Below are 55,682 nucleotides of genomic sequence, written 5' to 3' on the forward strand. Positions count from 1 at the left end.
CCCCGGGGTGGGGTGCTGGCGGTCGGGGGGGCCGGGGGGGGGGCGGGCGGTGTGGGGGGGGGGGGCCGGCCCGTCCCCCCCCCCCCCGCGCCTCTCGTCAGTGACCACGCCCGCAGGGCCGAGGTCCGGGCTGACCGGGTCGCCGGCCGGCGGGGTGGGCAGGGACATGCGGGGCGCTCCCTTCATCGGGGTGTGATGGGGAGAACGGAGCCAACCCCGACCGGTCTCGCGTCGTCTACGCGACGGCGGCGCCGGCGCGGGCCCGCAGCAGTTCGGCCAGCGGCGGCACGGGCTGGTTGCCGACCCGGGGGTAGGTGAGGTCTCCCACCCGGGCGGCGAGGGCCTGCACCCGGTCGGCGATCCGGCGGGAGACGACGTCCCGGCGGAGCTGCATGCCGTTGGTGTAGCCCAGTTCGCGGGCCACCCAGTGCACACCGAAGCCGCGCCGGCCAAGGTCGTCGAGGATGTCCCACGTCGGTGTGGCGTCGATGCGCTCGTTCGCCGTCGTGACGAGCCGGCCCCGCGAGCCGACCCGGTTGTCCAGGGACTGGCAGTCGCCGATCGACAGGGCCAGGATCGCCGTTTCGTGGTCGCGTTCCAGCTTGACCCACTCGGCCGACATGATTTTCCGGATGACGCCGAGCGGGACGCCCGACGCGGTGACGATCGCGGTCCGCTTGGCGCCTTGGGTCTCCAACATCGCCACGTGGGCCACGGCCCGGTTCGCGCGGACCGGATCGGTCAGTTCCCGCTTGCGGGCCAAGTACATGCGGTCGCGGGCCCGACGCTCATCAAGGCAGTCTTTGCAGGTGCAGCCGGCTGCGATGCCCTTGGCGGTGCCGTGCCGGTGGCCGCCAAGGTCGAGCGGCTCGCCGTACTCAACGGTGGCCAGCTCAACCTCCCACTGCCAACCGTCGAGGGCTTCCAGCCAGGCGACGTAGCGTCCGTCGAGGTCACCGCGGCGGTAGCGGAAGCGTTGCAGGGACACCCACTGGCCGAGGCCGAGCAGAGTGCCGGCGAACTCCTCCTTGTGGACGCTGGGCGCCAGGGGGTGGCCCTCGCGGCGGGCGAACTGGCGCAGCGCCGCGTACATCAGCCGCCACTGGGTTTCGTTGTGCTCCCAGGCCCAGGTCTCGGCGCCCTTCGGTCCGCGCGGGGTGGCAGCGGAGATCTCGTCGACAAGCGCCGGCGGAAGCTTGCCCAATAGGCGGTCGCGGCGGATCGCCCAGCACCACTTGCCCAGGTGCAGGCCGTCCTCAACGTGGTCCTCAGCCGGGCTGGCGTGGTCCTCGAACGCGCAGAACTGAGCGAGGGCGTCGATCATCGCGACGTGCTGGTCGGCGAGGCCGCCGTTCCAACTCCATCCGGGCAGCTTCTCCAGCAGGGCGACGCGTTCGGCGTCGAGGGTGCCGACCCGGAAGCTCTGACGCTGCACGGCGGCCCATACGCCGAGCCGACGCTGCGGCGAGCCGACGCTGCGCAGGCCCTCGAAGATGGACTCGCCCTGGTCGTTGTCCGCGACGCCGCCGGTGCGGTCGGCCAGAGCCTTGAGGACCGCGTAGGTGTCGTACCAGTCGGTCATCTCCCGGTCCCAGTACCAGCCGGGGATGCGCTCCAACCGTGCGATGCGGTCCACCGAGAGCCGACCGTGCTTGCGGGCCAGACGTTGCTTGAACGCCCATTCGCCGATCCCGGCCCCCAGGTGCGAGGTGTTGCGGGCGAGTCGCTTGCCGGGGTGCTCGGCGGCCCAGTCCTTGGTGGCGAGGTAGAACCGCTCCCAGGCCGAGCCGACCTCCTGCACGAAGCGCAGTTGCAGCGGCGCCTCCTCGACTCCGTCGGGGAGGATGAACTGCACGCGGTCGCTGCCCCGGCCGGCGTACATCCGGCCGTTGACCACGGTGCGCGCGGCGCGGTCGAGGTCGTCGCCGAGACGGCTGTCGTGCTCGCGGAGCCCTTTGAGCACCGCCCAGACCTGCGCGAACGAGGACAGAGCCAGGTTGGTGTCGTCATCGCCGTCAGCCGGCAGGGTGACCGGGATGATGACGTAGCCGAAAGTCTTACCGGGTGCGGATCGAAGCACCCGGCCGACAATCTGGATGATGTCGGTGACCGAGTTGCGGGCGTCGGCGAACATGATGCCGTCGACAGCGGGAACGTCAACGCCCTCCTGCAGACACCTGGCGCTGGAGATGAGACGGACCTGCCCGGCGTCGCTGCCGAGCCACTGCATCATCTCCGCGCGCTTGCTGGTGGGCATTTGGCCGTTGGTGTGCTTGGCACGTAGGAACCGCCCGCCCGGCGTCTTGACCGCGTCGAGCAGTTCGGCGAACTGCGACGCCCACGCGTTGCGGCTGTGGAACGTCAGCAACCGACGAATGCCGTACTGGTCGACCGCGTCCAGGAGCGCGCCGGGCACCGTACCCGGACCGCGCTGGTCGAACACGCCGTCACCATCGCGGCCAGCAATGACCAGCACCCGGTAGTCGGTGAGCAGTCCCGCCTCGATCGCCTGGCCGAAGCTGACGGAATGGGCGACCGGCCCGAAGACCTTGGGATCGTCCATGGAGTAGACGCCGTCACCCTCGACCACGGTCGCGGTCGCCGTCATGAACAGCCGCTTGCGGGCGACCAACATCCGCCGATCGAGCACCGTGCGGAACTCTTCCCGGGGCCGGCCGGTGAGACGGTGGGCCTCGTCGCAGATGGCCAGGTCGATCGGAACCTGACTGCTGACCTGGGCGGCCGCCACCACGGGAGCCGAGTGGTACGTCGAGAAGATCACCCGGGGCCGTCCCGATCCCGTGCGCGACAGGAACCCGGAGGCGACGAAGGACGAGGTGGTGACCTTCGCTCGCACCTTCGACCAGTACGGGCGGTCAACATCCTCGATCTCGCCCTGCTGGTTCAGCCGCTCTGCGGCGCCGGCGGCCGTGGACGGGTCGGAGCAGACCACCAGGGCCTCGAACGGCCAGCCGTGGATGCGCCGCCACTCGGCGAGGGTCTGCGCCAACAGGCTCAGCGAGGGCAGGAACACCACCGTGGTCTGCGCCTGGGCGGTCTCGGCGTACCACCGGCCCACCAGGGTCTTGCCCGTCCCGCACGCCATGACGAGTTGCGCGCGGTCGTGAACGACGAAGGCTCGGGTCAGCGCCGCGAGGGCTTCCACCTGCTGCGGGCGCGGGTGGAGAGGCCCTGCGCCGCGCTCGCCCTGAGAACTCGGCTGGGTCTGGTCTGTCACGGGATCGCTCCTCCCGACGGGATAGCCGAACACCCTCACAGTATCACGGAATACACGTGTAGTACGCGCCATACAAGCGGGATTCGACAGTGGCGACAACACCTGTTGTCGAGGGGTTGACAACAGGTGTTGTCTGGGCCTTAGCTTGAGCGCGTGGAAACAGGTGTTGTCAGGACTGTGCTGACCCACGTCGGGCTCCCCTTGAGCGACGAACAGCGGCGACGGCTGAACGAGCGGGTCGGTGACCTCCTCGACCGGGCCGTGCTGGACGCGCTCGGCCTAGCCGATCCGGGCTGGCTTGCGAATGCTCCGGCGCAACGGCTCGGAGCCGCGACGCTCGCCGAGGTGTCGATCGGCGATCTGCTCGGGGAGGCTCGCCGTCGCCGGCCGAAGGAGACCGCGCTGGCCGAGGTGGCCATCAGCGAGTACCTGCTGGGCTTGCTGGGCAACATTCGCGAGGGCGCGGCGAAGACCGCAGCGGAAAGTGGCGCCTCGTACGTCGAGCTGGGGGACGCCATCGGGATGACCAGGCAGGGCGCTAAGCGCCGCTGGCCCGGCCTAGCGGATGTCGCGGCCGCCGCTCGGCGCCACGGCCGTCCGGTGGCGGACCGCCCGGCCCAGCGGGACGTGGGCCGGTGGAAGATCTCCCGCTGGGAGCGGGAGATCCAATACGAGCTGACCGTGGCGGCCTGGCGGGTCTCCGACCTGCGCCTCGCGCTGGAGCCGGTTCCCGCCGACGCACCGCTGATGGCCAGCCCGGCGGAGAAGCCCGGCGGCGAGTTCGACGGTGACCTCCAAGTCGTGACCGCGGCGTACGTGAGCTCCGGGGCATCTCCGCGTGATCCCGAGACACGAGCCGAAGTCCCGACCGTGGTGTTCGAGCTGGACTACCCGAGCGGGACCTACTACAGCGACGACGACCAGGAGTTCGAGCATCGCGCCGACGGACTCACCGCCGGCGAGGTCCTGGCAATCCTCAGCGGTCTAGACGGGGAGATGCCCGTGCTGGTCTGGGTCGCGGAGAAGCCGGGCGGGGCCGGAGACGGCCCGACCCAGATCGTCTACGACGCCGCGATGGGCGCCGAATGGTCGCCACCGGGCCGCGGGGAGAGCGAAGGCGAGTGGGTCACCGCTGGCTGGTTCGGCCTGCAGCTTGAGTACCCGCCCGGCGTCTACACCCGATACGAGAACACCCACGGCGAGGAAGATGACTGAGCCATGAGCAGAAACCCGCTCCCGCCCGAGAACACGAGCGATTCCGAGACGGCGCTGATCATCCCGACGGCCGGCTCGTTTCGGCCCGGTGCCGTCAATGTGCGGCTCGTCTGCCCACCGGAGGTGATGGACGCGGCCTTGGCCAGCCTCGCCGACTTCTACGGTGACGCGTGGAAACCCAGCACCCGCGAACCGGCGCCCAGCTCGGACGGCCACCTGATGCGAACCGGCACGCTGATCGTTCCCGTCCCCGGTGCTGCGTCGAGGCCGCAGGGCGGCGAATCCTGACCTCAATCACTCTCGGCTCCGGGTCACGGCTCACCGACCGCTCGCCCGATCGGGGTCCACGGTTGTGTCGGACCCACCCGCTACCGTGTGCGGTGGCAGTTGTCCGCCGCCGCACTCCGAACCTGCACCCGGGCCCACGCCGCCGGCGCAGGTGATGAGGACAAGCCGTCTCCGACGCAGCGCGACCAGCACCAACCCGCAGGCCATCGTGATCACGAGCGTGCGGAGTGCGTGGGCCTCCGCACCGCCCGAGGAGTTCACGATGACGACCAGCAGCAGCTCCGACCGCTCCCGTCGCCGCGCTATCCGTATGCGGAAGGCCGAAACCGGCGAGTCCTACACTGCCGCCGGCCGCGCCCTCGCCGGCGCAGGTTCCACCACCGCCACCATCGATCCGGCGCTGCTCGTGCCGTACCCGGACGAGACCAACATGGACGTCGACGAGCTCGGCTGGCGGGTTCTGCCCGCCGACGCCACCCCCGCGCAGCGCGCGCACGCCGAGGCGTACTGGCGGCCCGTCAACCCCGCCCGGCCGTGCCGCTGCTGCGGATCGTGCCTGCACGCCACCCAGTGCGGCCGCGACGACGACGGCAAGGACCGGTGCCCCGGCCTGCTCATCCACGTCGACCGGTACCCCGGCGGCCTGTTCAGCGTCAACGACTGGGAGGACGTGTACGAGTGCGCCGGCTGCGGCGCGGTCCTGACCGTGAGCGTGGAGCTGCCGGCAGTCCCGTGGGGCGAGGCCAACCCCGCCGGCGGAATCACCGTGTACGACAAGGTCCGACACCCGAACTTCCCCGACCACGACGAGGACGACGGGTACGACCCCGGCTGTTTCGAGTGCGGCGCCAGGGCCGGGTACCGGTGCACATGCGACGACGACCCGCAGGACGGCTGCGAAGAGTGTGGCGGCGGTGGGCCCTATGGCTGCAACTGCTGACCCTGATCCCACGATTGCCCTGGCCGCAGGGCTGTCGGTGTTCGGCCTGCCGGCTGGCGAGAAACGACCGACGCCCGGCTGGCAGGGCCGGTGCGCGAGCGACCCGGACGTGGTCGCCCGCACCTGGCGCCCGGGCGACAACGTCGGTGTCGGCTGCCGCGCCTCCCGCGTGCTCGGAATCGACCTGGACCGGCACCCCGGCAAGCCCGACGGCATCGCCGGGTTCGCCGCCGTCTGCGAGCGGTACGGTCAGCCCTGGCCGGACACGTACACCGTGCGGACTCCCCGTGGTGGCCTGCACCTCTACCTGCGGGTACCTGCCGGGCGGATCATCGGCAGCACCTCCGGCGGCCGGTCCCCACTCGGTCCGAGTATCGACACCCGCGGCCCCGGCCGGCACACCGGCGGGCACCTCGTCGGCCCCGGCTCCCACATCGGCGGGGTCCCATACGTCGTCGAACGCGACGTGCCGATCGCCCCGGTGCCCGACTGGATCGCCGACCTGCTCGCCCTCCCCGCCGCCAGGGCCGTCATCAGCCGTTCGTCGTCGACGGCGCCGGCGTCACGGGCAGGTCATGGTCACGTGGGCGAGGCGGCGCGCTGGTCCGGGGCCGGGGTGTATCGAGTGGCCCGGTAGGCGGCGGCCCGGACAAGGTCGCCGGTCGACACGATCGGGCCCGGCTCGGCTCGAGTACGCCTGCGCACCGCAGCGGCGAGCTGCTCCAACGGAAGGAGGTACAGGTCGACCGCCAGGTCACCCATCTCCCGCAGCAGGTCCAGCGGGGGAAACCCGCCGGCGCTCTCGTCGGCGTACCGCTGCAGATTCACCGTGGCGCGCTGGCTCACCCAGTACGACACCCGCCGGACTCGCTCACCGAGCGGCTGCGGCAGCACGATGGTCAGCCGCCCCGGACCGCCGCGGTGGTGTCCGTACCCGGACGTCCCCCACCGCCGTCCAGGCATGGTGTCCTGCCCGCCGGGCACTGGCGGGTACGCACGCGAGCCCCAACCGGCCGCCTCCAGCAGTCGGGACAAATGCGCGCTGACGAGCGCCGAGCGCGTGGCCAAGACCTCCTGCGCCTCCCGGCGGGCCGCCCGATCCGCGTAAAGCTGAGCGATGGCTGCCCGCCGCTGGCCTGCCTTCATCCCATCGATCCCACGGTCGCGGCGCTGCTCGACGAGCCAGGCTCGTTCCCTGGCCTGTTCGTCACGCACGGCGTCCTCAATGCGCTCCGGCAATGCCTCATCGACGGCGACCACCATCTTCACGCAAGCCAGAGTAGGGGAGAGATGGCCACGCACACAAATAACGAAAGCCCACGTCAGAGCGTACCCGGCATGGCTCTATCTGTACCGATAGAGGCGGCCGAGAGGTAGCCCTGAACCGGATTCGGTGCTGGTCAGCCTCGTTCTTGGAGGAGCAGGTCAAGCACGGGCCCGGTGGAGCCTGCGCGGTACGGGCCGGCGTAGCGGTAGCCCAGGCGTCGGTAGAACTGCTGGGCACTGCCGCCGGGCATGGCCAGCAGCGAGACCCACTCGGGCCGCAGCGCGTCCAGGATCGCTGCGTGGATACGGGTTCCGACCCCGTGTCCGTGCCACTGGCGACGGACGGCCAGTTCGCAGATCCCGACGAGCGAATCGGTGGTCCGCGCCGCGTCGGTGATCGACGGCAGCAGGTGTGCGCCAAACCAGTAGTCGGGGGTACAGCGGAAGCCGTATCCGAAGCCGACGCAGAGGTCGCCGCCGTGGGCGGTGATCAGGGTGAAGCCGTCCCGTCCGGCGTGGCCGAGGATTTGACGGCGCACGGTGTCGGGGGTGAAACCCGCCGCTGTTACGTCCTGGTCAGCGGCGTGCGCGTCGGCCCACACTGCGGCGAGCGTGTCGAGGAGTTCGTCGACCTGGTCGCCGCCACGGCGCCGGATGACGATGCCCGGCTCGTTCACTGCGGCGCCCTGGCGGCGCGGTAGATGTCGAAGTAGCCGGCAACGCTGCGGACCTGCTCGTGGGGTGTCAGTACGCCGGCGACAGCGTCGAGGGCCCGAGTGAGGCGGTCGGAATGGACACCGGGCAGGTACCGGAGCGCGCGGTGGGCGGCATCGACCGCCGCGTCGAGATCCGGGCGCGGCTTGCGCGCGTGATGCAGGGCGATGTCTGCGGTGTAGAGGGCGCGGTTGCGGGTGTGGTCGGCGGCGAAGAGCATGACGGTCTGCTCGGCGCCGGCGCAGGCGCGCTCGTACTGGCCGAGGTCGGCCCGGCACAGGCTCTCCAGGCCGGTGAGCTCTGCCGGCACGAAGAACTCGAGCCAGGCGGGGTCGGCGTCGCGGGGGCCCTGACCGTAGAGGTGGTAGGCCCGCACCAGGGCCTGTTCGGTGAGGGTGCGGTCGCCTTGGAGCGCCCAGCCGCGGGCCTCGCGCATGGCCAGTAGGGACAGCCACCGGGGCGAGCCGAGTTGGGCTGCGGCGCGCTGGGCGACCCTGGCGGTGCTGACGGCTTCACGGGGGTGGTCGGTTGACGTGGCGAGTAGGGACAGGCAGCCGAAGGCGTGGGCCTCCAGGCCCGGGTCGTCGGCGTGCCGGGCGCAGACGAGTGCCTCGGTGTAGAGCGAGCGGGCGTCCGTCGTCCTGCCGGAGTCGAGCGCGAGCCAGCCGGCGGTCACCGACAGGGCGCCGGTGGCCAGTTGAAGCCGGCGGCCCACCTGCTCGCTGTAGCGGCCGTTGCGAAGCCACCGGTTCGCTCGGGCTACGGCGGTCGCCGCGAGCTGGTTGAGCTCGACGGCGCCGAATTGGCGGTCCTGTGCGTACAGACGCTGCTCCGTGTCCAGGATGGCCTGTACGTGCGCGTCGCCCAGTTGCCGGTCGCCTTCGTTTCCGGCTGGGCCGGCATCGGTCAAGAGTCCGGCGCCTGCGGCGATCAGAAGGCTACGTCTTCTCATGTCTGGGGTTCCGTCCTCCTCGGCGCTCTCGGTCGCCGGCCGGCGACCGCGCCGGGGAGGGGCGAATCCCAGTTGTTCGGGGTTGCGCCCCGTCATGGCGTAGAGCACCCGCTGATAGATCGGTCGAGGGCAGGCGGTTGTGCCGTCCTCCCAGAGGGAGATGGTTCTGGCGTCGCATTCTACGGGCTCGCCGAGTTCGGCCGCCTTCTTGCGGATCATCCTCGCGGCTTCGGTCCGGCTCGATCTCCACTCGCGCTCGCGCAACTCGCGGAACACGGTGTTCGGGGTCTTCGGCTCTCCCACATCGGGCTCCCGGGCGTCCTCGCCTGATGGCCTGACGGTAACGGTGCGAGGACTCCGAGCACAGAGCGTAAGGGCGGCAACTTCCCGATTCTTCATCGTTCCTTCACTGCTTCTTCCTGGCTTTCTGCATCGCGTCACCGCTGCCGCGGGCCTTTCCTGGAGGCCCGCACGCTCCGCAGCCGCAAGGAGAGCCGCGATGCCACGTACGTTCCCGGCGCGGCCGATCGGGGCCGATTCTGACCTCGCCACTCACATCGACCTGCTGGTCCGTCCTGCCCGCATGGTTCTACGCCCCGACGGCTCCACGCACCTGGAGCCGGCTGCCGAGCCGGGCCGGATCAGTAAGGGCAACGTCACCAGCCCGGAGCAATTGGGCCGGGTCACCCGGTCGGCGCGCGCCATCTCCGCCGGCTCACTCCCGCTGTTGCTGAGCGTGAATCAGGAGGGCGGCCGGTTGAACGCGTTGGACTGGCCCGGCGTCGCGCAGTTGCCGGGGAACTTGGCGCTCGGCGCGGCGGGGGACGAGGGCCTGGCCGAGTTGGCGGGTGCGGCGATCGGTGAGCAACTGCGGGCGGTCGGGCTGACCTGGAACTTGGCGCCGGTGTGCGACACCACCGGCTGGCCGGCGCCGGCTGCGGTTGGGACCCGATCGTTCGGGTCGGATCCGGAGCGGGTGGGGCCGCTGGCGGCGGCATTCGTGCGCGGACTGCAGGCGGCCGGCGTCGCGGCGACCGCCAAGCACTTTCCGGGCCTGGGGGGAGTCGGCGCCGATCCGCACCATGTCGCGCCGGTCGTCGACCGGCTCGGCCCGGGTGCGCTGCTGCCGTTCCGTGCGGCGATTGACGCGCAGGTGGCGTGCGTGATGGTTGGCAGCCATACCGTCCTTGCCCTGGACGACCAGCCGGCGTTGGCGTCGCGGCGCGTCCTCGGCTTGTTGCGCGACGAGCTGGGCTTCGACGGTGTGGTGGTGAGCGAGAACTTGTCGATCCGCGCGGTGCACGAGCCGCTCGGTGGCGTGGCCCGGGCGGCGGTCGCGGCGGTGGCCGCCGGCGTGGACATCGTGATGCTCGACTCGGAGGTCTCCCGGGGGCGCAGCCCGCACGTGGAGTGGACGGCGGCGGTACGGCGGCGGGCGGAGGTGGTCCACGCGCTGACGGCCGCCGTCGAGCAGGGCGTGATCGACCGTCGGCGTATCGGCGAGGCCGTCGAGCGTGTGCAGGCGCTGCACCAGCGGTACGGCCTGACGGCCGGCGCCGTCCAGCCGCAGTGGCCACGGGCGAACGCGGCGGCGCGGCGGGTGGCCACCCGGATCGCCGACCGGTCGGCGGCGGTGCTGCGCGGCGCCCGGCTTCTGCCGCTTCACGTGCCGCCTGGAAAGGTGCTGGCGCTGGTGCGGGTGCCCGACGCGGGGCAGCGGCGAGCCGACAGTGCCCGCCACGCGCAGGATCATCTGCCCGCCCTGCTCGCCGCGCACCACCGCGTTCTGCAGGTGCCGGTCGGCGCTCCGGTGCCGACAGCGGGACCGGTGGTGGTGTACGGCTACGACACCCGCACCACGGCGGGGGTGAGTGGTGCCGCCCAGGAGGCCACCCGGCTCGTTGAGTGCGGGCGGACCGTCGTCCAGGTCGCGCTCGGCGACGTCGACGACCTGGCCGGCTCACCGGCGCCGGTGCTGCTCGCCGCGTTCAGCCCGCACCGGGCCTCGGCCGCGGCGGTGACTCGGATCCTGCTCAGCGACGGCCGCCCGCACGGTGTCGTGCCCGTCGCGGGCCTACCGTGGTGACCCGCGTTCGGGCTGGCCAGCTCGCCGGTTTCCTTGCCCGCCTGTATCGGGCGGCGGGGATGACCCAGGCCGGGGCGAGGGTGATGGCCGACGGCCACGTAGAGGCCGATCTGCGCGGTATCCCCGGCCACGGCAGTCGGCTGGCCCCCAGCTACCTGGACAAGCTTCGCGCCGGGCGCCTCAATTCGCGGCCCCTGGTCCGGACCGTGCACGACGCGGAGGCGGTCCTGGTCGTGGACGCTGACCTGGCCCCGGGTCCGGTGGCGGCCCGGCTGGCGGTCGACGCGGCGATGCTGCGCGCTCGGCGCTGCGGCGTCGCGGCCGTAACCGTTCGCCGCGCCGGACACGTGGGCGCGCTCGGCATTCCCGCCGCCCAGTTGGCCCGGCGCGGCCTGGTGGGCCTGGTGACCGCGCAGGCGTCGGCACCGAGCGTGGCCCTGCACGGTGGCACCGGCACTCCGGTACTGGGCAGCAGCGCACTCGCGATCGCCGTCCCGGGCCCGGACCAGCAGCGCCCGGTGCTGATAGATCTGGCCGCCGCCGCGATGTCGTGGGGCCGGCTGCACCAGCTGGCTCGGACCGGCCGGATGTTGCCCGACGGGTCCGCGCTGGACACCGACGGCGTCCCGGTCCACGATCCGACGCTCGCGGCGGTCCTGTTGCCAGCGGGCGAGCGCGGCCAGGGCCTCGCGATCGTCCTGGAACTGTTGGTCGGCGCGCTGACCGGCGGCGCCCCGTTGCCGGCCGGCGACGACGGTCGCGGCCTGCTGGTCGTGGCTGTCGACCCCCGCCGTCTCGGCGTCGCCGATTCGCTTCCAGGTGGGGTGGCCGCCGTCGCCCACGCGGTACGCGAGCAGGGCGGCCGGATGCCCGGCGACCGCGCCTGGTCTCACCGCGACCGGGCCCGCCAGGACGGCATCCACCTCGACTCGGGCGATCTCGCCGCGCTCGTCAACGCCGGCCGTCACGCGAACGTCCGCGCCCCCCACGGCTGGACCCGACCCGAGGTTCCCCGCCCCGCCACTGGATCACAGGAGGTGCAGTTGTGAGCAGACCAACCACCGCACTCACGCTCGACGGCCCGGCGGCCGCAGGCCCACCGGCCCTACACCGCGGCGCTGCCCGATCCGAGACCGCCCACGCCCTCCAGTCCGTCCTCGACATCACCGACCCCTACCCGGTCGTCGACGCGGCGCGCCAGCTCGCCGACGGACCGCTGGAGCGCGCCCTGGCCGACGTCGCCGCCGGGCGGCTGCTGCACGAGCCAACCGGTCGGCGCGTGCCGCTGCAAGAACTGCCCGCGCGCACGGTGGCTCGACTCGCCCAGGCACATCATCTCGACGCCGGCCAGAGCGAGGCCCTGGGCTTCGCGCTGCGCTGCACCTTCGCCTGGCCCGGCGTCGTCGGCACCCCGGACGCCCCGCACGCGCTCAAGTCGGTGCTGCCGGCCGGGTTCGAGCCGATCGCCACCGTGGAGCAGATCGCCGCGAGTCAGGCCACGGCCGGCGCCGACGGACTGAACACCAGCTACATGATCTCGCAGATGAAGGGCGGCATGTCCGCCGACTTCGGTATCGGCTGCCCCCTGATGTGCGCGTACTGCTACCGGCGCGAGGGCGACACGGTCGACGGCTACCTCGGCTCGTGGGAGCCGGCCGGCTTCCTCGAGCCCGAGGACGTCGTCGCCCGGCTGCTGTCCCACCCGTGGTTCACCCCGCACCACACGCCCATCGGACTGCACATGTCCACGTCCGAGGCGTTCCTGCCGAAGCTGTGGCCCCGGACCTGGCGCGCGCTGCAGTTGCTCGACGAGCTCGGGCTGACCAACCGCGTCTCGTGCATCACCAAGTACAGCCTGTCCGACGAACAGATCGCCTGCCTGGAGTCCCTCGTCCACGTCGACCTCGACGTCAACGTCTGCTACGCCGCCATGCCCGAGTCGATCGAGCCGCCCAACCGCGAACGTCGGCTACGGTTCCTGCGCCGCATCCTGCGCTCCGAGCGGATCAACGTCCTGGCGTACTACCGGCCGATCGCCGAAGGGCTCAACACCACCGACGCCCACCTACGCCACGTCTGGCAGACCTTCAAGGACGCCGGCGCCCGCACCGTGGTCCTCGGCGGGCTCAAGTTCGCCGACGACCACGTCCACAGCTTCATGAGCTACGGCCTGCCCCTGCCCACCGGCTCGTTCACGCCGGGCAAGAAGTTGCTCACCGCCGCCACCGAGGCACGGATCATGGCCGCGTTCGACGAGGTGTACGCCGACGTGCCCCCAGAGTTGCGTCCTGCGGTGCTGAAGCGGTCCTCGTGCGGTCGGGCGGTGGAACGGGGAAGCCACATCCCCGACTACAACGGCCACTACGACCTGCCCGCCACCAACTGCCGCCTGCGCTGTCCCGCCGCCCAGCACCAGGTGTGCGCGGCCGCGCAGCCGCCGGACGAGCAGACGGTACGGCAGTTGCTCGCCCGCATCGGCCGCCCCGACGTCCGGGTGGACATCACCTCTACCACCACCGTGGTCCACGCCCCGCTGAGTCAGTTCGAGCGGACGTTCCTGCGCCAGAACTTGCTCTTCCCGGTGCACACCGCCCGGCAGGCCGCCGAGCTCGTCGCCGGAAGGCTCACCCGATGACCGCCGCCGCTCGCCCGGCGCCGGCCCGGGTCTTCCTGCCCCTGGCCGAGTCCCCGTTGCTGCACCGCCGCGACGCCGAGGACGCCGACCTCGCCGTCCATCTGGCCGCGACCGCCGACCTGGAGCCGGCCACCGTGCGAGCGCTGCTGTCGATTACCGCCAAGCCGATCGCGGATCGGGTCGCCCGCGCGCTTGAGGAGCGTACGGACCTGCCGCTGCACTCGCTGGCGTTGCTGGTCGCGCACCGGGCCGACGCCAAGCGGGCGACCGGCACCCTGCGCGCCAGGCTCTTCCCCGACGGTGCAGCGCCCGGCGCGTGTCACACGTTCGCCCGTACCGTCGCGGCCCTCGCTCACCAGCCCGCATCGGTCGATGACACGTACCTGACCAGCGAGCGCTTCCGCGTCTCCGCCGCGGCGGCGGACCCGGCCGTGCTGGGCGAGCTCCTGGCGCCGCTGCTGGACGCGGGCACGCTCACCGGGCCCGCCGAGACCGGGCTGGTCGCCCTGCTGGATGTCCGCGCCAGCCGCGGCCCGGCGGCCCGGGTCGACCTGGCGGGTGCCGACGCCCTCGACCGCGCCCGTTGGCACCGGGTACGCGGCGGGCTACTCGCGCGACGCGAGCAGACCATCCGTGACCTCGGCCAGCACACCGGCGGCCTGACGCTGGCCGCCGAACTGTGGTTCGACGCGCTCACGACGGCCGCCGACACCCCCGCCCAAGCCGACCAGGCCCTCGCCGCCGCCGCGAACGCGGCCGGCGCCCTCGCCGCTGGTGAAGACCCAGGCTGCGCCTGGCCCGCCGTACGCAGCTACTGGCGGCAGGTCACCGCCACCGCCCGCACCACCCGCGCCCAACCGGACGGCTGGGAACAGGCATGGCAGGCAGCCGAGACCACCGACGACGGCGCCCAATGGGACGACACTCAACGCGCGCTGGTGGCCGGGTACGACCTGCTCGCCGATCACGTCCGGACCACCTGGGGTGGCGCCGACATCCCGCCCACCCCCGACCAGTGCTGGGCCGCCGACCCGACCGGGCGCGCACTGCTACACCTGGTCGCCGACCACCTCACCGGCCACCACACGCACAGCCCTCTCCCGCACTACGACGACCGGCTCCTCATCGCCTTCGTCCACGGGCTCGCCAAGAACCGCCGCGACATCATCCCTGCGGACCTGCACATCTCCGGTCTGATTGCCGCCATCAAGGCGGCCCGGTCCAAGGCCGCCCTCCTGGCTCGGCCCGGTCCGGCCGACCTCGGCATCGTCGTGGCGATGCGTGCCGAAACCCACCGGCTCACTGGCAGCCGCAACGGCGACGACGCGCTCACCGTCAAGATCGATCAACTGGGCTGGCTCCTGGCAGCGTGCCCGGACGCCAGCGCCGACCTCCTCCTGGTCGACGAGAGCAACGACGGCACCTCTGCCCACGCCGCCAACGCGATCCAGGTCGACCACCCGCGGATTCGCGTGACCATCGCCGCCCGCCCCGACGACACCAGCGCCAAGGGCGGCGCCGTGCGGTGGGGCCTCGCCGAGCTCGCCGGCTCCGGCCGGACCGCCCTTGCCTACACCGACCTCGACCTCACCTACCCGCTGGAGCAGATCGGTCTCCACGTCGCCGCCCTCGACCAGCCCGGCGTCGGCGCTGTCATCGGCTCCCGCCGCCGACCCGACTCCCACGGCTACTACCCGCCCGCCGGCCCGACCCCCACCACCGTGCTCTATCAGCGGGCAGTCCGGGAAATCCTGCAACTCGACGCCACCGACCCGCAGGCCGGTTTCAAAGCCTTCCGGGCCGTCGCCCTACGCACCGCGCTGCCGCTCGTCACCGACCAGAGCCTGGCGTTCGACACCGACCTGCTCGCCGCCGTCGCCCGCAGCGGGCACACAGTCGCCGAGGTCGGGGTCGCCACGCTCCACCACTACGTCGAAGGCCGCGTGGGCACCCCGCGCGACTACGACGCCATGCTGCACGCGGTTCACCGGCAAGCCCTGCGTCACGGGCTCGACCCCGATACCCGCCGCACGCCGACGTGGGACCGGATCCGACACGCCGGCTCCCTGGCCGCGCTCGCCGCCGAGCCTCCAACCGCCCCCGCGCTCGTACCCCTCAACCGAGGTTGACTGACTGCCACGGGCCGCCGGCGCTGAAACGCCGGCGGCCCGAAGGCGTGCGCGCGTCCACCAGATGCCCCGGATCGGGTCAGTGGAACGCGTAGACTGAGCACGCCTGCCCGGCTCACTGTCGCCACACCGTGACGGCCGGTGCACCTCGACCGAAAGGTGAGCCAGTGAGGGCCGTCATCGCTGTCGCCGGCATGGGCAGCAGGTTCTTCCCGATCGCCAAGACGATCAACAAGTGCATGCTGCCGATCCTCAACCAGCCCGTGGTCGCCTACGCGGTCGCCGACTGCGTCGCCGCTGGCGCCCATGAGATCGCGATCGTCACCGCCCCAGGGGAACCCGGCCGCCAGGTCCGCCACTTCTTCAGCGAGGACCTCGACCTGAAGGCATACTTCACCCAGCGGGGCTGGCAGGACAAGTACGCCTCCGTTGCCGACCTGCACAGCCAGGCCGCCTTCACCTTCATCGAGCAGCCTCGCGACGACCGGTATGGCACCGCGCTGCCCGCCCTCGTCGCCGCCGATTTCATCGCTGGCGACGACTTCCTCCTCGTCGCCGGCGACGACCTCCTGCTCCGCGCCGACGGCGGGTCCGACCTCGCCGAACTCGCCGCCGCCCGCGCCACGGCCGGCGCACCGGCCGCGCTCGCCGCCGCCACGGTGCCCGGGGCCGAGGCCCACCGGTACGGCATCCTTCACCCGCGAGCAGCCGCTGGGCACCAGTTGCTCGACGAGCTGCTCGAGAAGCCGGATGACTACGGCGAGCCAACCGCGTACATCAACATCAGCCGCACGCTGCTACCCGCCCACGCGCTGGCCTACTTCCAGAAACTGACCCCAGCCGCCAACGGCGAATACCAGGCCACCGACGCCATCACCGCCTTCGCCCGTGACCACGACGTGCTGATCCACCCCATCGCCGGCCAGTACCACGACTGCGGCAACCCCGCCGGATGGCTCGCGGCCAACAACGCCGCGGCCCTGGCCCAAGGTCTTGCCACTCCTGGGCCGCACGCGTGATCGGTGCCGGGCCAGCCGCCGATGAAGCGGCGCCGACCCTGCTCGTTCGCACCTGCGCCGTGATCCTGCACGCCCAGCAAGTGTGTCTCATCCGGCGCGAGCGACCAGACGGCGAGCAGTATTCGCTGCCCGGCGGCATCCTTCACCCCGACGAGACGGTGCCGGCCGCCCTCGCCCGCGAACTCAAGGAAGAACTCGACCTCGACGTCGCCGCGCTGCCGGAACAACCCGATCTGCGTTGGGTTCAAGACCAGCTCACCACCAGGCCCGGCCGGCCCGAGCTCTTCCGCCGGCTGCACCTCGTGCACCTGCTCCACCTGCCCGGACACTCCCGCGCCACGGTGGCGGCGGCCGAGCAACACGCCGAGGACCGCGCCCCCGTCGTCTGGGTCAGCCTCACGCGGGCAGCGCGACTGCACCTCTACCCCGCAGTGGCGGATGTCCTCACGGCCCTCACCCGCCGCCCCGCCCTGCCGGGGCCCGTACTGCTACCACCCATGACCGACCGCACGTACAACTGGCGCTGACCACGCAGAGACCACGGGCGCACCACTGATCGGCAGGCTTTATCTGTACTGATAGAGAGCGCTTGCCGCCGCGACGTAAGCGCGACACCCGCCCGCAAGCATGTGCCGATGGACGACGACGGGATCGACCACAACCATCCGCGCGCGGGCCGGGGCCTACCGGAGCGGGAAGCGATCGGATTCCTGATCTACGGCTGGGACTCCGCGGCGCCCGAGGACCGCACGAGGTCGGACTACCTCACCCTCGCCGACCGCATCCTTCAGGCGCAGCGCGACCACTACGGCCAGCCGGCCCGGCGGCTGGCGAAACGGCTGGAGCGAGCCTGGCGGAATCTATCTGTACTGATAGAACGTTGCCGGGTCAGGCGCGAGGTTTCGGACGGCCGAGGCTGAGCCGGACGTGCCGCGCGCCGGCTCCCATGGCCTTGGAACGCCAGGAGCGGGTATTCTGCATGCATGGAGCGACCGAACAGCGCTGACACCCGCGGAGACACCGCGGCGATGCTCGCTGCGGCCGGGATCACCGTCACCCCCGAGGGCCGGGATCGGGCTCGTGCCCGACTGCAAGCGGCCCGGGAGCGGTGGACGCCGGCTCGGTACGCGAAACTGCGAGAGCAGTTGGGTCTGCCGGCGCACGCCGCGTGACGGGCCGCGTCGTCCGCGTCGTTCTCGATACCTCCGCGATCGTCGCGTTCAGCCGAGAGAGCATCCACGTCGGCGAGGTCATCTCGCTGGTCGCCGAGGAGGAGAACGCAGCAGTCGGGCTACCGGTGCTCTGCCTGGCCGAGGCAACTCGGGCGGTGGCCGACGCTGACCGGCTCGACCTTCTCGCCAACCACCAGGCCATCGAGATCCTCACGCCCGATCCGGAGAGCTGGCGAGCGCTGGCCATCATCTACGAGACCGTGGGCCGCCTCGACGCCGCATCCGCCGTGCTCGCCGCGATCGATCTGGATGGCCACCTCCTCACCGGCCAACCCGCGCTGTACGCGGGGCTCGACGGCGGTGGCCCCGTCATCCCGATCGACTGACGCGCCAGCGCAACCGCGTGGCGAGCGCTCAACCCCAGAAACGACCCTCGCGCCGTGAGGCGGGGCTGAGTGGGATGACCGTCGTTTTCGCGGGCCGAGACGACGGCGGCCCCTCAGCGCCGGGCTGAGGGGCCGCGTCGGGGTTGGCGTCGGCCGGAAGCCGCGGGCAACCTGGGTGCTAGACCCCGGCGGGAACGCCTTCGCCGGCGTTCACACCAGCGGTGAAGGCAACCCACTCCGCCTGGGTGAACCGCAGTTCGTGTCCGTCCTTGCGTACGTGCACCCCGTCGGCGACACGAGAGATCCAGGGGTGCTCGCGGCCCTCGCCGGCAGCGTGGACGAAGGCGGCCCACTCCGGATAGGTGGTGAGCAACTCGGGGCCGGTCGGGTCCTTGCTGTCGCGGATATAGACGCCCTCCGGCTCGAACGCCCATTCGACGCAGTTGCCACCGGAGCCACCCGAGCGGGTGCTTTTCGTGTAGTACCGCTCTGGCTCACTGGTCATACCGGATACTCCAAGATCGAAACGGATTGCTTGCTGACGTGCTCGAAGATCGTCGCGTACCGGTCGAGGTCGACCTGCTTCTGGAGGTAGGCGGCCGAACTCGGGGTGTCGATGTAGACCACGGACGGGTCGTCGCTGGGGTTCGCGAAGGTCAGGATGACGAAGGCCGTCTCCATCGCGGCGTGGGCGCCGGCGCCCAGCGGCAGGACGTCGATGCTGATGTGCGGTAGGCGGGCGGCCTCGCGTAGCCGGGCGACCTGCGCGTTCATGATGGCGGACCCGCCGACCTGGCGCAGCACGACGGCCTCGTTCAGTACGACGTGCAGCTTCGGCGGCGCCGGGTCAACGCGGGTCAGGATGGCCTGCCGCTCCATTCGGAGGGCGACGCGCCGCTCGATCTCGGCCGGGTCCGCGTCAGGGTTGCGCGCCCGGTAGACCGCACGGGCGTACTCGAGCGTCTGCAGGAGTCCCGGGATCAGCTCCGCCTCGTACGTGCGGATCTCGGCCGCGGCGGGCTCCACATCGAGGTACAGCGAGAACCAGTCCGGCACGGAGGCGTCCCCGTAGACGTGCCACCAACTGTCGCCCTGCGTCGCCAGCGCCAGGGCGGTCAGGGCCTCGGTCTCGCCTGCCGCAGCCTGGTAGTGCTGGCAGAGCACGGCCACGTCCTGCGGCTTGACCGGGTGCTTCCCAGCCTCCATCTTGAACAGCTTCGCCCGGGAGATACCCAGCAGGGGGTTCGTAACTATCGCGTCGACGGATACGTCGCCACGCAGGCGCCTGAGCTGTCGTCCGAGTTGGCGACGAAAGACGGTGGGGCCAGCGACCGGGGAAGCGGCCACGCTCTTTACCTCCTGGGAATGCTCGGCCACCTCGCAAGTTTGTCTCAGCCTGAGACTCCGAGCCAAGCCGGGGTGCCGTCGGGGCTGAATACTCTTGGGGTGAGACTTGTGCCGTGAGAGTATCACCGCCATACTCAGTAGGACTTCGGTCACGGAGGGCAATCCCCGCCCGAAGACGACGGGAGCGCGGAGGCTTCCCCCGTGGTCGCCGCGCTCCCGTCCTTCGTTTCAGGGCATGAGGAGGCACACCCATGGTGGTGCCGCGGATGGTCGGCACAACGGCCGACGACCCGATCGAAGCCGCTGCCCGCCTGTTCGGCCGGCATCAGATAGACCCCCATTCCGGTGCCGCTCGGTGTCACTTCTGCGGTGGCCGCTGGGTAGGCCGAGGCATCGACGGGCGCCCTGTGGACGGCTGCGCTACTCGGCAACTGGCGGCCATCGCTCTGACCGAGTCGCCGCACCCGGTTCTCCTGGCACAGGGATAGCCCGTGCCCTCGCCTGACCAGCTTCCCGGAGCCCGCCTGCCCGTAGAAGTGGCCAGCACCGGCAGCTACGGCGATGGTGACCCGGTCTGGGTGCATCGCGGCGGCGCGTGGCGCCCCGGCCGCGTGGTGACGGCGTCGACCACCGCGGCAACCGTCCGCTACCGGCCCACCGATGCGCGGGGCACTGCGGTGGACACCGTCACCGCCGCATTCCTGGCGGCACGGTACGAGCCTGACCTGCTACTCGACGGTGGCTCCACCACCCTGCTCGGACGGGTGACTGACCCATGGGCGTGTACCAATCGGGAGCAGACGAGATGCGCGCCTTCGCCGCAGCGCGGGTCGGCGACGCCAACGGCGTGCTGGCCATCCACCACGGCGACGACACCGGATGCTGCGCCGCGTGCGGGCGGACGGCGCCGTGCCCTGCCATGGCGGCCGCATCCCGGACGCGAGCCGACAACCCGGGGGGCGGGAGCCGGGGCCGGCCGCCGCGCCGGCCCCCGGCGCCGGCGGCGGCGGCGGCGGGGGACCATCATCCTCAGGCTGACCACGAGCGCCAGCGACTCTTTCGCCCGTACGTCCTGCGGATCCTGCGAGGCGGGCGATGAGCACGAGCAGCGGACCAGTCCGCACGCCTCGCTCTGGCGACGTGCTCGGGATCGGCCGGGAAGCCAGCGTCCAGTTCGCCGGCGCGAGCGCGATCGTGCTGAGGGTGATCCGCGTACACGATTGGGCGACCTACGACGGGTGGCTGTGGCTCGACGGGTACGTCTTGGACCGCGCCGGGACTGCCGTCGAGCGCCGTACCGTCTTCGTGCAGCGGGCCGGGCTGCGCCCCTTGGTACCGTCGTCGCCCCGACCGCGATCCTAGGCGCGGACCCGGTGGTCAGCCGACGACTGGGAACAGTCCGAACAGGCGTACGAGCCACCTGATCAACGGATGCCCCGTCGCTAGCTGACCGAGGTGCTCTCGGCCGGCGGCACCATACTCGATCCCCGCCGCCCGCACTACCGTCGGTTGATGATCACGGATGAGGAGCGTCGGCTCGGAGGTGTTCCGGATCGCGCGGAGGTCGATGTTGACGGCGAGGCTCGCCGGCTCCTGCACCGCGCTGAGCGGGATCCTCGGTTGGCGGGGCTGCTGGATCGGATAGCCGACGAGCTGCACACCAGACTGCGCACCGATGTTCAGGACGGCACGTCGCCCGGCGCGGTGGGTGACGTGCTCGCCGCGCGGCACCGGCTGGTGCTCAGGATGGTGCGCCGCTACCGGGCCGTCGGCGCTCAGGACGGCCAGTTCGGGGCTGCCGTCATGCTGGCCGGGGTGCATCGATTCGGTCTCAGCGATCGCTCGCGCAGCCTCTGAGGCCGCCGTACGACAGCCCGAACGGGAGCCGCGGCCTCGCGCGGGCCCCGCCGGCGAGCGAAACGCCACTCGATCTGCTTCACCACCAGGACGATGACCAGCCCCTACGCTCGACTGGTGTTGCTGGCGTACGTAGATGAGTCCTTCACCGACAGCTGGTACTGGATCGGCGCCCTGGTCGTGCCCGAGCGCGTCGCGATCCCGCTGACGACGGCCCTGGACTCGGTGATGGCCGACGCGGCGAAGGTCCACGGCGTACCTGTCGACGCCGAGCTGCACGGCTACGACATGTTCCACGGGCGGCGGGCGTGGCAGGCGGTGCCGCCCCGAGTCCGGATCGCGATTTACAACGCCGCGTTGAAGGCGATCGGCGCGCACGACGTCACGATCATCCTGCGCGGCGTCGATCGGCACGGCCTACGCCAGCGTTACCCACACCCCAAGGCGCCACACGAGGTCGTCCTATCGCACCTACTCGAGCGGGTCGACGCCTACGCCGCCAAGGAGGAGCAGTTGGCCTTGGTGATCGCGGACGAGGTCGACAACCCTGCCCGGCACCGCGCGGATCTGACCCGCTACCGGGTGGACGGCACCGGGGGATACCGGTCGCGACAGATCAACCGGATCGTCGACACGTTGCACTTCGCGGCGTCGCACAGCTCCCGGCTGGTCCAGGCGGTCGACTTGATCACGTTTCTTCACCGACGGATGGCGACCGTGGCCGAGGCTGACCAGCGGGCGACCGCAGCGAGCGCGAGGATGTGGTCGTGGGTCGAACCCCTCGTCTACCACGCCCGGTGCTGGTATCCCGTGCCTGGAATGCACGAAGGGCCCGCGTGAGCGGGCCCCAAGGCGGGTGCGGGAACCCCGAAGGGCCTCCTGCCCCCTGACAGTAACACGACGTGGACCTCTACCTGCGCAGATGGGCGGGATGGCTGCGGTTCACCCCTTTCGCGGGGCCTTGATCAGTCTCGGCGCAGAGCGCGGTGCCCGCGGGCGGAGTTGACCGCCCTCGCGGGGGCTGCTCACTGGCCAGTTCCGAGGTTGGCGAGGGTCTTGGCGAGCTTGCGCAGCCCGACGGCGGTGGTCCTGTACGGGTCGCCGCCCGGCGACCAGTCCTCGCCGGCGTGGGGCGGCACGCACTGGACCTGGTAATCCACGCCGCCCTCCTCCTCTCGCTGAACGGCCTCGATGACGAGCTTGGCGTTGTGGTGGCCGGGGATCTCGGCTCGGGCGCTGGTTTCGCCGCCCAGCGCCTCACAGCGGTCATTGATCTCGTCGTACTCGGTGGTGATCTTCTCCAGCCGGGCGGCGTCGGCTTGATCCAGCGGTCGGGCCCGGACGGCCAGGTCCGCGCGCTGCTGACGCTCGGCGGTCCAGGTCAGCTTGTCGGAGTGGTGTGCGTCCTGGTAGGTGTCGAACTGGCTGCGCATCTGTGCCGTCTGCGTCGGGGTGGCGCCGGTGGCACCCCGGGGTGAGTTATAGAGCGTCTCGTAGCGGGCCTGCTGCTCGGGGGTTCGTCCACGGGCTTGGCGGTACGGTCCGGCGGGCTGGGGCTTACCGAGCTTGTCCAACGCCTCCCACTCCCGGTACTCATCGACGCTGAGCCCGTAGACGATGGCGGCCTGTTCGGCCAGCAGCGGCGGCTTGCGGTCACCGCTGAGCTCGTCATGGCGCGTTTGCTCGGCGCGGGTACGCGTGTGGTAGGGCTTCGCGTGGATCGTGACCAACTCGCGGTACTCGGGGACGCTCAAACCGCAGACCTCGGCCGCCAGCCCTTCCCGGCCCGGATCGAACCAGTCAGCGCCGGCCGTGGCGATCCGGCGCTGCAGATCGTCGTACCGGGCGCGATCGTCAGGGCTGAGCGCGTCGACGCATTCCTGCATGTGCGTACGCCGCCTCTGCTGGTACATGTGGTGCTGCTTTTCGCTGTTGTCGAGCCGCAGTTGCAGGTCAGCGTCGGCAACGTCACCGAAACGGGCCATCTCCAGCTGCATCCGCTCGTCGTATAGGCGGTCAGACTGCTTGACGAGCTGCCGGTACTCGCGGTTGATGCTGGCCGCCGTGGTGATGACGTCATCGACTCGCGCCGGCAGTTCGGCGGCGGCATCGGCGCCGATGACAGCTGTCACGTCCGAGGAGGTGTCGATCTCGTAGGTCTCGCCGTCCTCCGGGTCGACCCGAGACTCCCGGGCCGGCGCGTGAGCGCCCCTCCAGTCGGCCTTGCCATCCTCGTACACCGGAACCGCGACGTGCACGACCCGACCATCAGGGGTATCCACGGCCGCGGCGAGCACCATCAGGCCCTCCTCGCCCCTCGCCGAGGCCGAGCCAGCGAACGTTTCCCCCTCGCGCAGCACCATCGTGTTGGCGAGCCTCAGTGGATCTTTAGCTCTCGTCGCGTCGGCAGGCCCGGCGGATGCCGTGGCTGCTGGATCGCCGCTGGCGGCATTCGGAACACGACGCTCGCCTCCCGGATGCGCCGGCCCCAAGCCGCCCGCGTCGTCGATCACGAAGTCCTTGCCTCCAGCGTCAGGTGCCACCGCGTACGCCTCCCCGACAACGTCTTGACGATCGAGCGCGGTCTTGGCGTGAGCCCACGCGGTCCCGGCCGCCTCTGTCAACTCCCTGGCCCGCGCGACCGCCGCCACCGCCTGCCCCCCGACGCCTTGTCCGGCCATCACCGCCACGACGTGGTCTGCCTGCGAGACCACCGCTCCGCACGCATCGCGCATATCCGACGCGTATGCCTGTGCTGTCCGCAGTCCCGTCACCTCGACTGCGGGCCCAAGTGGGCCACCGGCCATTGTCGTCACCTACCTTTTCCTCTCGTCGTCTCTGCCTTTAAGGGCGGGGGCAACACCCGATCGCGACCCGCGACCGGAGGGTCGCCAGGCCGCTACGGCGCCTCTGCCTGCTCGATCTCGCGCACGACGCCCTCGACGAGCTCGTACCGCTCGGCGACCGCCCGGCCGATGTCGGTGAGTTGGCCGGCCTCGGTGATCCAGCCGCGTTGCTCCAGGCGCTGCGCGGGCTGAGGGAGCCGGCCGCGGCGGGTCCTCAGTGTGGCGATACGGCCGTGTCGCAGCGCGTAGTGAAGTTCCGCGAGTTGCCCCGGCGTGGGCGGTCGCTGCGGCGTTCCGGGCTCGGGCACGACGATCAGGTTCAGCTTGCGCTTGACGTAACGGAACGCGATCGCGGTCGGCAGGTCGTAGTCCTGGATGATGTCGCCCTCGGCGTCGAGCACGTCGAGCACGGCGTAGCCGCTGGTGTCGCTGTTTGACGGCCGGACGAAGCCACACGCGCGAAGTTGGCGCAGGAAGTGCTCGACCCCGCTCCATCCCCGTGTGAACTCGACCGACGAGTATTGCCGCATGGCACCGCCCGGCAATGCGCGGATCGCGCTGAGTCCGACGGCTTCCGGGTGCAGGTTGGGCAGATCACTGCTGGTCATCGGGCGTCCCTTCAGTTGACGGGGGTCGTACCGGAGTTGCTGAGACGAACGCGAGAGCACTGCGGCGGTCGCGTGGCTGCTACCGGCCGATCAGCGATGCTCGCCCGATCCGCGTAGCTGGTCCGCCCGGGCCGGGCCGGACAGGAGGTGGACCTGAGCGAAGCCCTCGGCCCGCAGCGTGGCGATGCTGGCCCTCATACGAGCGTGTTGGTTCTGCACGACACTCGCGGGGACGGCGCGGCCCCACCGCTGCCCGAGTTTCGGGCCCGGCCGCTCGTCCTGCCGCGCGAGGCACACCTGCAGGTCGGTGTCGAGGACCACTGCCACCGCCGGCACCGCGTGCCGGGTCGCGATGGCGATCAGATGGGCCCGCTCCTCGGGCACCCCGTTGGTGGCGTCCACCACGGTCGTGAGGCGTCGGGAGAGCCGCATGTCGACGATGGTGAGCATGAGCGCCACCGCGTCGGCGGTGGCATCCTGGTCGCACTCGTCGTCGCTGGCTACCGCGCGCAGAGTGTCCAGGCTGTACACCTGGATCGCGCGGTAGTGCCGCCGGGCGTACGTGGACTTGCCGGAGCCCGCCGCTCCGACCAGCACGATCAGCGCCGAGTGGTCGCGGTCGGCCGGGGAAGCCTCGACCTGGTCAGCCGGAGCAATCGACCCCTGAGCCGGGTCGGCCTGATCCTGATCGGCCAACGCCGCCTTGCCGTCGTCGGCGGAGCTCATCAGCGGCCGGCTCGGCGAAGGTCAGCGGCGAGCTGGTCATGCCACGCGCGTAGCTGCGGGTACGTGAGGTAGAACTGCACCTCGCGCGTACCGTCACCGGCCGCCAGGCTGAAACCCCGTTCGTACTCGAAGTCGTTCCAGTCTATGTAGGCGTCCCCGTTCGCTACCGGAGTGAAGGCGTTGGCGGAGCCGTCGAAGTCCTGGAGCGACTCACTGAGCGAGTCGCGCAGTTCCCGCAGTTGAACGAGGTCCAGGTCCAGGGTGAGCGCATCGGCGCCGTTCCCGATCTCGAAGCTGCACCCGCCGCCTGTCCGGTCGCGGCTCCAGTCCAGGTACGGGGTGGCGTTGGCGGCGCCGATGAGCACTCGCCCAGGCGCGGCGTAGAACTCGTCCTCGCCGAGGTTCCTGCCCCGAGAGGCGGCATCGGCTCGCGTAGCCGTCGCGGCTGGATCCGACCCGTGGGGACTCGGGTCCCCGATGCGGTAGAGATTGAGACGTGGCAGGTCAGGTTGCGGCTTCGTGGTGCCAGCGACGGTCGCACCGTCGGTTACGAACGTCTTGTCTCCGCTACCCGGGGCCGCCGCGTACGCCTGCCTGACCACGTCCTGGCCCTCCAGGGCCGTGCACGCGGCGGCCCATGCCGCTCCGGCAGCCGCCGTCAACTCCTTCGCGCGCGCGACCGCCGCCGCGGCGTTCCCTTCGACGCCCTGCCCGGCCAATGCCGCTACGAACTGCTCGGACTGGGACGCCAGCGTGACGCACGCCGTGGTCATCCCCGCCGCGTACGACTGGGCAGTGCTCAAGCCCGTGACTTCGGCCGGGGCTCCGCCCTCGCCTTGGGCTGGTGCTGTCGCCATGCTCGCTCCTTCGCCGGCCTGTGATTGAACAAAGGAACGAAGCGGCCTCTGCACGGTCTCTCCACCTCCGGACGCCGCCGCTTCCTGCGACTCGTGGACGGCGAACGGCCCGGGTGGCCACCGTCTCGTGAAAGCCAGCGAGCTCCCCGTCCCCGGCGGACCGGGGCGGGGAGTTCGCTGGCCGAATAACGTCACCTACGCCGCTGGTACCCTGCCTCGCCGCGACGGGCGGCGATGTGGTCGGGAACGTCAGGGCCGTGCTCGCAGGTGACGCTCCGCCCGGTCTGGCTCGGGACGACACAGCCGTCCCCCAGTTGGGTAGTGCCGGGCGGGTTGGCGGTGGCGTTCGAGGTGCCGACGCTGCTGCTGTTGGGCATGATGGGGCAACTCCTTCGAGGGAGTGGCGGTCGGCCCCGGAAGCTGTCCAGGCGAGGGGGCCGCCGCGCCGCCGATCTGGCGATTCTGTGGTGGAAAGCGGTATCTCCACCTCCGTCAATGTAGCACGTATTACACGTGTAATTCTACATCCCTGGCGCCTGCCCCGGTCGACCAGCACGCGACCACCGCCGTGCCGCGAAACGGCTGTGGCCCGCACCCCCTACGGGGTGCGGGCCACAGCCTCCGGTCCTGGCTACGACTCGTCGACGGGCTTATCTCCGTTGCGGATCTTGAAAACCGCTTGCCGGCTCATTCGTGCCCGCTCACCGATGGCCGCGTCGCTGCGGTTCCACGCGATCGCGTTGTGAACCAGGTCCAGGCGGGCACCGCGGGCCTCGGCCAACTCCCGCTCCAGGCGGGCGACCTCGGCGCCGACCACCGCCAACCGGTCCCAGTCCTGATCGCGCAGTCGGGCCCGGTGGTTGTAGGCGGCCTCCTGGGCGCCCAGCAGCCGCAGGTTATGCCCGGCGGCGTGCGCTTCCTCCAGGTCGACCCAGCGGTCCAACTGGGCGTCGGTGGTGGTCGCCGCGATCTCGCTGATCGCGAGCCTGCCGTGTTCGGCATCCCAGTCGGCGAAGTTGCGCAGCGGGCGCGGGTCGCCGTTCATGAGCACCGTGCGGTACCACGCCCGCACGCCCATCACGTCCAGGTGGACCCAGGTTCCGTCGTTGGACGGCCTCCCGTACACCTTCTTGATCTCCGGGTACCAGTGCTCGTTGGAGCCCAGGAACCGCGTGATGTACTCACACTCGCCGGCGAGTTTGTCCAGCGACAACCGGAGCAGCGCCGGTCGGTACACCTGCGGGAAACGCCGGACGATGTCGCCGTAGTCGACCAGTTCGGGGTCCACCTCAGGGCCGGCGGCCTTGCGGTCCCGCGAGCAGAGCCGGCCGATGTTCCGACCCGCCCGGGCGGCGTCGGCCGACCAGTCCAGGTCGCCGCCAGCATCGAACAGCCCGTCCAACAGGGCCTGCGCGTACGGCACCAACTCCTGCAGCAGCGCGTTGGAGGCCGCGGCGTCCAGATACGGCAACTGCTTGACGCCGGAGTCGATGGTCCAACTCAGCAACTCCGGCACCGGCTCGAACCACTGGTGCGGCCCCCCGTACGGGGAGAAGAGCGCGCCGGGGTGCCACCGCTCCCACGTTTCGCGCGGCACGTCGTTAATCGCCGTCCACTCCGGGCGCCACGGCTCCAGATGCTCGGGGCTCTCGAAGAAGCTCAACTCACCGGAACGCACGTCGAGCAGCACGCGCTGGTAGTGCCCAGGCGCGGACCGGCCGGCGATCGGCGTCGACGAGATCACCTCGGCCACCGGCACGGCACTTACCCGCGGCGCCTGGTAGCGAGCCACAGCGACTTCCGGCACGACCACGGTCTCCTTGGACATGCTGACCTCTCCCTGACGTCCGTCGATGTAAATAGGTTGACATCTGTAGGGATAAGTTGTCAACCGCTTGACGTCTCAATGTCAGGTCATCGTTGGGAGCGCGCGAGCGAGTTCTGCTAGGCCGGAACTCCGGCCGGTCGCCATCGGGTGAACAGTCGCTCGCCAGGCTCGTGGCGGATCACTACTGGCACGCTGATCCGGTCCAGGTCGATGCCCTCGCCGGCGGGCAGCACGGTGAAGCCCTGCCTTGTGTAGTAGTCCTCCAGGCCGGATCCGGCCGAGAACTGGCCGTAGGCCAGGAGCCAGCCCAGTTGGAAGTAGGTCCGCACCGCCCGGCGCAGCAGGGTTTCACCGAGGCCCTGGCCGCGGGCGTGTTCAGCGACGGCCAATCCTTGGATCTTTGCTGTCTTCGTGGCGGCGACCAGGGCGAGGGGCAGTGGTACGCCGGCGGCGTGGGCCTCGGACAACACGTTGCCCGGCGGGACAGCCTGCAGCACGCCCTGCAACCGCCCGTCGCTCCCTTCGGCGACCAACACCATCACCAACCCGGGCATGGCCTCGTCGGGCCGGCCGGCGGCTGCGGCCTCGGCGATCGGGCGCAGCATCTCCGAGGTGCCCTGCCTCAAGCCGGTCAGCAGCGTCGAGGCGACCGTGCCGGCGTTGATGCCCTGCTCGACGGCCGGGTCCAGGCCCATGCCGTCGGCCAGCAGGAGCAACTCCGCCACGCCGGGCGAATCGCCGGGCGCTGCTAAGCGGATGCGGGTCCCGCCCGGTCCGGACCACCCGCGCAGCAGTCGATCGGCGGTCACCGGCGGCACCCGCGCTGGCTTCTTCCTGGTCATCCGGCCTCGGCCTCCTCGCCACGCACAACGCTGTCCCTCTGGTCGGTTGGAGCGCGGTCCGCTGCCTCGCCCACGAGGCGTACCCACGATGGAGGCGGCTCGGCAGGCAGCGGCGGCAGTTCCTTTCCACCGGTGAGCAGAGCGCCCAGCGAGGGGTAGCGGGGCGTCAGTGCGCGGAGGTCGCGCAGCTCCCTCGCCGCGGTGATGAGCTCGAGCGTGGTGTGGGCGAGGCCGAGAGCGCCGTAGTCCAGGGCCTCGCGGAACTCGCCGAACCAGGGGTCGAACGCCGCAGTGTGTTGCGGTTGGGCCAGGTACGTGATGAAGAACGGATCCCGAACCACCCCCACGCCGCCCTGCAGGAGTTGCTTCCGGCCGCCGTCAAGGTGGATGACCAGCGGGGCGCTGCCCTTCTGCTGGTCTTGGTGAGCCAGGCGCAACAGCTCGGGGTGCTGAACCACCGTGGGGTCGACCAGCCGGTTGAACGGCGCCGCCCACAACACGCTGTGCCCGTTGGTCGTCCAGTCCGGACGGACAACGGCGGGACCTCGTACCCCGAGGTTGGCGTGGCGGATGCCGCCCCGGGTCACCTCCGCGTACGCGGCCATCAACTCGATGTCGAACCCGAGGTGGCCGAGGCCAGCGGCGATTTGATAGCAGACCGGCAGGCAACTGTTGGGCCTGGCGCCGCTCATCTCCTGGTGTACCACCGCGAGCGCAGCGAACAGCGGCACCACCTCGACCGGACATTTGATCAGCGCCGCCGCCATTCCGCTGCTCTCGAAACGAGGCAGGCGCGGGTCGTCCGGATCCGGCGTCTCCCGCCGCGGCGGGGCGGTCAGCCGCCCCGGTGGGATCGGATGCCGGACGGGCTCGCGCCGTTGACGTCTGCTGCTGCGACCGGCCACGTGGCACGTCCTCCCCAGGCGGTACCTACGAAACGTCACCGTACCGTCGCGGTGCGATGGGTGGCGAGCCACCGAGCGGCGTCGTTGGAAGGGCAGTCCTTTCCTCAGTTGGCCACGATGCCGGCGAACCCGGCCTGCTCGGCGCGCAGCTCCCACTGCTCAAGAGCGTGCGCGTACTCCCGCCGCCGCCGTTTCGGGCCGGTGCGGATCTCGTGCTTGAGCCAGAGTCGCAGCGCGGTCATGCCGAAGTGTGCACGGACGAGGTCGTCCTGGTCGAGGGCGGCGGTGATTCGCTTCTGGGCCAGCCGGTAGGTTCGCCGGTCGACGACGACGATCGGCGCGTTGGGACCGTCGATTCGGCGGGAGATGATCGGCACCAGCAGCGCAAACAGCAGCAGGCCGCCGGCCGGAACGAGTAGTGCTTGCAGGATCGGGGGCATGTCAATCTCCGTCAGTCTCGTGCCAGTAGTAGTAGCGGCCGCCGGCGATGCGGGGCCCGCCCGTCGTCGGTCAGGGCGACCAGCGCTGTGGCCTGCGGTCGGCTCATGTGGTCGGCGCCGCGGGCGAGCTCGCCGGTGCGCTTTCTGCATCGACCGTCGCACAAGATCCGCCATCACTCAAGAGTTGTGCTAACTTCTGCCGTAGTTCCTACAACTTATTCTGCGCCGCGCCGCGGCGGGAAACCTCCGCGCTCTGCCTGGGGAGGCAGAACCCCGAAGGAGGCAACGTGATCCTGGTCCACGTCAAGAACAGTTGGCCTCGCGTGCTCGCCGGCGAGTCCGGGTGCACGCCAGAGTGGTCAGTGCTGGGCGACTGGGCGACCATCGCCGAGCACCGCCTGGCCGAGTTCGGCGACGTCCTCGCCGGCGTCTACGACAACACCGTGGTCGCGGTCTACGACATCGACCTGGCCAACACTCACTTCGTTGGCGGCAAGGTGCGCTTCGCCGGCAGCCCGTCGACGTCGTGGGCGCACCTGATCGGCCAGCCCAACCCGGGCAAGCAGTGGGGCCAGCAGGGCTACGCCCGCAACGTGCAGTACGTCGACACCGCGGTAGTCGCCGGCGGCGACGTGCCGGTCGAGGAGACCCCGGCCGGCCGCCGCGCGGTGGTCGACGGCATCGTGCTCACGGTGGACGACCAAGGCGGCGCAACGCTGCTGCTACCGACCGGGCGCACCCTCGCCATCCTGGCCGGCAGCGCCGGTGCGGCGAAGTCAGGAGGAACCGAAGTCCAGGCGGCCGCGACCACCGGATAGGACCCTGCGTCCAGCATCGTCACGCCGCGTCGCCCTCGGTGCCCGGGTCATCCTCGCGGGCCTCGGCCGGTGTGGCTGACCCCACTCGGCGGGACGCTCGGCGTTTGCCGAGCACGTGGGCGGGGTCGCGGTCGAGGTTGTGCCGGTCGCGGTCGTAGCGGCGGGTCGTGCGCGGGTCGGCGTGGCCCATCGCGTCCTGCACGTCCTCCAGCGGCACGCCCTCCGAGCGGGCGCCGGTCGCGAAGGCGTGCCGCAGCGAGTGCGGTGACAGCCGGCCAGCCGACGGAATACCTGCGGCCGCGGCGAGGCTGCGCAGCCAGACGAACACGTTGGGCTCGGCGAGCCGACCGAGGGTCCCGTCGGCGCCGGTCGTGGCGAACAGCGGGCCTACCAGGGCATCGATCGTGCTGCCTGCCGCCTCGGCGCGGGCGGCGAGGTAGTCGTCAATCCCTTCCAGGGTGTGCGCGGGCAGCGCCCGTTCGCGCTGGTCGCCGCCCTTGTCGACGAACCGCAGCGTCCGTTGGCCGGCATTGTAGCTCAGGTCGGCGATGTCGCGTTCGAGCGCCTCGTTGATGCGCAGCCCGAGGTCGGCCAGTAGCCGCAGCAGCGCCCGATGCCGCAGCGCCGCGAGGTACCGGGCGTGCCTGCGCTGGGTGGGCGCGGCCTTCAACCGCTCGGTGCGGTCGGCGACTTCGGCGTCGGCCTGGGCGAGCAGCAGGTCGACCTCGTCCAGAGTGAGGCCGGCGGTGGTGGAGGTACGCGCGTTGACCTTTGGTCGCTTGACCCCGAGGGCCGGATTGTGAGCGACCCGGCCGTTCGTGTTCGCCAAGAGGTGGGTGTACCAGCTGGACACGGAGGCGAGGGCGCGGGCGACGGTGCTCGGTTTGGCGGCCCGGCCGCCAGCGCCCAACTCGCGCCAGACCTGGAACTGGGCCAGATCGGTGGGCCGAGCGTCAAGCGGGTCCAGGCGCTCGCGGACGCACCAGTCTAAGAAGATGGAGAGGTCTCGGCGGTGCGCGATCGCGGTGTGCCGGGAGCGACGCCAGGACTCGAGGGTCCACGCGACGGTGAGCCGGCGGATGCTGTACCGGCTCCCGTCGTCTGGTGGCAGTCCGGGCAGGCCGGCCGCCCACGCGGCGAATTCCCGGGTTGCGGTGGCGAGCTCACCGGCTGGGCCGGTCGAAAGGGCCGGGGAGGTCTCCGTCGTCACTGCCCGCCGCCGTGGTTGACTCGCCTCTGCGGCCCGTGGTGCCGGTCGGGCGCGGCGTCGACCAACTCTGGTGCGACGCCGGCGCGACGAGCGGCGGCGGCCGCCGCCGCCTCCGTCCGCTCGACCTCGGCGCGCAATTCGGGAAGCAGGGCCACCAGCGCGATCGCGGCCGCCTCCGTCAGTTGGTCGTCGGCGATCGCCGCGGCGACGGCGGTCCGGACCGGCAGTGGCTCCGCTCGCTCGCGCCAGGCCACCGCCTGCACCGCGTCCGCTGGAGCGGCGTACCGGGCCGATAGCAACGTCAGCGGCGGCAGTTCGACGCCAGCGTGAGCGGCCTCCTCCACCAGCCATCCGAGGCCCCGGTTCCGGATCAGTGAGGCGATGAGCCGGTCGTCGAGGTACCCGTCCACGGTTGCGTGGGTGAGTAGTAGTTCTGCCAGCTTTGCTTGCAGGTCGTCGGCCGGTCGTTCGGGGAAGTCGGTGCCGGTCAGCTCCGACTCGACCATCCACAGCGGCCCGGACCGGGCCCCCGCGCCGTCGTGCCGGCCGAGTTTGCCGGCAGCGGCCATCCGGATCGCCGTGAGGGCGATCGCCTTCATGCTATGGCCCCGGTAGAGCCGTAGCGTCGCACCGGACAGTTCAGCCGCGTCGACGACCTTCCGGATCGTGGCGTAGCTCGGACCGTCGGCCCAGTCCAGGCGCCAGTTCGGCCCGCTGTCGTAGACGGCCTCGAAGCGCGTGCCGTACTGGCCTTCCAAGTCCCTGGCGAGTGCGCGCATCCGGCGCGACCGGTCACTGCCCGCCATCGTCGGCGGGCTTGTCGATCGAGGCACCGATGACGACGTCGCCGAGGGCAGCGCCGAGGCGGTCCAGGTGGTGCGCGACCCGCAGCAGTTGCCCCGCCGTGTACGGGCGCGGGTTGGGACGCCCGGCCACGGTGAGCGTGCGTTCGGGGTCCCCGGCGACCGCCACGGTTACCGGCAGGGCGTAGTCCTCGCCGTCGTGGGCCGGGGTCAGCTCGACCGTGGCGGCGTACGCGGTCGCGGCATTGAACGGCACGTCCAGTGCGTCGACGTCGGCGCGTTCGACGTACGCGGCCGCGTCGGGGAGGCTCATCCGGGACCCGGTGATCCGCAGGGCGGTGTCGGCGATGTCCGAGGCGTTGAACGCCACCTCCACCCAGCGCGAGGTGTGCACGCTCGTCTCCGGCTCGCCGTGGTCGTCCAGGCCGCCGGCAGCGGCGTTGATCAGCTTGGCCGTCTGCCAGAGCGCCAATACCTCGGGTGCCGGGTCCTTGCGCAGCATCTCGTCACGCAGGGCGCCATGAAGTTGGTCGGCCAGCGTGCGGACCCGGGCCGCGACGTCGGCGGGCAAGCCCGGGGGTTCGGTGCTCAGATCGGGTGTCGTGCTCACGTGCTCCTCTTTCAGTGGGGGCCGGTGCGGAACAGTCCGGGGTGCAGCATCTCGACCGCGCGGTCCTTGCTACCGCGGTTGGCTGGCCAGGACCGCGCGGGCGAGCTCGCAGCGGGAGTCGGTGGCGAAGTAGGTGTCGGGCATGGCCAGGCCGGCGATGTCGAGGAGGCCCTGCGCCAGGGCACGCACGTCGGCGGCGGTGATCGGGTCGCCGTTGCCGATCCGCGCGGCGGCGTCCAGGGTGCGGTCGCGGGGCGCCTGCTGGTCGACCTCACCGTCGCCAGACGCGGTCGCAGACGCGAGACCGGCGGCGAGCACGGCGGCGACGTAGTCGTAGGCCGCGGTGTGCTGCGGCAGGTGGGGCAGGTCGCGTTCGAGTTGGCGCTGGCCGTCCGACCATGCGGTCCAGATTGCGGTGACCTCGGCGAGGCTGAGCCCGGTGGCGAGCGTGACCTGCTCGGCCGTGGCGCCGCTGATCACCGCGACGTGGATCCGGTTCGCGGTGCTGCGGCCGAGGTCGTGGTGCAGGGCGCGGATGCTCGCGAGGTGTTCCAACTCCAGCTCCAGCCGCTCGACGCGCCGCGGGTCGCCGGGCGGAACATCGGTGGCCAGGGAGGTGTCCCCGAGCCAGCGCAGCACGTCGCCGACTCGGCGGGCCAGGTCCAGCGGGTTCACCCTCTGCGCGTCGGCGAATGTCACCGGGTGCTGCGGCGGGTCCGGGTACGGGTTGGGTACCGGGTTGGGTACGGCGCTCATGGGCTCGTCTCTCCGATCGGGATCTGGGGCAGCCTGTCGCGGGCTCGGTATTGGGGGTGGCACGGCGCGTCACCCGTGCCGTGCGCTTCAGCAGATTAGAGGTCCTCGTCGGTCAGTTCGCGGAACTGAAAGCTCTCCACGCCCGACCCGCTGCGAGTCATCAGTCGTGGTCCGGGCGCCAGAAGAGCTCGAACTCGTACATGTGCGCCCACTCGTCGTCTCCCGAGTCGGGCAGGAGGTAGCGGAAGGTCTGCGGCTCGATCAGGCAGTCGTCGCAGGCGCACTGGTCTGTCGTGCCGATCTCCAGCACGGTCACGACGAAAGGCTCCCCGTCACCGAGTTGCCGCACCGCGTCGCCCACCTGGAACCGGACCTTGACCGGTGCGGGGGTCTGGCCGACGGTGGCGGGGTCGACGTCCCAGCTCATGCCGTAGCCGGTGACCTGGTAGAGCCCGCGCTCGTCCGGCTGGATGCGTACGGGTGGATCCGGCTCCTCGCCGTCGAGGCGGGTGCCGTTGGGGGCGAAGCCGGTGCTGGTGTGCACCAGGGTGTCGGCGTCCCACGACAGGGTGTCGATCGGCTCGTCCATCTCGCCGGCGGCTGCGGCGTCCAGGTGCCGACGCAGTTGCTCGGCTTGGATGGCGGTGAATCGCGGCCGCAGGAAGTCGTTGTCGTCGCGGTCGTGCGGGTTGTACACCGCAGGCCAGGTGGCGGCCTCGGAGTCCTCGTTGAGAGTTACCCGGCCCCACGTCTCGCCCGGCCGCAGCGCGACCGGGGGCGCGGCGGGGTGAGGCTTCTGGTCAGCGACCGGCGGTCGGCGGACGGGGCCGCTGGGCAGGGTCTCGACCTGGCGGGCGAAAGGCCGTCGCCAATTCGTGCCGGAGGGCAGGAGGTCTGGGTCAAACGGGACGATGGTCGCGCGGCCGGCCCGGATGAGCTTGTCGAGCAGTTGCCGGGCCTGGTTGGTCTTGCCACCGCCGGTGGCGATGCCCCATGCCTCGTCCCGGATCATGTGGATCCCGATGAGCGGCGGGTGGTGCAGCGCTTCGGTGCCGTCGGCCCTGACGCCGATCGGGAAGCCCGCGGGGTCGGGGTCGGGTCGGTCTTGCATCAGGGTGCCTCCGGTCTCACGGCGTGTCGTCGGTCTGCTTGTCGTGCTTGATCACGCCGGGCGGCCGCTGGGGCATGGCGCCGGCATCCAGGTGTTGCGGCGGTCCCAGAACAGGCTCATGCCCTGGCGAGCAGCATCGTCGCGGCGCGGGCCTCGCGGACCTGCGCGCAGCCCTCCTCGGCCGCGCACGAGGACGCCGGGCCGGGCAGCTCGATGGTGCGGCCGCGCATCTCGGATGCGACCCGGGAGACGACCTGCTCCATCTTGCCGTCGGGCACCTTGCAGTGCCCGTCGGTGCCGCGCGTGTGGTTGCGCGCGTTCAGGGCCGCGATGTAGCGCTCGTTGGGGCCGCGGTTCTCGATCTTCTCGCTCAGGTCGGACGGGGCCGGGGTGTGGCAGCGGTCGCAGTGGTAGGTGACCATAGTGATCCGCTCACCGACCGGCTCGGCCCAGTGGTTGTATGCCTGGGCCTTGTCGACGGTGTACTCGTAGATCGTCACCGTGGCGCCGTCGATGCCCTTGATCTCGTCGAGGATGCCGACGCCGCCCGGGAACCAGGTCGTGGCTGGCAGGAGGTCCTCCATGGGCCCGCCGTGGGCGTTCGGCCAGCCGCCGTAGACGATGCCCTGGCCCTGTGGGAGCTGGAATGGCTTGTCGCGGTACGCCTCGACCAGCGCGGGCGTGGTCAGGTACATGCACTCGACCAGCTGCGAGCTCATCAGGATCAGGCCGTACGGCTGGCCCGGGGTGACGTGCTCGGGCAGCAGGTTCTTCTCCTCGAGTCGGGTCCGCACCTCGCTGGGCGTCGCCGGGACGATCACGGTCATGTCGACGCGGAACATGTCGGCCCCGACGATCCGGCGGCCCTCGAACCTGTGGTTGTTGCCCGGGAGCACGGTCTGGTTGTAGCCCGGGACGAGCTGGACGTCGATGGTCACGTGATTCCTCCGGAGGCGTAGGGGCGTTGCCTGGTCAGTGTTGAAGCCCGCGCAGTGTCTCGGTCGCGGCGATGCCGTCGGTGATGAGGTCGACGGCGAGGCGGTCCGCCAGCCGCCGCGCCTTGTCCTCGGGCAACCGGGCGGCGTTGGCGATGCCGGGTGTCCAGGTGTGGTGGCGGTCCCAGAACAGGCCGCAGCTGCGGTGCTCGATGACCCATTGGCCGCCGTCGTGGGGCGTGACGGCGAGAACGTAGCGGTCCCACAGCGTGCTGGTCTCGGCGACAGCGCAGATCAGATGCTCGCGGGTCGGCTGGTGGTCGTGGTCAGGCATCGCGCTCCTTCTCGCTGTCCTCGAACGGCTGCAGCAGGGCCCACACCTCGGCGTCGCGGCCAGTGGCGAGCAGGTGGGCCGCTTCGGCGAGCCGGTTGCGCGGCAGGATGCCGCGCTGCTGGTAGAGGAAGCCGTCGTCGTCCCACCAGCCGAAGGGGTAGGGGATCATCGACGAGCCGTGCAGGTCGGCGTGGTCGAGCCGGGCGTCGATGTCGTCGCGGTCCGGCTCGATCGCCGCGGCGTCGGCCGCGATCTCGACGCGGTTGCCGACCGCGACCGGCTGGTCGGAGCTGGTGCACCAGATGACGTACTCGTCGGCGTCGGCGGTCGGCCGGATGATGACGTAGCCCATCAGACGTGCCTCTCCTTCTTCGCGGTCAGCGCGGCGGTGACGATCATCGGGCCGCTGCGCGGATCAGCTCGGCGGCGGTGCGGCCCAGCTCGGTGAGGCTGTAGATCCGGTAGTGGTCCGGGTCGGGGTCGCCGTTGAGGTCGCGCGCGCCGTGCCTGATCAGCCCCATCTGCTCCAGCACGAGCGACTTGCTGTGCACGAAGCGCCGGTCGGCGGCCGGGATGTCGCGCAAGCGCACCTCGTGGCCGCCGGCCTCCGCGATCAGCAGCAGGGCGATCGTCGACTTGTGGCCCAGCTGGGAGCCGCGCGGAGGGTTCGCCATCTCCATAGGATAACAGTGATTATCCTATGCTGTCTTCCTGTCTAAATTAAAATTATGCGTGAAACATGTTGGTACCTTAATTACGTGATTCTGCATTAGCCTGATGGTGTCCCCGGGTCGCCGGGACGGTCGAGGGGAGGACAGACGGTGGATCCCGACATCGCCGCGCTGCCGGACGTCCCGCCGGACGCGGTGCGCCAGCTCTACGCCGACGTCCGCGACGCCGACGACGACCAGGCGAGCTCGAACGACATCGCCCAGTTGCTCGACGACTGGTTCCGGGCGCACGGCTACCCGACCGTGCTCTACCGATGACCCCCGACCGCTTCGCGTCCACCGCCGCGCGACCCGCCGGGGGCGGCTCCGTTCTTCCCGTCAGCCGATCCATCCCCTGCTCGCGCAGGCGATCGGCACACCCCCCGACCTGAGGAGGTACGACATGGGCGACGCGCCCACCAGCACCACTGAGCCGCCCCGCCCGCAGCGCCGGATCCCCGGCGGCCGACCCACCACCAGGGAGGCCCAGTTCCTGGCCGCGCTCCCGGTCGACGGCTCACCGTCCACCGCGACGACGCGCGCCGCCGGCGACCCCCCGGTCGAGATGGCGGTGGTCCGTGGCTGGGCCATCCAGGAGTTCCTGGAGGATGGCCCCGGCCGGGTGCGGCACCGCATCACCCCTGAGGGGTTGTGGGCGATCGGCCGCGAGGCCGAAGCGGCGGCCCTGCGGACCGCGCAGCTGGCCACCCCCAAGGCCGAACCGCTCCCGCCGGCGCCGCTGGACGGCCGGCTCCGGCAGTCGGTCGCCGTGCTCACCGCGATCGCGGTCGGTGCCCGCCGCCTGCAGGACATCGTCAACCGGACCGGCATCAGCGCAGCCGGCGTCCAAGCGGCACTCGCCAGCACCACCGCCGCCGGACTGATCAGCCGAGACGTCCTCGGCAGGTATCAGCTCACCGACGCCGGCCGCGACCGCGTCATGATGCTCGCCCTGCGCGCCGCCGCGTCGACCCTCGGCGACGACGAGCTCGATCTGGACCAAGCCGACCTACCGACGATCTGGCAGCACCTGATCGCGCCCTACACCCTGCCCGGGTCGCGTCTGGAGACCCACCAGCAGATCCGGCCCGGCGTCGACGAGTACCTGCTGCGGCTGACCCCCGGCCGGCACACCATTGACGACGCACGGGCGCAGCGGGCCCGAATCGCCGCCGGGCTGCAACGCCCGATCGAGCAGCTCATCATCGAGGCGGGGCCGGGCGGAATCGGCAACCTGATCCGACTGACCCGGGTCGACGACACCAGCCCGCTGTACCACCCCGTGGACCACCCCGGCGCGTCCGCGTTCGACCAGGCCAGCGGAACCCTGCACATCGGGCTCTATGCCGATCACACCCCGGCGACCTGGCGGTTGTGGAACGAGCGCGGCACGATCCACCACCTCGTGTGCGGCGACAGCTCGGCCGGAACCGTCGAGCTGCTGCGCGGCGCCCTAACCGCCGTCGCCGGCGACGAACTCGTCCGCGCCTACTGCGTGGACCCCACCGGCCTCGACGACCTGGCCGCCGCCGGACATCCGACCGCCGTCACGCCCGCTACCGCAGTCGACCTGCTCGCGGAAGTCGCCGGGATCATCAACCAGCGCGGCCAGGAGGCCGCAGGTCAGCAGATGCTTATTCCGACCCCCGACCACCCGCTGATCCTGCTGGTCCTCGCAGGACTCCCCGCAGTGTTGGCCAGCGACAGGCGCGCGCGGTACCTCATCGACCAGATCCACCGGACCGCCTGCAGGGCCGGCGTCGCGATCATCGCCGACACCACATCGCTGCTGGTCAGCGAGTTCGGGGGGAACGTCAAGCTGCGGGACGGTCTGGCGATGGACGAGCTCACTGTCCTGCGCAGCAGTTGCAAGATGTCTGCCTTGCAACTGGCGCCTGGCCGCCCCGGCCTGAAGCCGGCCGCCCTACCCATCCGCTGGTTCAACGGCGTCTCCACCCGCGGCGTCGGATTCACCCCTCACCGTGACGCCGCGTTCCGGGCCTTTCAGGTCCGGGCGGACGGCTGAGCGAGCTGGTGGACTCCATGGTCAACGCGCCGCCCGGCATCCCGCCGGCGAACATCGCCGCCGAGCACGACAGGATCTCCACGGCCGTCCACGAGGCGGGACACGCGGTGGTCGCAACGCTCACCGGCATCGCCGTGCGCTACGCCACCCTTGCGCCGCGAGACGGCGTCGGCGTGGTCGTGCTGCGCCCGCGCCGTGGCGGCTTCCCGGCGCTGGAGTCGATCGCCATCTCCTGCGCTGGCCTGATCGCCGAAGACGTGGCCGGCACGGACGAGCGGTGGGGCATCGCCGAGGCGAGTCAGGACGGCGACGTCACCAACATCCGCGCCGCAGCTCGAGACTGGCACGCGGCATCCGATGGCGTCACCGTCCTGGACCTCATCGCCCGGTCGTGGGAGTTGGCCTTCGACCTCGTGCTCAACCACTACGGCGCGGTGCTCGCCGTCGCCGAGCATCTGCTGTCCAGCCGCAGGGCGCTGACCGGCCCGCAGATTCGCGGGTGCATCAGCAGCGCCCCCACCATGCGGCCGGAGTCGGTGCCCGCCGATGCTCACGCGTTCTGGATTCCGAACTACGTCAGCCTGCGGAACTGGGGGCCGGCGGCCCGCCGCCGGCGGAAGGCGGCTCCGGCTGGTGATACGTCTCGGCCGTCCGACCCGACCGAGAGAGGGGTGTGAGCCGTGCAGGGCACCGCGACGATGACCGTCAGCCGCCGTCCCGCAGATCCGCGCTGGTCCGATCTGGGCTCAACGGACCAGCCCGGCGACGACTTCCACCTCCTAGTCGATGACGCCGTCGTCGGCGGCACCTACTGGTGCGGCGCCGGCGACATCCCCGATGGGCAGCGCTGGGCCTCGTGGGGCCCGGCCGGGTTGTCGATGCGCCACCGCACCCGTGCGGACGCCGAGCAGGTGCAGGTGCGCGCGTACGCCGTCAACCCGGATGTCGTCGACCGGCAGATCGCCGAGCGCCGGCGCGAAGCCGCTGCGGAGGCCACCCTGCGGGACGCCGGCAAGGCCGCGCGGGCCCAAGCCCGCCGCGCGGTGCGACTCGGTGCCGACGAACCCGGCCCCACCGTGTGGGCCCTGCCCAGCTACCACTTCCTCTTCGGCGCCCACGACGAGGTCGCCACCGTGGCCGGCTGGCTCGGCGCCCACCAACTACACCGCGTCAGCGGACGGCACGAGATCCGGATCGAGCAGCGTGCCGCCCGGCGCGTCGTCGTGGTCGAGGAACTCGTTGGGTGGTCCAGCAGCGCGACGCAGACCAGGGTGGTCACGTGCACGATCGACCCCCCGCCGGTCGACACGACGCCCCGCCCCGACCTCGTTGACCTCCTCGTTCAGCACTACCCGACGACGTTTCCACTCATCGACTTCGGCCAGCAGCTCGCCTGCGCGGCCTGCACCAAGCACACCTCGCCCCGCGCCGTGACGCCCTGGCCCTGCTCCCCGTTCGTCACCGCCCGGGATGCGCCACAGCCGGGGGGCGCCGGCCGCCCATGCCGTGCTGTTTTGATGGACCATCCGTCCCACGACCGACCGGCCCGACCGTCCGGGACGCGGCACCGAGAGCAAGGAGTCACGCAGTGAGCATTCCGGCGACGAGCGAGTGGCCGCCCCCGCAGGAGCGCACCGGGCCGCCGTGCGGCTACAGCGTCTGCGATTGGCGGTTGCCGGTGAGAGTCGGTCGTGGCCCCAAGTTCTCCTACTGCCCGGACCGCAGGTGGGACGGCCGGACCTGCAAGGAGATGGCGGCGGTTGAGCGTGCCGCCTTGGAGGCCGCCGGCACGGCCGGCCCGCTCGACGTCGTTGCCCGGCTGCTGGACCGCGCCGAGGCTGCGGCCGCCCCGGTTGTCGAGCTGCACGAGCTCTACGTCGAGATCCGGCAGGCCCTGTCGACCACGGTCACCGAGGCGATGGGCACTACCAGGCAAGCCAGCCAGAGGGCCGCTGACGCCAACGAACGGGCCGAGGAGGCGGAACGGACGGCCCGGTCGGCGGCCGAGACCGCCCGGCAGGCCGCGCAGGAGCGGGCTGAGGCGGTCGCTCGCGCCGAGGAGGCCGACCAGCGGGCGCGCACGGCGCGCCGCGAAGCTGACCAGCAGGTCGCTGAGGCGCACAGCCGCGTTGCCGAACACGAGCGGGCCCGCGGCCGGGCCGAAACGCTCGCCGCGACCGCGACGCAAACGGCGAGGGAGCAGACCCAGCGCAGAGAGGCCGCCGAGACGGAGATTCGCCTGCTGCGCGAGGAACTGACCCGCGTTCAGTCGGACGCCGAGACGCAGGCCCGGTCGTTGCGCGAGCAACTCGACCTCGCGCGGTCTGGCGAATCGGCCGCGCGGACCGAGGTTGCCGAACTGAAAGGTCGGCTGGAGGCTGCCGACGTCGAGCGCGCGGGCCTACGCCGGCAGGTTGACGAGTTGACTGCCCAGGCCGACGACGCCCGCCAGGGCCGCGACGCAGCCGAGCAGCGAGCCGCCGGGCTGGCGGTCGAGTTGGAAGCGGCCCGCCGGCAGCGTGACGAGGCCCAGGGCGACGCGCGACAGCAGGCCGACCGCTCGGCCCATCTGGAGCGCGAACTCGCCACTGCCACCGAACGCGCGGAGACCGACGCCCGCCGTCTCAACCAGGTGCTCGATCGCCTCGGCGGGGAGCCCGACGGACGGTCACGAGCGTGACCTCGGTGACAAGCAACGACGACCTGCGCCGCATGCTCGCCGCTCCGCCTCCGATCCGTCCGGTCTCGGCGGACGCCGCCGACTTCGCCGCGTTCCGCGTCGGTGCCGACGTTGCTGCCCTGATTGCCTGGGGCGACCAGCTCGACGACGAGGGACGGGTCCACGGCCGACTGCACATCCTGCACCTGCGGTTCGACCAGCCTGAGCCGGCGTCCGCGCAACTCGAGGTGCGGGTCGCCTGTCCCACGGATCCGACCTGCATCGAAGCCTGGGACCAGGTGGAGCACCGCGTCGACCTGCTCGGCGTACTCGACGGCGGGCTAGCCGCAGGCGACCCGTTCTGCGAGATTCACGACGATGGGCACTAGTCAGCAGGCACTCACCTGCCCCGCACTCATCGCTCGTGTGTTGTATCTGTACTGATAGGGCGGTGCCGGGTAACGGCGACGCCTGGTGGAGCGCGCCGCGCTCCCTGCGAAGCATCCTGTGGGGCTCCGAACCTCTCGACGCGCCAGTTGTCGGATAGAACGACACTGTAGACCTGTCGGATTATCCGACATAGACTGTGGAGCATGGAATCCCAGGATGTGCGCGCGTCTACCCTCGACGCGCTGCGACGCTGGGCAGCGACCGACCGCCCCACCCTCGTCGCGGCTTGTTGGCGGGCTGGCAACCGGAACATCTCGGAGCTGGCTCGTATCGCAGGCGTCGGCCGGGAGGCGATCTACGCAGACCTGCGCGCCAAGGGCATCGAACCGACCCGAACCCGTGAGGAGCCCCCCACCATGCCGACCACCACCGGCCAGGCCGACATCGAGTTGCCCGTACCGGGCTGGCGCCACCCGCACTTGGTGAACGTGCGCAAGAGCCGTGACTGGCGCGGCGTTCGATACGAATTCAGCACCAAGCCGTTCACCGGTCGGGAGCCGGAGCCCGAACTGCCGGAGGAGTGGCGGAACATCCACCCCTCCGACGGCGACGGCGAGCGGAACTGGGAGCGCAGCTCGCAGCGGCACACCGAAATCGGCCTGGTCCGTAGGGTGTGGGCGCGGGCCCACTTCGGCTACCAGGTGGGCCAGTTGCTCGGGAGGCGTGACGGGCACCCGTACAGCACCCCGGCGGAGCACTGGCAGGCGTTCGTCGACGCCCGAGAGACCTTGCGCACGGCGTACGCGGCACTGGACACGACTCTGGACAACATGTGGAAGTCCGCTCTGCTGCGCGTCGTTGACGCTAAAGGGCCGGCGCAGGAGGCGGCCGAGATGTGGGACCGCCGCGCCTCAGAGTTCGCCGCGCTCGACGGGTGGCTGCTCAAGCAACTCGGCGAGGACGAGTACCCCACGCACGCGATTCGGGACGCGGCGAAGGAACACGGCGTTGACACCACCGACTGGCTGATCGAATCGCACTACGAGTACACCGAGACCTGGACGTCGACACCGGCCATCGCCGAGATTGAAAAGATGATCACGGCCGGGGACGAGCGGATCCGCCAGGTGAGCGGCCTCGCTGGCACCGGCGGGCACTAGATGATCTACGGCCCCGACGTGGTCCACCGCGTGACCACCCTGACTCACTGCGAGCCCGAGTTCAGACCGGATCACACGGCCGCGGCGAGCTGGATGGGCACTACTGGCGGCAGCTGCGCTGCCCAGCCTACTGACCGGTCGGGCGGCCACGTCGACCCGACCCCGATTTATCTGTACCGATAGAGCGATGCCGGCGACGCGGGGCGTCGGCAGCGAACGGCCCGGACGCCAGCGCGAGGCTTGGCGGCCGGGCCGTTTGATGGATGACGGCAGCGCGAGGCGGTGCCCCCTATCTGTCGACGAGTTCGAGGTCGTCCAGCACCCCCTCCAGCTCGTCGGGCTTGACGAGGACGTCGCGGGCCTTGGACCCCTCCGAGGGGCCGACTACGCCCCGGGTCTCCATCAGGTCCATTAGCCGGCCGGCCTTCGCGAAACCGACCCGCAGCTTGCGCTGGAGCATGGAGGTCGAGCCGAACTGCGAGGTGACCACCAACTCGACCGCCTGCCGAAACAGATCAAGGTCGTCGCCGATCTCATCGCCGTCCGCCGGGCGGCGCCCGGATCCGTCAGGCTCCGCGGACGTGGTGACGGTCGGGTCGAACTCCGGTTGCGCCTGGGCCTTACAGGCGCGCACCACGTTCTCGATCTCGGCTTCGTCGACCCACGCGCCCTGAAAACGGACGGGCTTGGCGGCGCCCATCGGCAGGAAGAGCCCGTCGCCGGCGCCGAGCAGTTTTTCGGCGCCGGGCTGGTCGAGGATGACCCGGGAGTCGGCCAGGGACGCGGTGGCGAAGGCGAGCCGGGACGGCACGTTGGCCTTGATCAAACCGGTGACCACGTCCACGCTCGGACGCTGGGTCGCGAGCACCAGGTGGATGCCGGCGGCCCGGGCGAGTTGGGTAATCCGGACGACCGAGTCCTCGACGTCCTTGGGGGCGACCATCATCAGGTCGGCCAGTTCGTCGACGACGACCAGCAGGTAGGGGTACGGCCGGATCTGCCGCTCGCTGCCGGCGGGTGGCTTGATCTGCCCGAGACGCACCTTGCGGTTGTACTCGTCGATGTGCCGTACCCCGGCGGCCGCCATGTCGTCGTAGCGCATGTCCATTTCGCGCACGACCCAGTCCAGCGAGTCGGCGGCCTTCTTCGGGTTGGTCACGATCGGCGTGACCAGGTGCGGGACTCCCTCGTAGCTGGTCAACTCGACTCGCTTGGGATCGATCAGCAGCAGCCGCACCTGGTCTGGCGTGGCGCGGGTGAGGATCGAGACCAGCAGGGCGTTGAGCAGTCCAGACTTGCCGGAGCCGGTGGAGCCGGCCACCAGTACGTGCGGCATCTTGGCGAGGTTGGCCAGCAGGACGTTGCCCTCGACGTCCTTGCCGAGCCCGACGATCATCGGGTGCGGGTCGCCGGTCGCCTGCTTGGCGCCCAGTACGTCGCCGAGCAGCACGGTGTCTCGTACGCGGTTGGGCACCTCGATACCAACGGCGCTCTTGCCGGGAATCGGGCTCAGGAACCGCGGGTCCTCGCATCTCAGCGCGTAGGCGATGTTCTTGCCGAGCTTGGTGACCTGCTCGACCTTCACTCCCTCTCCGAGCGTCACTTCGTACCGCGTGACGGTGGGCCCCTTGGTGCAACCGGTGACCTCGGCGTCGACCCGGAACTGATCGAACACCCCTGCCAGAGCCTTGCCGATCTCGTCGTCGACTCTGGTGCGGTTCCTGGCCGGTTTGCCGGTGACCAGAAGCGTGGGCCGGGGCAGCTGGTACTCGGCGTCCAGCCGCGAACGGGGTGCCGGCGGCGCGGTGGCCGGCCGGGCCGGGCCGGGCCCAGTCGCCGGGGCTGGGGCCTCGTCGGCGGTCGTCGCCGCCGGCGTGTGGGTGATGACCGTGGCGGGGTTCTTGTCGCTCACGGCCGGCGGCAGCAGGTGGACATCGCTCAGCACGTCCACCTCTGCGGCGCCCTCGTCCTCCTCCTCGACCAGGTCGTGGTCGGCTGCTGCGCGCCGGTGGCGGAGCCGCTCGTGCAGCGCCTTGCCGTGATCGATCAGGTCCACCACGGTGGTGCGGGTCGCCAGGAGCACGCCGTAGATGGTCAGGGCGACCAGAAGAAGGGCGGTCGCCCACGTCGGGAGCAGCAGGGAGGGCAGCGCTCCGCTGATCAGACCCAGGAGTCCACCGGCGCTGGCCGGTCCGGCGCCGCTGGCCAGCTCGAGTAGCCCGGTCAAACCCAGCAGGATGATCGCCCAAGCGGTGGCGGTCCGGGGGCGGTTGGGCATCCTCGGGGCGCGCATCATCCACACCCCGGAGGCGAGCAGGATCACGGGTGCGACGAAGGCCACGAGGCCGATAACCCACCGGATCAGCATCTCGATGACGTGGCCGGGCAAGCCCAGGCCGAACCACATGAGCTGGGCCAAGGCCAGTCCGAGTCCGAACAGTGCCAGGCCGGCGCCGTCGCGGCGGTCGCCCTGGTGGACCTCGGCGCGGCGGCCGACGCGTCGCACCAGCCACCCGGCACCGCGAGCGGCGGCGAGCACGACTCCCGCGAAGACGCGGCCGATGCCTTCGAGGGGGTTGGGGTCGCTGCTGCGGCGGCTACGGGTGTTGGCCGGGCTGCGGCGAGCCGGAGACGTACCGCGTCCTCGGCGGGTGGACGCGGAGGCGCGCTTGCGGTCGGACATCGGGGGCCTCGCTTTCTCAGAGGATCTTGTGGAGCGCCGGGCCGCGGTGGGGGTGGATCGTCGTGCCGTCGGGCAGGAGTTCGCCGGTGTCGTCGAAGGTGATGACGCCGTTGCAGAGCCGGCTCCAGCCCTGCTCGGGGTGACGGACAACGGTGCGGGCGGCGTCGCGGTCAGACGCCTCGGCCGGGGGGCAGGGCGGCTGGTGCTGACAGGTCGTGGTGCTCGGTTGGGGCAGCAGGTCGGCGATGGCCATGGGTGGTTGTCTCCTCCTGGCGCGGCGGCCGCCCGGACGGGGCCTTCTGGGTCGCCTCGGTTGGTCGGTGGCTTGAAAGCGATGAACGCGCGTGTGCCCGTGCGGTCGCGGAGCGCGAAGTGCCCGGGTTCGGCTTGTCCCGCCCAGGCGCGGCGCTACTGCGGTGAGGCGGCGCGTACGGCGACGTATTCGACGGCGCCGTACCGTCCCGGGCGCGGGGCGAACCGGATCACCCGGTCGCCGGTAGCGGCTGCGGTCGCTGCCGCCCAGCGGATCGCGGCGGTCGCCGCGCGCGGGTCGATACCGGTCGTCGTCGCGACTCGGCGGTCGCCGGCGTGCAGTTCCCAGCCGCCGGCCGGGTTGTGGGCCAGCACCCACTCCCCGACCGGTGGCTCCGTCCCGCATCCGGAGCAGAACCCCATCGGGTCCCGGTGCGGGTGCGGACAACAGGAGGCCAGCACACGCAGCGGGTCCTGCCCCGAGCCCGCATGGTCGGCGAACTCGAGCTCGGCCCGGACCGCCTGGATGATGTGCAGGGCCCGATCGGCGGTCACGGCGGCGTGCCGGGCCAGGGCCTTGCCGAGCATCTCCTGGGCGCCCGCGCGGGCCAGCGCGGCGAGTTCGTCGACCGGGTGCGCCATGTCGGCCAGGACCGGGTCATCCAGGCTGGTGAGGTAGACGGCGCAGCCGGTACAGGATCCGTGCTCGTCCTCGCCCGGGTGCGGACAGCAGGCGACCAGCGTGAGCCGGGCAGCCTGCCACTCCTCGGTGACCTCAATGGTGTCGAGGTGGGCGCGCACCGTGGCGATGGCGTCGCCTGCGTACCCGGGGTCACCGGTACACAGCGAGGCCAGCCCGGCGCGCAGAGCACGGCGCCGACGGGACCGAGCCAACCCGGCCAGGCCACCGGGATCCACCACGACCTGCACGATGCAGGCGGTGGCGGGAAGGGCATCGTCGTGCTCGGCGGTACCGTGCCCCTCCAGCCCCGCGACCGCGCCGAGCCTGGTCCAGAACGGGCCGTCGCCGATGCGGCACGTGCCGCACCACCAGGCGTGCGCGGCGATCGCGGTATACGTCGAGTCCGTCGCGGCGCCGGGGATCAGCACCGCCAGGTCGACCACGAGCGGGGGCGGGGCCGGTTTCGGTCGGCGGAACAACCAGTCGAGCATGGGGCTCCCTTCGATTTGCGGAAGTGGGGGACGCTCGCGGGCGGCGAGGTGGGCGAGCCGGTTCGGGTCAGGAGTGAGGTACGCCGTTGCGTGCCGCGGCGGTGACAGCCGGCAGGCAGCCCGAACAGAGGTCGCCCAACTGGGCGGGGTCATCGACCCAGCGGCGGCCGTCCGGGAAGGCATCGTCGTCGGTGCAGCCACACACCCGGCAGCGGCCGGAGATTGCGACCTCGGCCGGGTCGCGGCCGACATCACAGAACGGCGACCCGCACGGGAGGTCGCTGGTCGCGGCCAGTTCGCACAGCACGCAGGTGGCGGCGTCGTCGGCGTACCGGTCGCCGCCGGTCAGGACGGCGCCGCACAGCGCGAGGTTGGCGTCGCAGCACACCCAGTGCACGTCGGCCCTGGTGTCGATCACGGCGTCACCGAGGGCCTGGCGGTGGAGTGGCCTTGCGGCGCCGGGCCCGGAAGCTGCGCCAGGGGGGCCGCGGCCCGGATCGCCTGCCGGTGCGTCCTGCCAGGGATCGGCGTCGGACGCACGGCCCGCCTGGCCGCGCCAGTGCGGGTCGCAGCGGGAAGGGCGTGTTGCGGGCGACGGCTCGACAGCGCCGGCTGCCGCGCGGCGGGCGGCGGGTCGATCGGCTGACGGGCTGCCGTGCCAACGACGGCGGCGATAAGCCACCCGGCGCTGGCGATGCCGATGGCGACCTTCGGTGAGCCGACCTGGGAGGTCACCCCGGCGGCGGCCTGGGCGCCGATGGCGGTGGTGGTGGCCACGAAGACCGTGGCCCGGCGACGGAGGATACTCATGACGGTCCTTTCCTTCGGACTGGCCGGGCCGGGGCGGGGATTGCTGGCAGGCGTTGCCGCCCCGGGCCGGTGTTGGTTACGAGGAACTGCGGTGGGTGGAACCGGCCGCCACGAGTCCCGGGCGCCCGGCTGGGGAGAGCTTCGACCGACGGCGCAGGAGGTTCTCGGCGAGCACCTTGGCCCGGTTGATTTCGACCGCGGTGTCCTCAACCAGCGGAGCGTCCGGGTCCACGATGGGCGTAGCGATGCGTGTCTTGATGTCGAGGGTTTCGGCCATCGGCGGGTCGGATCCGTCGTCGGTGACCAGGAACCAGGCGGTGATCGGGTGCACCTGCCCGTCGCGGTTGCAGCGGCCGATGACCTGCTTGTGCTTGGCCGGCGTCCAGTCGAGCTCGCCGAAGACGATGTTCCAGCAGACCTCTTGCAGGCCGTTGATCCCTGCCCCGGAGCGCAGCGACAGCAGCATCACCCGGCACTTCGGGTCCGTCAGGAAGCGGTGCAGGTTGGCATCCTTCTGCGTGGGGGACTCACGGCCGGTGAACCGGACCGGGTTGTACTCGGCGAGTCGCTGTTCCCAGACCTCGTAGACGTCGTGGTGCCAACCCACGAGGAGCACCTTGTCGTTCTCCTCGTCTTCCTGCTCGAGAAGGAGCCGCACCCATTCGGCGACGAACGGCGCCTTGGCCAGTCCGGTCGCGTGCCGCACCCTGTTGTTGAGCTGTCCGGCGGCGGTGAACCGCTCCTGCTCGCTGGCGCTCTCGTCGAGCACGAGCCGGGCCATCGCGGTAACGCCTTCGGAGAGCAGCACCTCCAGCTTCTCGTGGTCGGTGTCGATCGCCTGCTCGATGGGCGATACCGGCGGGAGCTCCCGGCCCACGTCCTTGCGGGTGCGGCGCAGCATGAGCCCGCGCGCGCGAAGGTGGCTGCCCAGCGCCCGCGGATTGCGGATGTGCTTGCCACCCCACGTCTGCGTGAACTCCTCCTTGCTGCCGAGGGCGCCGGGGGAGTAGATCTCGACGAGGTTGAACAGCTCGTTGCCGTAGTTGTGGATCGGGGTGGCGGTAGCCAGCACCACGCACTCCGCCAGGCGCGCGATCATCGCGGCCGCGGTGTACCACCGGGAACCGGTGCCACCGGCGGCCTTCGGACCCGTACGCAGTTCGTCGGCCTCGTCGCAGACCATCATCCGGATCTTGCCGGCGAGGTGGTCACCCCAGCCGTGCAGCTTGTGGTAGTTGACGATCAGGATGTCGGGCTGCCTGCCGTTCATGCCTCGACGCTTGGCCGGCTCATACGGCGCGGTCTGCGTGATGATGTGGCTGGTCAGCCACGGGTAATACAGCGCCAACTCCCGGCGCCACTGCTTCACGAGGTGGGTCGGGGCGACCACGAGGGCGGGCAGCATCCCGGGCTCGCAAAACCGCAGTGTGGCCGACAGACTCTTGCCCAGCCCGAGGTCGTCGCCGAGCAGCAGCCCGCCGGTGGCCCGCAGAAGAGCGGGTACGGCAAGTTGGTAGTCACGCGGCTTCAGCGCCGGCTCACGGGCCCCGTAATCCCACGTCGTCGCGTCGCCGTCGAGCACCCGCATGACCTCGACCTCGGCGTTGCGGTACTGGTCTGCCAGCCTGTTGAGCATGGCGAGGCACTTCGCGTCGTAAGGCTGGAGCGGGTAGAGGTCCATGAACCACTCAAGGCGGCGACTGCTCTCCGGCGTGACCGTCAGGTACACCCAGCCCTGCGAGTCCTGGTCGTGGCCGGGAAAATTGCGCTTGAGCATCATGGTGGTGTCAGGCGTGGCTGCGATGACCCACTGCGGCCGCCGCCCTTCACGCTCCAGGTAGGCGTACTTGCCCGAGGTGGTCGGCATCGACTACAGCCCCCCTCGCCGCAACAGCACTACGGTCAGGGGCTTGCCGCCGATCTCGGTGGTCAGCCCGTTCAGGTGCCGGCGCACGGTGGTGACGAGCATCAGCTGGTCGACCCGGTCGCTCTCGGCGTAGCGCTGCAACTGCCGGCGGACGTCGCCGTTGGCCCCGGCGATCTTCACCTCGATCGCGAGCGATACCGACTCCTGGTTGACCAGGAAGTCCGGGCGGTCGCGGTCGTTGAGCCACACCTCACGCTTCGGGTGTAGCCCCGCGTCGGCGAGAACCTGCTCGATCCCGGTCTGCAGTTCGGTCTCGTTGGCGTACCTGAACCGCTTGCTCCGGATGAGTGTCCCGATGTCCTTCAACTCGGCGGCCTCCTCGCCTCGCGCGCTGGACGGGGTTCGGTACGGGTGAACGGGATTCGCCGCCCCACGTCTCGCGTGAGTACAGGCTACACGTGTAATTTATGATACTCAACGGTTGGCGGCTTGGGGGATATCACCTCGGGCGAGCCGGCGGTAGCCTTCGGTCGCGAGCTGGCCCGGTGCGGCGCCTTCCCCCGTGGGTGCCGGACCGGGCCGCCTCCGACTCAGCCTCCGCATCGCGCGGAATCGGCCCGCAGTCGGTGGCCGTCGACGGGATCGTCTCGACCGCTCCACAGCGGTGACAGCGGAAGACGCGATGCCAGCGGCCGCACCGGCAGCCGACGTCGGTGATACCGGCGGGTGCGTACTCGTCGCCGCGAGGGCACCTGGTTGGCTGCGGGCCCTTCCATTCGCGGTACCGCCAGTACCGGCACGCTGCGATCGACGGGTCCGTTCGGACCCGCATCACGATCTCGCGCAGTTGCGCCACCGTGCTCACCTGCAGCGTGATGACGGCGGGACCCGGCCAGCCCCATTCCCGGTTGAGAACGACCCGCCATGACAGGTCCCAGTCGTCCACCTCAGGCAGGCCGGTCGAGCCTGGTGACCCTCGCGCTCCGGACCGGGGCGGGCAGGGGGATGGGGATGCGCACCTCGCGCTGCTGGGAGGCCGCGCCTCGACCGACGCTGGTGACGACGGCCTCGGCGTGGCGTAGTCGCCCTCGCCCCTCCGCCAGGCCGTGCCACCGCGGGCCGGCGACGCGTAGACGCACGTCGCAGCCGACCCATGGCCGCGTGGTGATCAGTACCGCCCCCGTACGCCGGGCGCGTGAGGCCAGAGCGCGGGCGGTGCCGTCCGCAACCTGCGCCGGCGGCGCCAGGACGACCATGTCCACGCCGTCGATCAGCGCGGCGACCACCGTGGGCCAGTCCACGCCCGGGTCGGGCACGAGCGCCAATCTCTGCAGGGGCACGCCTTGCTCCGCAGCGGCTACCATGCCGAGCGCGGGCAGACCGACGATGGCCGCGTACCCCGATTCGCCCATCGCTTCGGCGAGCAGCCCGAGAAGCACCGACGTGCCGCGTTCCACGGAGATGGTGCAGCCGCGCCTCAGCCCGGCCGGCCAGGGCAGTAGCGGGGCCAGCAGCGGATGAGCACCGAGGTACCCGTCTGGCCGCAGATCTCGAAGCTCGGACGCGGCCCCGACCAGCCGGCGCGCCGCGGCGAGGGAGGCCGCGCCGCTCGCGTTGACCTCGGCGAGGATCCGGCGAGCGCTCGCCTGGCGGCGTTGCGGCCCGCCGGGCGACTCGAGCACCGCCGCCATGTCCGTACCCACTGGCCACCTCCCCCGGACGAGTTGCGTCTCCGAGCCACCCGAACGCGGGGGAAGTGTCGAACGTGTGTGCGAAGACAGGGGGAGCGTAACTCCGACGATCCCAGTCGGCCAAGCAGGTCAGGGCTGGTTTCCTGCGGATGCGCCGGGAAGCTTTCCTGCGGATGCGCCGGGAAGCGTTCGGATCAGTCCAGCCGGACCCGCTCGGCCCACCGGACCGCCTCGGTCGCGGTCGCGCAGGGCAGGACGTGCTCCGCCGTCGCGTCCCGCACGATCGCAGCGGCGAAGCGGCTCCGGCGGGTCGGCTGCGCCACGGGCTGGATCCGGACATGCGCCCTCGACCCGGGTGGGGCGTACCAGGCGGCGTGGTCGTCGAGGCGCCAGTGGTCGCGCCCCCTCACGGCGTCGACCAACTCCTCCTCCTGACTCACCGCTGAACCGTACTCCGCCTGTTCTCGCTGGTCACTGGGGTTCGTGTCAGCGGACGCCGGCGTGCATACGCTCGGGCATCAGCTCGCACAGGAGTTGGTAGGTGTCCTTGTCCAGGTCCTCCGGGACCTCGGCCTCACGCACGCGAATGAGGTCGCCGAGGATCTGCTCGAGCTCGGCGACGTTGCCCTCGGCGGCGGCCACCCGCAGCAGATCTCGCCAAGTGATGTCGCTGGTCCGGTCCGGATCGGCCAGCCACGCCTGGTCGACCGCCCACCGGGCTCCGGTGATGTCGCCGCCGTCCAGGCACAGCTCGACCAGGCGGTGGGCAGTGTCCACCACACCGGAGGTCAGGTGGTGCGGCTGGATGTCTGAGGTGGGCAGCCAGGTGTACGGATTGCGGGCAACGGCTGAGTAGGCGATGTCGGCGCCGGCCAGAGGCGCGCCGCGGACCAGGCCGAGCGCCTGGCGCAAATCTCCGGTGCCGGCTGGGCCCCGGCTCTCGCCTCGGCTCCGCAGGCGGCGGAACAGGTGCCAGTCGAGCAGGTAGCCCTCGCGCAGGCGGTACCGGCGGTCGCTGGTGGCGTCCGGCAGCCACGGCTCCCCGTCGGCGGTCTGACCGAGCCAGCGCCGTGCCCGAGACACGTCGACCCGCCTGCTGGCCGGCTTGACCTGGTGACCCGGCCACAGCGCCTCATCGAAGGCATCGGTCGTGGCACCGCGCTCGCCGCGAGCTGCCAAGTAGGTGATGATCTCGGCGTAGAAGCGGACCCGCTCGGATGGGACACGACCGGGCGCCTCCACCGTGACTGGCCCGAGGATCGCGACGCGAGGGCTTGCCGGGTCGCCATCGACCCACCGGCGTACGTCGGTGTCCAGGCTCGGATCGTTGTGGCGACGCCGGATCGGCGACGTCACGCGTCGACGGGTCTGCAGAGGCAGGGAGGGCAGGGCGACGATGGCTGGCACCTTGGCGCCCGCGTCGGGCTCCGGCGCGTCGTCGCCCTCGGTGATGTCGGGCACCGCGCCGAGTTCGGCGGACAGAACCTCGGCTGCGGTCTCAACGGAGGTCGGTTCCTCGGGCTCGTTGACCCCGTCAGCTGACGCCTCGCGCTCCTCGGTGGCAACGGGGGTGCGCGGCTCGTCCAGCAGGCCGCCGGCGGCGTCGGTGCCCTCGGCCCACGACTCGGGCTCCGGGGCGGGCGGGACCAGCGGCCAGTCGTCATCGGCTACCGCAACCGGGCCCGGGGCGGCGCTGGGCGTGCCCTGCCGGGCCGTGGTGAGGAGATTGGCCAGGTCGGCCAGTTCCGCACGGGGCAGCCGGGCAGCGGTGAGGCTGGCGTCGTCGCCGGTCAGGCCGAGAAACTCCACGGTCAGCCGACCGTCGGCGGCGATCGCCACAGGCCAGCGTCCAACCTCTGCGTCAGTGACGACCGCGACCGCGACGGCACAGCGCCCTGCGGCGGCAAGGTCGTTGTCCAGGGCCTGGAGCGCGGCGACCTCATCCGGGTCCGGTTTGTGCGCCAACAGGACATGCGGCATCCACGCGTCGGCGGCGATGTCCGCGACCCGGCCGGAGAGCGGGTCGCCGGCCCCAAGGTGGTCAAGTGACTGCACGACCTGGGAGGCCCGTCGTCGGATGCGGTCGATAGCGACCGCGACGCTCGGAGCGGCGTTGACCCGGTCGCCAGCGAGCGCGATGAACTCGGCTGTCTCGGTCGCGTCGAACCCCGCGACGGTGACCTCGACATGGTCGCTCCACGTGTTGCACGACAGCTCAGCGGCGAGATAGCGCAGGAGGTCACCGCTGCGCTCGGGATGACCGGTGATGGACACCACGCCGAGCCGCTCCAGGTCAAGCAGCAGGTGCACGCCCGGTCGGGAAGCGACCGCGACCAAAGTCGGCAGCGGCGCAATCTGTCCGTCGACGTCCGGCAGCTCCACGTCACCGGGCAGCGTCCAGGTCATCTCGTCGCCGATCCATGGCGCGGTCGGGTTCGGGCAGGGCCTGGTGAGCAGAAGGTTGACCGTGTCGCCGGTCAACCACGCGCCGACGATGTCGGGCATCTGCTCGGCGGGTCGGTCGACCAGCGTCGCGCCGAGGACCCGCAGCGCCTGGTCGAGCCGGTCCACCGCGATTGGTTGTGCGACCACCCGCAATTCCTTTTCCACCTCCGGCCGAACGGGCTCGGGCAGCCGCCGGCCGACCGGGCGGTGCTGCTCCTGGCGACGGCGCCGCCGCCGTAGCGTGGTGAGGGTCAGCGCGGCGAGCAGGCCCGCGCCAACCAGTGGCACGCCCACCAGGAGCGCGGTGTCGAGGGCGTCGTCGCCTGAGTCGGACTGATCGCCGGCGGGAGCTGACTCCACCGCTAGCGCGGGCGTCGGGCTGGCCGGCGCGGTCCTCGGGGTTGCCGTTGGATCGGCCGCTGCCGCGGTCGTCGTTGGATTCGGGGTTGCCGGGCTGGTCGACGCCTCGGCGCTCGGGCTGGCCGGGGTGGTCGTCGGTGCAGCGCCCGTCGGCGCCGGCCCGGGCTCGGCGCCAGCGTCGGCGGGTCCGCTTCCGGTCTCGGGCTCGTCGGCCGGGGCGGTGGGGGCCGCGGGCTGCTCCGGCGGCGGATCGCGGTCGATGACGTGGCCGGTCGCGTGGGGGCGCGCACCCCGCTCCACGGCGCTGTCCGGGAGCTCGATCACCTGGCCCGGGCGGATCCGGTTCGGGTTCTGTAGGTCGTTGAGCCGGGCGAGCTCCGGGTAGCGATCAAAGTCGCCCAGATACCGGTCCGCGATGCCGCCCAGGTAATCGCCCTTCGCGACGCGGTACTCCTCGCCGTCGGACGACTCAGCGCGGGAGGTGGGATCGGCGGCGACCACCACGGCGGCCGTCGCGGCGGCCGGGTGGTCGACCATGGCGACCGCCGACGCGGGCGGTGCGGCGGTGGCGGGCACCGGCGCC

At 71.2% G+C, this 55,682-nt stretch carries 57 protein-coding genes and 1 pseudogene (1 of these 58 running past the window's edge); 24 read left to right on the forward strand and 34 right to left on the reverse strand.

The genetic code is table 11. The annotated features are described in order from the left end of the window. Nucleotides 1-235 precede the first annotated feature (235 nt). Nucleotides 236-3,238 carry a Helicase associated domain protein gene (locus AB0J36_RS13490; RefSeq protein WP_363660553.1) on the reverse strand — a complete coding sequence of 1,001 codons (3,003 nt, stop codon included), beginning with the start codon at nucleotides 3,236-3,238 and terminating at the stop codon, nucleotides 236-238. Between the two features lie 153 nt (nucleotides 3,239-3,391). On the opposite strand from AB0J36_RS13490, the gene AB0J36_RS13495 reads away from it, so the two are divergent. The 4 genes from AB0J36_RS13495 (at nucleotide 3,392) to AB0J36_RS13510 (ending at nucleotide 6,318) form a co-directional block, all read left to right on the forward strand. Further along, nucleotides 3,392-4,453, forward strand: coding sequence for a DUF6225 family protein (locus AB0J36_RS13495; RefSeq protein ID WP_363660554.1), 1,062 nt, complete (start codon nucleotides 3,392-3,394; stop codon nucleotides 4,451-4,453). Between the two features lie 3 nt (nucleotides 4,454-4,456). Continuing rightward, the gene (locus tag AB0J36_RS13500) at nucleotides 4,457-4,741 is read left to right on the forward strand and encodes a hypothetical protein (protein WP_363660555.1); all 285 of its coding nucleotides are present in this window, start codon (nucleotides 4,457-4,459) and stop codon (nucleotides 4,739-4,741) included. A gap of 262 nt (nucleotides 4,742-5,003) precedes the next feature. Next, nucleotides 5,004-5,681 (forward strand): hypothetical protein, encoded by a 678-nt coding sequence (locus tag AB0J36_RS13505; protein ID WP_363660556.1) that lies wholly within the window; start codon nucleotides 5,004-5,006, stop codon nucleotides 5,679-5,681. Next, on the forward strand, nucleotides 5,665-6,318 hold the full coding sequence (locus AB0J36_RS13510; protein WP_363660557.1) for a bifunctional DNA primase/polymerase: 654 nt from the start codon (nucleotides 5,665-5,667) through the stop codon (nucleotides 6,316-6,318). The genes AB0J36_RS13505 and AB0J36_RS13510 overlap by 17 nt, the downstream gene beginning before the upstream one ends. Here AB0J36_RS13510 and AB0J36_RS13515 read toward each other — a convergent pair. From AB0J36_RS13515 to AB0J36_RS13525, 3 genes are all read right to left on the reverse strand, one after another. Then, the gene (locus AB0J36_RS13515) at nucleotides 6,261-6,950 is read right to left on the reverse strand and encodes a hypothetical protein (protein WP_363660558.1); all 690 of its coding nucleotides are present in this window, start codon (nucleotides 6,948-6,950) and stop codon (nucleotides 6,261-6,263) included. The genes AB0J36_RS13510 and AB0J36_RS13515 overlap by 58 nt on opposite strands. A 131-nt stretch (nucleotides 6,951-7,081) precedes the next feature. Continuing rightward, the gene (locus tag AB0J36_RS13520; RefSeq protein ID WP_363660559.1) at nucleotides 7,082-7,624 is read right to left on the reverse strand and encodes a GNAT family N-acetyltransferase; all 543 of its coding nucleotides are present in this window, start codon (nucleotides 7,622-7,624) and stop codon (nucleotides 7,082-7,084) included. After that, nucleotides 7,621-8,916 (reverse strand): hypothetical protein, encoded by a 1,296-nt coding sequence (locus AB0J36_RS13525; protein WP_363660560.1) that lies wholly within the window; start codon nucleotides 8,914-8,916, stop codon nucleotides 7,621-7,623. The genes AB0J36_RS13520 and AB0J36_RS13525 overlap by 4 nt, the downstream gene beginning before the upstream one ends. Before the next feature lie 196 nt (nucleotides 8,917-9,112). Here AB0J36_RS13525 and AB0J36_RS13530 point away from each other — a divergent pair, with 196 nt between their 5' ends. The 9 genes from AB0J36_RS13530 to AB0J36_RS13570 all read left to right on the forward strand — a co-directional run bounded on the left by AB0J36_RS13530 (nucleotide 9,113) and on the right by AB0J36_RS13570 (nucleotide 18,040). Continuing rightward, the gene (locus AB0J36_RS13530; protein WP_363660561.1) at nucleotides 9,113-10,699 is read left to right on the forward strand and encodes a glycoside hydrolase family 3 N-terminal domain-containing protein; all 1,587 of its coding nucleotides are present in this window, start codon (nucleotides 9,113-9,115) and stop codon (nucleotides 10,697-10,699) included. Beyond that, a complete protein-coding gene (locus tag AB0J36_RS13535) occupies nucleotides 10,696-11,748 on the forward strand; it encodes an Ldh family oxidoreductase (protein ID WP_363660562.1) in 1,053 nt (350 codons plus the stop codon). The genes AB0J36_RS13530 and AB0J36_RS13535 overlap by 4 nt, the downstream gene beginning before the upstream one ends. Further along, a complete protein-coding gene (locus tag AB0J36_RS13540; protein ID WP_363660563.1) occupies nucleotides 11,745-13,334 on the forward strand; it encodes a hypothetical protein in 1,590 nt (529 codons plus the stop codon). The genes AB0J36_RS13535 and AB0J36_RS13540 overlap by 4 nt, the downstream gene beginning before the upstream one ends. Beyond that, entirely contained in the window at nucleotides 13,331-15,463 is a 2,133-nt protein-coding gene (locus tag AB0J36_RS13545; protein WP_363660564.1) for a glycosyltransferase, read from the forward strand. The genes AB0J36_RS13540 and AB0J36_RS13545 overlap by 4 nt, the downstream gene beginning before the upstream one ends. A 167-nt stretch (nucleotides 15,464-15,630) precedes the next feature. After that, nucleotides 15,631-16,482 carry a sugar phosphate nucleotidyltransferase gene (locus tag AB0J36_RS13550; protein WP_363660565.1) on the forward strand — a complete coding sequence of 284 codons (852 nt, stop codon included), beginning with the start codon at nucleotides 15,631-15,633 and terminating at the stop codon, nucleotides 16,480-16,482. 59 nt (nucleotides 16,483-16,541) lie between these two features. Further along, nucleotides 16,542-17,009 (forward strand): NUDIX domain-containing protein, encoded by a 468-nt coding sequence (locus AB0J36_RS13555; protein WP_363660566.1) that lies wholly within the window; start codon nucleotides 16,542-16,544, stop codon nucleotides 17,007-17,009. A gap of 108 nt (nucleotides 17,010-17,117) precedes the next feature. Then, nucleotides 17,118-17,402 (forward strand): hypothetical protein, encoded by a 285-nt coding sequence (locus AB0J36_RS13560; protein WP_363660567.1) that lies wholly within the window; start codon nucleotides 17,118-17,120, stop codon nucleotides 17,400-17,402. A gap of 63 nt (nucleotides 17,403-17,465) precedes the next feature. Next, the gene (locus tag AB0J36_RS13565) at nucleotides 17,466-17,654 is read left to right on the forward strand and encodes a hypothetical protein (protein WP_363660568.1); all 189 of its coding nucleotides are present in this window, start codon (nucleotides 17,466-17,468) and stop codon (nucleotides 17,652-17,654) included. Further along, the gene (locus AB0J36_RS13570; RefSeq protein WP_363660569.1) at nucleotides 17,651-18,040 is read left to right on the forward strand and encodes a hypothetical protein; all 390 of its coding nucleotides are present in this window, start codon (nucleotides 17,651-17,653) and stop codon (nucleotides 18,038-18,040) included. The genes AB0J36_RS13565 and AB0J36_RS13570 overlap by 4 nt, the downstream gene beginning before the upstream one ends. 340 nt (nucleotides 18,041-18,380) lie before the next feature. On the opposite strand, the pseudogene AB0J36_RS13575 reads toward AB0J36_RS13570, so the two are convergent. After that, nucleotides 18,381-18,545 (reverse strand): annotated as a pseudogene (locus AB0J36_RS13575) (DUF397 domain-containing protein); the annotation flags it as partial. Continuing rightward, on the reverse strand, nucleotides 18,542-19,417 hold the full coding sequence (locus tag AB0J36_RS13580) for a DUF5753 domain-containing protein (RefSeq protein ID WP_363660570.1): 876 nt from the start codon (nucleotides 19,415-19,417) through the stop codon (nucleotides 18,542-18,544). The pseudogene AB0J36_RS13575 and the gene AB0J36_RS13580, both read right to left, overlap by 4 nt. A 1,065-nt stretch (nucleotides 19,418-20,482) precedes the next feature. Between AB0J36_RS13580 and AB0J36_RS13585 the strand changes: the two genes are divergently transcribed. The 3 genes from AB0J36_RS13585 to AB0J36_RS13595 all read left to right on the forward strand — a co-directional run bounded on the left by AB0J36_RS13585 (nucleotide 20,483) and on the right by AB0J36_RS13595 (nucleotide 22,084). Then, a complete protein-coding gene (locus AB0J36_RS13585) occupies nucleotides 20,483-20,749 on the forward strand; it encodes a hypothetical protein (protein WP_363660571.1) in 267 nt (88 codons plus the stop codon). 150 nt (nucleotides 20,750-20,899) lie between these two features. Beyond that, entirely contained in the window at nucleotides 20,900-21,244 is a 345-nt protein-coding gene (locus AB0J36_RS13590) for a hypothetical protein (RefSeq protein ID WP_363660572.1), read from the forward strand. Between the two features lie 93 nt (nucleotides 21,245-21,337). Further along, nucleotides 21,338-22,084, forward strand: a complete 747-nt coding sequence (locus AB0J36_RS13595; RefSeq protein WP_363660573.1) for a DUF3800 domain-containing protein — start codon at nucleotides 21,338-21,340, stop codon at nucleotides 22,082-22,084. Between the two features lie 185 nt (nucleotides 22,085-22,269). On the opposite strand, the gene AB0J36_RS13600 is transcribed toward AB0J36_RS13595, so the two are convergent. The 9 genes from AB0J36_RS13600 to AB0J36_RS13640 form a co-directional block, all read right to left on the reverse strand. Then, nucleotides 22,270-24,060: a hypothetical protein gene (locus tag AB0J36_RS13600; protein WP_363660574.1), complete on the reverse strand. Its 1,791-nt coding sequence runs from the start codon at nucleotides 24,058-24,060 to the stop codon at nucleotides 22,270-22,272. Between the two features lie 83 nt (nucleotides 24,061-24,143). After that, nucleotides 24,144-24,698: a hypothetical protein gene (locus AB0J36_RS13605; protein WP_363660575.1), complete on the reverse strand. Its 555-nt coding sequence runs from the start codon at nucleotides 24,696-24,698 to the stop codon at nucleotides 24,144-24,146. 90 nt (nucleotides 24,699-24,788) lie between these two features. After that, on the reverse strand, nucleotides 24,789-25,424 hold the full coding sequence (locus AB0J36_RS13610) for an AAA family ATPase (protein WP_363660576.1): 636 nt from the start codon (nucleotides 25,422-25,424) through the stop codon (nucleotides 24,789-24,791). After that, a complete protein-coding gene (locus AB0J36_RS13615) occupies nucleotides 25,424-26,281 on the reverse strand; it encodes a hypothetical protein (RefSeq protein WP_363660577.1) in 858 nt (285 codons plus the stop codon). The genes AB0J36_RS13610 and AB0J36_RS13615 overlap by 1 nt, the downstream gene beginning before the upstream one ends. A 191-nt stretch (nucleotides 26,282-26,472) precedes the next feature. Beyond that, the gene (locus AB0J36_RS13620) at nucleotides 26,473-26,658 is read right to left on the reverse strand and encodes a hypothetical protein (RefSeq protein WP_363660578.1); all 186 of its coding nucleotides are present in this window, start codon (nucleotides 26,656-26,658) and stop codon (nucleotides 26,473-26,475) included. A gap of 254 nt (nucleotides 26,659-26,912) precedes the next feature. After that, nucleotides 26,913-28,109, reverse strand: coding sequence for a hypothetical protein (locus tag AB0J36_RS13625; protein ID WP_363660579.1), 1,197 nt, complete (start codon nucleotides 28,107-28,109; stop codon nucleotides 26,913-26,915). A gap of 116 nt (nucleotides 28,110-28,225) precedes the next feature. Beyond that, the gene (locus AB0J36_RS13630) at nucleotides 28,226-28,951 is read right to left on the reverse strand and encodes a GNAT family N-acetyltransferase (protein WP_363660580.1); all 726 of its coding nucleotides are present in this window, start codon (nucleotides 28,949-28,951) and stop codon (nucleotides 28,226-28,228) included. Next, nucleotides 28,948-29,856 (reverse strand): hypothetical protein, encoded by a 909-nt coding sequence (locus AB0J36_RS13635; RefSeq protein WP_363660581.1) that lies wholly within the window; start codon nucleotides 29,854-29,856, stop codon nucleotides 28,948-28,950. Before AB0J36_RS13635 ends, AB0J36_RS13630 begins: the two co-directional genes overlap by 4 nt. Nucleotides 29,857-29,960: 104 nt before the next feature. Beyond that, nucleotides 29,961-30,296, reverse strand: coding sequence for a hypothetical protein (locus tag AB0J36_RS13640; RefSeq protein ID WP_363660582.1), 336 nt, complete (start codon nucleotides 30,294-30,296; stop codon nucleotides 29,961-29,963). A 287-nt stretch (nucleotides 30,297-30,583) separates the two neighbouring features. Between AB0J36_RS13640 and AB0J36_RS13645 the strand changes: the two genes are divergently transcribed. Then, nucleotides 30,584-31,114: a hypothetical protein gene (locus AB0J36_RS13645; protein WP_363660583.1), complete on the forward strand. Its 531-nt coding sequence runs from the start codon at nucleotides 30,584-30,586 to the stop codon at nucleotides 31,112-31,114. Between the two features lie 19 nt (nucleotides 31,115-31,133). Here AB0J36_RS13645 and AB0J36_RS13650 read toward each other — a convergent pair whose 3' ends face one another. The 9 genes from AB0J36_RS13650 to AB0J36_RS13690 form a co-directional block, all read right to left on the reverse strand. Next, nucleotides 31,134-32,324, reverse strand: coding sequence for a tyrosine-type recombinase/integrase (locus AB0J36_RS13650; RefSeq protein WP_363660584.1), 1,191 nt, complete (start codon nucleotides 32,322-32,324; stop codon nucleotides 31,134-31,136). Continuing rightward, nucleotides 32,321-33,130: a hypothetical protein gene (locus AB0J36_RS13655; RefSeq protein WP_363660585.1), complete on the reverse strand. Its 810-nt coding sequence runs from the start codon at nucleotides 33,128-33,130 to the stop codon at nucleotides 32,321-32,323. Before AB0J36_RS13655 ends, AB0J36_RS13650 begins: the two co-directional genes overlap by 4 nt. Beyond that, nucleotides 33,117-33,737 (reverse strand): hypothetical protein, encoded by a 621-nt coding sequence (locus AB0J36_RS13660; protein WP_363660586.1) that lies wholly within the window; start codon nucleotides 33,735-33,737, stop codon nucleotides 33,117-33,119. Before AB0J36_RS13660 ends, AB0J36_RS13655 begins: the two co-directional genes overlap by 14 nt. Before the next feature lie 69 nt (nucleotides 33,738-33,806). Continuing rightward, the gene (locus tag AB0J36_RS13665) at nucleotides 33,807-34,493 is read right to left on the reverse strand and encodes a hypothetical protein (protein WP_363660587.1); all 687 of its coding nucleotides are present in this window, start codon (nucleotides 34,491-34,493) and stop codon (nucleotides 33,807-33,809) included. Between the two features lie 160 nt (nucleotides 34,494-34,653). Beyond that, nucleotides 34,654-35,604: a hypothetical protein gene (locus AB0J36_RS13670; RefSeq protein ID WP_363660588.1), complete on the reverse strand. Its 951-nt coding sequence runs from the start codon at nucleotides 35,602-35,604 to the stop codon at nucleotides 34,654-34,656. A gap of 116 nt (nucleotides 35,605-35,720) precedes the next feature. Continuing rightward, nucleotides 35,721-36,542: a hypothetical protein gene (locus tag AB0J36_RS13675; RefSeq protein WP_363660589.1), complete on the reverse strand. Its 822-nt coding sequence runs from the start codon at nucleotides 36,540-36,542 to the stop codon at nucleotides 35,721-35,723. Between the two features lie 34 nt (nucleotides 36,543-36,576). Then, on the reverse strand, nucleotides 36,577-36,873 hold the full coding sequence (locus tag AB0J36_RS13680) for a hypothetical protein (protein ID WP_363660590.1): 297 nt from the start codon (nucleotides 36,871-36,873) through the stop codon (nucleotides 36,577-36,579). Further along, the gene (locus AB0J36_RS13685) at nucleotides 36,866-37,225 is read right to left on the reverse strand and encodes a hypothetical protein (protein WP_363660591.1); all 360 of its coding nucleotides are present in this window, start codon (nucleotides 37,223-37,225) and stop codon (nucleotides 36,866-36,868) included. Before AB0J36_RS13685 ends, AB0J36_RS13680 begins: the two co-directional genes overlap by 8 nt. Nucleotides 37,226-37,268: 43 nt before the next feature. Beyond that, the gene (locus AB0J36_RS13690; RefSeq protein ID WP_363660592.1) at nucleotides 37,269-37,547 is read right to left on the reverse strand and encodes a hypothetical protein; all 279 of its coding nucleotides are present in this window, start codon (nucleotides 37,545-37,547) and stop codon (nucleotides 37,269-37,271) included. A gap of 147 nt (nucleotides 37,548-37,694) precedes the next feature. Here AB0J36_RS13690 and AB0J36_RS13695 point away from each other — a divergent pair, with 147 nt between their 5' ends. The 7 genes from AB0J36_RS13695 (at nucleotide 37,695) to AB0J36_RS13725 (ending at nucleotide 43,818) form a co-directional block, all read left to right on the forward strand. Beyond that, complete coding sequence (locus tag AB0J36_RS13695; RefSeq protein WP_363660593.1) at nucleotides 37,695-37,862, forward strand: hypothetical protein; 168 nt, start codon at nucleotides 37,695-37,697, stop codon at nucleotides 37,860-37,862. Nucleotides 37,863-37,986: 124 nt separating this feature from the next. Continuing rightward, entirely contained in the window at nucleotides 37,987-39,609 is a 1,623-nt protein-coding gene (locus tag AB0J36_RS13700; protein ID WP_363660594.1) for a hypothetical protein, read from the forward strand. A gap of 17 nt (nucleotides 39,610-39,626) precedes the next feature. Continuing rightward, a complete protein-coding gene (locus AB0J36_RS13705) occupies nucleotides 39,627-40,286 on the forward strand; it encodes a M50 family metallopeptidase (RefSeq protein WP_363660698.1) in 660 nt (219 codons plus the stop codon). Nucleotides 40,287-40,289: 3 nt separating this feature from the next. Beyond that, a complete protein-coding gene (locus AB0J36_RS13710) occupies nucleotides 40,290-41,201 on the forward strand; it encodes a hypothetical protein (protein ID WP_363660595.1) in 912 nt (303 codons plus the stop codon). 158 nt (nucleotides 41,202-41,359) lie between these two features. Then, entirely contained in the window at nucleotides 41,360-42,289 is a 930-nt protein-coding gene (locus AB0J36_RS13715; RefSeq protein ID WP_363660596.1) for a hypothetical protein, read from the forward strand. A gap of 5 nt (nucleotides 42,290-42,294) precedes the next feature. After that, nucleotides 42,295-42,657, forward strand: a complete 363-nt coding sequence (locus AB0J36_RS13720) for a hypothetical protein (RefSeq protein WP_363660597.1) — start codon at nucleotides 42,295-42,297, stop codon at nucleotides 42,655-42,657. A 204-nt stretch (nucleotides 42,658-42,861) separates the two neighbouring features. Beyond that, entirely contained in the window at nucleotides 42,862-43,818 is a 957-nt protein-coding gene (locus AB0J36_RS13725; protein WP_363660598.1) for a hypothetical protein, read from the forward strand. A 289-nt stretch (nucleotides 43,819-44,107) separates the two neighbouring features. Here AB0J36_RS13725 and AB0J36_RS13730 read toward each other — a convergent pair whose 3' ends face one another. From AB0J36_RS13730 to AB0J36_RS13775, 10 genes are all read right to left on the reverse strand, one after another. Beyond that, nucleotides 44,108-46,501 (reverse strand): DNA translocase FtsK 4TM domain-containing protein, encoded by a 2,394-nt coding sequence (locus tag AB0J36_RS13730; RefSeq protein ID WP_363660599.1) that lies wholly within the window; start codon nucleotides 46,499-46,501, stop codon nucleotides 44,108-44,110. 16 nt (nucleotides 46,502-46,517) lie between these two features. Beyond that, complete coding sequence (locus tag AB0J36_RS13735) at nucleotides 46,518-46,754, reverse strand: DUF5999 family protein (RefSeq protein ID WP_363660600.1); 237 nt, start codon at nucleotides 46,752-46,754, stop codon at nucleotides 46,518-46,520. 155 nt (nucleotides 46,755-46,909) lie between these two features. Next, complete coding sequence (locus AB0J36_RS13740; RefSeq protein WP_363660601.1) at nucleotides 46,910-47,926, reverse strand: hypothetical protein; 1,017 nt, start codon at nucleotides 47,924-47,926, stop codon at nucleotides 46,910-46,912. Nucleotides 47,927-47,993: 67 nt separating this feature from the next. Beyond that, nucleotides 47,994-48,344: a hypothetical protein gene (locus AB0J36_RS13745; protein ID WP_363660602.1), complete on the reverse strand. Its 351-nt coding sequence runs from the start codon at nucleotides 48,342-48,344 to the stop codon at nucleotides 47,994-47,996. Next, a complete protein-coding gene (locus tag AB0J36_RS13750) occupies nucleotides 48,341-48,736 on the reverse strand; it encodes a hypothetical protein (RefSeq protein WP_363660603.1) in 396 nt (131 codons plus the stop codon). The genes AB0J36_RS13745 and AB0J36_RS13750 overlap by 4 nt, the downstream gene beginning before the upstream one ends. A 76-nt stretch (nucleotides 48,737-48,812) precedes the next feature. Next, complete coding sequence (locus AB0J36_RS13755) at nucleotides 48,813-50,603, reverse strand: DEAD/DEAH box helicase (protein ID WP_363660604.1); 1,791 nt, start codon at nucleotides 50,601-50,603, stop codon at nucleotides 48,813-48,815. Nucleotides 50,604-50,606: 3 nt separating this feature from the next. Next, nucleotides 50,607-50,969, reverse strand: a complete 363-nt coding sequence (locus tag AB0J36_RS13760) for a hypothetical protein (RefSeq protein ID WP_363660605.1) — start codon at nucleotides 50,967-50,969, stop codon at nucleotides 50,607-50,609. A 581-nt stretch (nucleotides 50,970-51,550) separates the two neighbouring features. After that, nucleotides 51,551-52,306: a hypothetical protein gene (locus AB0J36_RS13765; protein ID WP_363660606.1), complete on the reverse strand. Its 756-nt coding sequence runs from the start codon at nucleotides 52,304-52,306 to the stop codon at nucleotides 51,551-51,553. Between the two features lie 182 nt (nucleotides 52,307-52,488). Then, nucleotides 52,489-52,734 (reverse strand): hypothetical protein, encoded by a 246-nt coding sequence (locus tag AB0J36_RS13770; RefSeq protein ID WP_363660607.1) that lies wholly within the window; start codon nucleotides 52,732-52,734, stop codon nucleotides 52,489-52,491. Between the two features lie 46 nt (nucleotides 52,735-52,780). Further along, nucleotides 52,781-55,682, reverse strand: the 3' portion of a protein-coding gene (locus tag AB0J36_RS13775; RefSeq protein WP_363660608.1) for a LysM peptidoglycan-binding domain-containing protein. It continues 380 nt past the right edge of the window; the window shows 2,902 of its 3,282 coding nt (coding positions 381-3,282); the start codon falls outside the window, past its right edge — the gene reads right to left on this strand; the stop codon is at nucleotides 52,781-52,783.

The organism is Micromonospora sp. NPDC049662 (assembly GCF_040675055.1).
Taxonomy (GTDB): domain Bacteria; phylum Actinomycetota; class Actinomycetes; order Mycobacteriales; family Micromonosporaceae; genus Micromonospora.

What these genes read in the sequence shown, in the direction of transcription:
- AB0J36_RS13680 (WP_363660590.1), bottom strand. Translation starts at nt 36,873, where the DNA reads ATGCCTGACCACGACCACCAGCCGACCCGCGAGCATCTGATCTGCGCT.
- AB0J36_RS13740 (WP_363660601.1), bottom strand. Translation starts at nt 47,926, where the DNA reads ATGCTCGACTGGTTGTTCCGCCGACCGAAACCGGCCCCGCCCCCGCTC.
- AB0J36_RS13630 (WP_363660580.1), bottom strand. Translation starts at nt 28,951, where the DNA reads ATGACCAGGAAGAAGCCAGCGCGGGTGCCGCCGGTGACCGCCGATCGA.
- AB0J36_RS13585 (WP_363660571.1), top strand. Translation starts at nt 20,483, where the DNA reads ATGAGCACGAGCAGCGGACCAGTCCGCACGCCTCGCTCTGGCGACGTG.
- AB0J36_RS13715 (WP_363660596.1), top strand. Translation starts at nt 41,360, where the DNA reads ATGGCGGCGGTTGAGCGTGCCGCCTTGGAGGCCGCCGGCACGGCCGGC.
- AB0J36_RS13565 (WP_363660568.1), top strand. Translation starts at nt 17,466, where the DNA reads ATGGAGCGACCGAACAGCGCTGACACCCGCGGAGACACCGCGGCGATG.
- AB0J36_RS13690 (WP_363660592.1), bottom strand. Translation starts at nt 37,547, where the DNA reads ATGGCGAACCCTCCGCGCGGCTCCCAGCTGGGCCACAAGTCGACGATC.
- AB0J36_RS13620 (WP_363660578.1), bottom strand. Translation starts at nt 26,658, where the DNA reads ATGCCCAACAGCAGCAGCGTCGGCACCTCGAACGCCACCGCCAACCCG.
- AB0J36_RS13505 (WP_363660556.1), top strand. Translation starts at nt 5,004, where the DNA reads ATGACGACCAGCAGCAGCTCCGACCGCTCCCGTCGCCGCGCTATCCGT.
- AB0J36_RS13590 (WP_363660572.1), top strand. Translation starts at nt 20,900, where the DNA reads ATGATCACGGATGAGGAGCGTCGGCTCGGAGGTGTTCCGGATCGCGCG.
- AB0J36_RS13595 (WP_363660573.1), top strand. Translation starts at nt 21,338, where the DNA reads ATGACCAGCCCCTACGCTCGACTGGTGTTGCTGGCGTACGTAGATGAG.
- AB0J36_RS13640 (WP_363660582.1), bottom strand. Translation starts at nt 30,296, where the DNA reads ATGCCCCCGATCCTGCAAGCACTACTCGTTCCGGCCGGCGGCCTGCTG.
- AB0J36_RS13665 (WP_363660587.1), bottom strand. Translation starts at nt 34,493, where the DNA reads ATGAGCGCCGTACCCAACCCGGTACCCAACCCGTACCCGGACCCGCCG.
- AB0J36_RS13750 (WP_363660603.1), bottom strand. Translation starts at nt 48,736, where the DNA reads ATGAGTATCCTCCGTCGCCGGGCCACGGTCTTCGTGGCCACCACCACC.
- AB0J36_RS13625 (WP_363660579.1), bottom strand. Translation starts at nt 28,109, where the DNA reads ATGTCCAAGGAGACCGTGGTCGTGCCGGAAGTCGCTGTGGCTCGCTAC.
- AB0J36_RS13605 (WP_363660575.1), bottom strand. Translation starts at nt 24,698, where the DNA reads ATGACCAGCAGTGATCTGCCCAACCTGCACCCGGAAGCCGTCGGACTC.
- AB0J36_RS13560 (WP_363660567.1), top strand. Translation starts at nt 17,118, where the DNA reads ATGGACGACGACGGGATCGACCACAACCATCCGCGCGCGGGCCGGGGC.
- AB0J36_RS13655 (WP_363660585.1), bottom strand. Translation starts at nt 33,130, where the DNA reads ATGGCGGGCAGTGACCGGTCGCGCCGGATGCGCGCACTCGCCAGGGAC.
- AB0J36_RS13705 (WP_363660698.1), top strand. Translation starts at nt 39,627, where the DNA reads ATGGTCAACGCGCCGCCCGGCATCCCGCCGGCGAACATCGCCGCCGAG.
- AB0J36_RS13545 (WP_363660564.1), top strand. Translation starts at nt 13,331, where the DNA reads ATGACCGCCGCCGCTCGCCCGGCGCCGGCCCGGGTCTTCCTGCCCCTG.
- AB0J36_RS13510 (WP_363660557.1), top strand. Translation starts at nt 5,665, where the DNA reads ATGGCTGCAACTGCTGACCCTGATCCCACGATTGCCCTGGCCGCAGGG.
- AB0J36_RS13610 (WP_363660576.1), bottom strand. Translation starts at nt 25,424, where the DNA reads ATGAGCTCCGCCGACGACGGCAAGGCGGCGTTGGCCGATCAGGATCAG.
- AB0J36_RS13755 (WP_363660604.1), bottom strand. Translation starts at nt 50,603, where the DNA reads ATGCCGACCACCTCGGGCAAGTACGCCTACCTGGAGCGTGAAGGGCGG.
- AB0J36_RS13685 (WP_363660591.1), bottom strand. Translation starts at nt 37,225, where the DNA reads ATGGGCTACGTCATCATCCGGCCGACCGCCGACGCCGACGAGTACGTC.
- AB0J36_RS13730 (WP_363660599.1), bottom strand. Translation starts at nt 46,501, where the DNA reads ATGTCCGACCGCAAGCGCGCCTCCGCGTCCACCCGCCGAGGACGCGGT.
- AB0J36_RS13725 (WP_363660598.1), top strand. Translation starts at nt 42,862, where the DNA reads ATGGAATCCCAGGATGTGCGCGCGTCTACCCTCGACGCGCTGCGACGC.
- AB0J36_RS13670 (WP_363660588.1), bottom strand. Translation starts at nt 35,604, where the DNA reads ATGCAAGACCGACCCGACCCCGACCCCGCGGGCTTCCCGATCGGCGTC.
- AB0J36_RS13500 (WP_363660555.1), top strand. Translation starts at nt 4,457, where the DNA reads ATGAGCAGAAACCCGCTCCCGCCCGAGAACACGAGCGATTCCGAGACG.
- AB0J36_RS13735 (WP_363660600.1), bottom strand. Translation starts at nt 46,754, where the DNA reads ATGGCCATCGCCGACCTGCTGCCCCAACCGAGCACCACGACCTGTCAG.
- AB0J36_RS13530 (WP_363660561.1), top strand. Translation starts at nt 9,113, where the DNA reads ATGCCACGTACGTTCCCGGCGCGGCCGATCGGGGCCGATTCTGACCTC.
- AB0J36_RS13615 (WP_363660577.1), bottom strand. Translation starts at nt 26,281, where the DNA reads ATGGCGACAGCACCAGCCCAAGGCGAGGGCGGAGCCCCGGCCGAAGTC.
- AB0J36_RS13700 (WP_363660594.1), top strand. Translation starts at nt 37,987, where the DNA reads ATGGGCGACGCGCCCACCAGCACCACTGAGCCGCCCCGCCCGCAGCGC.